At 64.1% G+C, this 57,671-nt stretch carries 44 protein-coding genes (2 of these 44 running past the window's edge); 13 read left to right on the forward strand and 31 right to left on the reverse strand.

Annotated elements, in window-relative coordinates; genetic code table 11:
* The 3 genes in view from JOE27_RS00540 to JOE27_RS00550 are tightly spaced (at most 19 nt apart) and all read right to left on the reverse strand, a layout consistent with a single transcriptional unit that may run on beyond the window.
* Positions 1-494, reverse strand: partial view of a gamma-carboxygeranoyl-CoA hydratase gene (locus tag JOE27_RS00540; protein ID WP_161872316.1) — the 5' portion only. Its footprint begins 322 nt before the window's first position; only the first 494 of its 816 coding nucleotides appear in the window; the start codon lies at positions 492-494; its stop codon lies off the left edge, out of view.
* Positions 495-497: 3 nt separating this feature from the next.
* Positions 498-2,105, reverse strand: coding sequence for a carboxyl transferase domain-containing protein (locus tag JOE27_RS00545; protein WP_204917536.1), 1,608 nt, complete (start codon positions 2,103-2,105; stop codon positions 498-500).
* A gap of 19 nt (positions 2,106-2,124) precedes the next feature.
* Positions 2,125-3,288, reverse strand: coding sequence for an isovaleryl-CoA dehydrogenase (locus JOE27_RS00550; protein WP_012313713.1), 1,164 nt, complete (start codon positions 3,286-3,288; stop codon positions 2,125-2,127).
* 216 nt (positions 3,289-3,504) lie between these two features.
* Here JOE27_RS00550 and JOE27_RS00555 point away from each other — a divergent pair, with 216 nt between their 5' ends.
* Positions 3,505-5,187, forward strand: a complete 1,683-nt coding sequence (locus tag JOE27_RS00555; RefSeq protein ID WP_204917539.1) for an AMP-binding protein — start codon at positions 3,505-3,507, stop codon at positions 5,185-5,187.
* A gap of 86 nt (positions 5,188-5,273) precedes the next feature.
* On the opposite strand, the gene JOE27_RS00560 is transcribed toward JOE27_RS00555, so the two are convergent.
* Entirely contained in the window at positions 5,274-5,435 is a 162-nt protein-coding gene (locus JOE27_RS00560; protein ID WP_012313715.1) for a hypothetical protein, read from the reverse strand.
* Positions 5,436-5,574: 139 nt separating this feature from the next.
* On the opposite strand from JOE27_RS00560, the gene JOE27_RS00565 reads away from it, so the two are divergent.
* The 3 genes from JOE27_RS00565 to glgB are packed head-to-tail and all read left to right on the forward strand — an operon-like array spanning position 5,575 to position 13,164.
* Entirely contained in the window at positions 5,575-7,593 is a 2,019-nt protein-coding gene (locus JOE27_RS00565; RefSeq protein ID WP_204917541.1) for an alpha-1,4-glucan--maltose-1-phosphate maltosyltransferase, read from the forward strand.
* A gap of 42 nt (positions 7,594-7,635) precedes the next feature.
* The gene (gene treS, locus JOE27_RS00570; protein WP_204917544.1) at positions 7,636-10,953 is read left to right on the forward strand and encodes a maltose alpha-D-glucosyltransferase; all 3,318 of its coding nucleotides are present in this window, start codon (positions 7,636-7,638) and stop codon (positions 10,951-10,953) included.
* A complete protein-coding gene (gene glgB, locus JOE27_RS00575; RefSeq protein ID WP_115275329.1) occupies positions 10,954-13,164 on the forward strand; it encodes a 1,4-alpha-glucan branching protein GlgB in 2,211 nt (736 codons plus the stop codon). It begins immediately after the preceding gene.
* Between the two features lie 56 nt (positions 13,165-13,220).
* On the opposite strand, the gene JOE27_RS00580 is transcribed toward glgB, so the two are convergent.
* The 12 genes from JOE27_RS00580 to JOE27_RS00635 form a co-directional block, all read right to left on the reverse strand.
* Positions 13,221-14,297 (reverse strand): autotransporter outer membrane beta-barrel domain-containing protein, encoded by a 1,077-nt coding sequence (locus tag JOE27_RS00580; protein WP_046787287.1) that lies wholly within the window; start codon positions 14,295-14,297, stop codon positions 13,221-13,223.
* A 419-nt stretch (positions 14,298-14,716) separates the two neighbouring features.
* Positions 14,717-16,870 carry a glycogen debranching protein GlgX gene (gene glgX / locus JOE27_RS00585; RefSeq protein ID WP_046787286.1) on the reverse strand — a complete coding sequence of 718 codons (2,154 nt, stop codon included), beginning with the start codon at positions 16,868-16,870 and terminating at the stop codon, positions 14,717-14,719.
* Positions 16,871-17,014: 144 nt separating this feature from the next.
* Entirely contained in the window at positions 17,015-17,299 is a 285-nt protein-coding gene (locus JOE27_RS00590; RefSeq protein ID WP_046787285.1) for a DUF2934 domain-containing protein, read from the reverse strand.
* A gap of 14 nt (positions 17,300-17,313) precedes the next feature.
* Positions 17,314-20,088: a malto-oligosyltrehalose synthase gene (locus JOE27_RS00595; protein WP_204917546.1), complete on the reverse strand. Its 2,775-nt coding sequence runs from the start codon at positions 20,086-20,088 to the stop codon at positions 17,314-17,316.
* Complete coding sequence (malQ, locus tag JOE27_RS00600; protein WP_119688632.1) at positions 20,085-22,154, reverse strand: 4-alpha-glucanotransferase; 2,070 nt, start codon at positions 22,152-22,154, stop codon at positions 20,085-20,087. The genes JOE27_RS00595 and malQ overlap by 4 nt, the downstream gene beginning before the upstream one ends.
* Positions 22,151-23,893: a malto-oligosyltrehalose trehalohydrolase gene (treZ, locus tag JOE27_RS00605; RefSeq protein ID WP_204917549.1), complete on the reverse strand. Its 1,743-nt coding sequence runs from the start codon at positions 23,891-23,893 to the stop codon at positions 22,151-22,153. Before treZ ends, malQ begins: the two co-directional genes overlap by 4 nt.
* Positions 23,894-23,907: 14 nt before the next feature.
* Positions 23,908-25,467 carry a glycogen synthase GlgA gene (gene glgA / locus JOE27_RS00610; RefSeq protein WP_115275324.1) on the reverse strand — a complete coding sequence of 520 codons (1,560 nt, stop codon included), beginning with the start codon at positions 25,465-25,467 and terminating at the stop codon, positions 23,908-23,910.
* A 535-nt stretch (positions 25,468-26,002) separates the two neighbouring features.
* Entirely contained in the window at positions 26,003-26,833 is an 831-nt protein-coding gene (locus JOE27_RS00615) for an alpha/beta hydrolase-fold protein (protein WP_046787361.1), read from the reverse strand.
* Between the two features lie 14 nt (positions 26,834-26,847).
* Positions 26,848-29,175 carry a TonB-dependent siderophore receptor gene (locus JOE27_RS00620; RefSeq protein WP_239539267.1) on the reverse strand — a complete coding sequence of 776 codons (2,328 nt, stop codon included), beginning with the start codon at positions 29,173-29,175 and terminating at the stop codon, positions 26,848-26,850.
* A gap of 65 nt (positions 29,176-29,240) precedes the next feature.
* Entirely contained in the window at positions 29,241-30,170 is a 930-nt protein-coding gene (locus tag JOE27_RS00625; protein WP_046787279.1) for a DUF4880 domain-containing protein, read from the reverse strand.
* On the reverse strand, positions 30,167-30,676 hold the full coding sequence (locus tag JOE27_RS00630) for a sigma-70 family RNA polymerase sigma factor (protein WP_046787278.1): 510 nt from the start codon (positions 30,674-30,676) through the stop codon (positions 30,167-30,169). Before JOE27_RS00630 ends, JOE27_RS00625 begins: the two co-directional genes overlap by 4 nt.
* A 128-nt stretch (positions 30,677-30,804) precedes the next feature.
* Positions 30,805-30,972 (reverse strand): DUF6026 family protein, encoded by a 168-nt coding sequence (locus JOE27_RS00635; protein ID WP_168216561.1) that lies wholly within the window; start codon positions 30,970-30,972, stop codon positions 30,805-30,807.
* 167 nt (positions 30,973-31,139) lie between these two features.
* On the opposite strand from JOE27_RS00635, the gene gnd reads away from it, so the two are divergent.
* The 4 genes from gnd to JOE27_RS00655 all read left to right on the forward strand — a co-directional run bounded on the left by gnd (position 31,140) and on the right by JOE27_RS00655 (position 36,246).
* Entirely contained in the window at positions 31,140-32,159 is a 1,020-nt protein-coding gene (gnd, locus tag JOE27_RS00640; protein WP_323613676.1) for a phosphogluconate dehydrogenase (NAD(+)-dependent, decarboxylating), read from the forward strand.
* Positions 32,156-33,661 (forward strand): glucose-6-phosphate dehydrogenase, encoded by a 1,506-nt coding sequence (gene zwf / locus JOE27_RS00645; protein WP_204917554.1) that lies wholly within the window; start codon positions 32,156-32,158, stop codon positions 33,659-33,661. The genes gnd and zwf overlap by 4 nt, the downstream gene beginning before the upstream one ends.
* A gap of 47 nt (positions 33,662-33,708) precedes the next feature.
* Positions 33,709-35,505, forward strand: a complete 1,797-nt coding sequence (locus JOE27_RS00650) for a glycoside hydrolase family 15 protein (RefSeq protein WP_119688637.1) — start codon at positions 33,709-33,711, stop codon at positions 35,503-35,505.
* A 120-nt stretch (positions 35,506-35,625) separates the two neighbouring features.
* Positions 35,626-36,246 (forward strand): TetR/AcrR family transcriptional regulator, encoded by a 621-nt coding sequence (locus tag JOE27_RS00655; protein WP_012313733.1) that lies wholly within the window; start codon positions 35,626-35,628, stop codon positions 36,244-36,246.
* 77 nt (positions 36,247-36,323) lie between these two features.
* On the opposite strand, the gene preA is transcribed toward JOE27_RS00655, so the two are convergent.
* From preA to hydA, 3 genes are all read right to left on the reverse strand, one after another.
* Complete coding sequence (preA, locus tag JOE27_RS00660; protein ID WP_115275318.1) at positions 36,324-37,598, reverse strand: NAD-dependent dihydropyrimidine dehydrogenase subunit PreA; 1,275 nt, start codon at positions 37,596-37,598, stop codon at positions 36,324-36,326.
* On the reverse strand, positions 37,599-38,966 hold the full coding sequence (locus tag JOE27_RS00665; protein WP_046787273.1) for an NAD(P)-dependent oxidoreductase: 1,368 nt from the start codon (positions 38,964-38,966) through the stop codon (positions 37,599-37,601).
* 161 nt (positions 38,967-39,127) lie between these two features.
* Positions 39,128-40,567, reverse strand: coding sequence for a dihydropyrimidinase (hydA, locus tag JOE27_RS00670; protein WP_046787272.1), 1,440 nt, complete (start codon positions 40,565-40,567; stop codon positions 39,128-39,130).
* Positions 40,568-41,183: 616 nt separating this feature from the next.
* Here hydA and JOE27_RS00675 point away from each other — a divergent pair.
* Both JOE27_RS00675 and JOE27_RS00680 read left to right on the forward strand, forming a co-directional pair.
* Positions 41,184-42,686, forward strand: coding sequence for an NCS1 family nucleobase:cation symporter-1 (locus JOE27_RS00675; RefSeq protein WP_204917556.1), 1,503 nt, complete (start codon positions 41,184-41,186; stop codon positions 42,684-42,686).
* A 13-nt stretch (positions 42,687-42,699) separates the two neighbouring features.
* Complete coding sequence (locus JOE27_RS00680) at positions 42,700-43,983, forward strand: Zn-dependent hydrolase (protein ID WP_115275315.1); 1,284 nt, start codon at positions 42,700-42,702, stop codon at positions 43,981-43,983.
* Positions 43,984-44,059: 76 nt separating this feature from the next.
* Here JOE27_RS00680 and JOE27_RS00685 read toward each other — a convergent pair whose 3' ends face one another.
* Positions 44,060-45,025 (reverse strand): ribonuclease Z, encoded by a 966-nt coding sequence (locus tag JOE27_RS00685; protein ID WP_204917558.1) that lies wholly within the window; start codon positions 45,023-45,025, stop codon positions 44,060-44,062.
* A gap of 62 nt (positions 45,026-45,087) precedes the next feature.
* Complete coding sequence (locus JOE27_RS00690; protein WP_204917560.1) at positions 45,088-45,654, reverse strand: lipocalin family protein; 567 nt, start codon at positions 45,652-45,654, stop codon at positions 45,088-45,090.
* A gap of 206 nt (positions 45,655-45,860) precedes the next feature.
* Between JOE27_RS00690 and JOE27_RS00695 the strand changes: the two genes are divergently transcribed.
* Together JOE27_RS00695 and nudC are read left to right on the forward strand one after the other, a co-directional pair.
* Positions 45,861-46,673: a crotonase/enoyl-CoA hydratase family protein gene (locus JOE27_RS00695; protein ID WP_115275314.1), complete on the forward strand. Its 813-nt coding sequence runs from the start codon at positions 45,861-45,863 to the stop codon at positions 46,671-46,673.
* A 33-nt stretch (positions 46,674-46,706) separates the two neighbouring features.
* On the forward strand, positions 46,707-47,537 hold the full coding sequence (nudC, locus tag JOE27_RS00700) for an NAD(+) diphosphatase (protein ID WP_119688642.1): 831 nt from the start codon (positions 46,707-46,709) through the stop codon (positions 47,535-47,537).
* On the opposite strand, the gene JOE27_RS00705 is transcribed toward nudC, so the two are convergent.
* From JOE27_RS00705 to yegQ, 9 genes are all read right to left on the reverse strand, one after another.
* Complete coding sequence (locus JOE27_RS00705; RefSeq protein ID WP_115275313.1) at positions 47,505-48,284, reverse strand: TSUP family transporter; 780 nt, start codon at positions 48,282-48,284, stop codon at positions 47,505-47,507. The genes nudC and JOE27_RS00705 overlap by 33 nt on opposite strands.
* A gap of 208 nt (positions 48,285-48,492) precedes the next feature.
* Positions 48,493-49,323 (reverse strand): alpha/beta hydrolase, encoded by an 831-nt coding sequence (locus JOE27_RS00710; protein WP_119688643.1) that lies wholly within the window; start codon positions 49,321-49,323, stop codon positions 48,493-48,495.
* Positions 49,324-49,441: 118 nt separating this feature from the next.
* Positions 49,442-50,797 (reverse strand): glutamine synthetase family protein, encoded by a 1,356-nt coding sequence (locus tag JOE27_RS00715; protein WP_204917562.1) that lies wholly within the window; start codon positions 50,795-50,797, stop codon positions 49,442-49,444.
* A gap of 9 nt (positions 50,798-50,806) precedes the next feature.
* Positions 50,807-51,358, reverse strand: a complete 552-nt coding sequence (locus JOE27_RS00720; protein ID WP_204917564.1) for an XRE family transcriptional regulator — start codon at positions 51,356-51,358, stop codon at positions 50,807-50,809.
* Positions 51,351-52,640 (reverse strand): FAD-binding oxidoreductase, encoded by a 1,290-nt coding sequence (locus tag JOE27_RS00725; protein WP_204917566.1) that lies wholly within the window; start codon positions 52,638-52,640, stop codon positions 51,351-51,353. Before JOE27_RS00725 ends, JOE27_RS00720 begins: the two co-directional genes overlap by 8 nt.
* Before the next feature lie 252 nt (positions 52,641-52,892).
* Complete coding sequence (locus tag JOE27_RS00730) at positions 52,893-53,891, reverse strand: alpha/beta hydrolase (protein ID WP_115275309.1); 999 nt, start codon at positions 53,889-53,891, stop codon at positions 52,893-52,895.
* A 75-nt stretch (positions 53,892-53,966) separates the two neighbouring features.
* Complete coding sequence (locus JOE27_RS00735; RefSeq protein WP_039604685.1) at positions 53,967-54,404, reverse strand: YqaA family protein; 438 nt, start codon at positions 54,402-54,404, stop codon at positions 53,967-53,969.
* Positions 54,404-54,832, reverse strand: a complete 429-nt coding sequence (locus JOE27_RS00740; protein WP_115275308.1) for a DUF411 domain-containing protein — start codon at positions 54,830-54,832, stop codon at positions 54,404-54,406. Before JOE27_RS00740 ends, JOE27_RS00735 begins: the two co-directional genes overlap by 1 nt.
* A gap of 116 nt (positions 54,833-54,948) precedes the next feature.
* The gene (yegQ, locus tag JOE27_RS00745) at positions 54,949-56,310 is read right to left on the reverse strand and encodes a tRNA 5-hydroxyuridine modification protein YegQ (protein WP_115275307.1); all 1,362 of its coding nucleotides are present in this window, start codon (positions 56,308-56,310) and stop codon (positions 54,949-54,951) included.
* 128 nt (positions 56,311-56,438) lie between these two features.
* On the opposite strand from yegQ, the gene JOE27_RS00750 reads away from it, so the two are divergent.
* Positions 56,439-57,503 carry an AI-2E family transporter gene (locus tag JOE27_RS00750; protein ID WP_046787253.1) on the forward strand — a complete coding sequence of 355 codons (1,065 nt, stop codon included), beginning with the start codon at positions 56,439-56,441 and terminating at the stop codon, positions 57,501-57,503.
* Positions 57,504-57,530: 27 nt separating this feature from the next.
* Here JOE27_RS00750 and JOE27_RS00755 read toward each other — a convergent pair whose 3' ends face one another.
* Positions 57,531-57,671: the final stretch of a TonB-dependent receptor gene (locus JOE27_RS00755; RefSeq protein WP_204917568.1), read on the reverse strand. Its footprint extends 1,926 nt past the window's final position; the window shows 141 of its 2,067 coding nt (coding positions 1,927-2,067); its start codon lies off the right edge, out of view; the stop codon is at positions 57,531-57,533.

The raw sequence follows: 57,671 nt of genomic DNA on the forward strand, positions 1-57,671 counted from the left end.
GCATAACGGCGCGCGGTACGCTCACCGATGGCCTTGACCACGAACGGGCTGATCACCGCCGGGGCCAGGCCAATGCGCACTTCGGACAGGCACAGCTGTGCATCCTCGGCGCCGATGGCCATGTCGCAGCAACTGATCAACCCCAGGGCGCCGCCAAAGGCCGCGCCTTGCACCACGGCCAGGGTGGGTACCTTCAAGCGGTGCAGGGCGTACATCAGTTCGCCCAGTTCACGGGCGTCATCCAGGTTGGTGTTGAAATCCAGCTGTGCCGACTGCTGCATCCACGCCAGGTCTGCGCCGGCGCTGAAATGCCGGCCACGGCCGCGCAGCAGCATGAAGCGCAGGCTGGCGTCGTCGGCCAGCTGGCCGAGGGCGACGATCAGCTCGCGGATCATCTGTGCATTGAAGGCGTTGTTCTTGTCCTCGCGGCTCAGCCACAGGGTGGCGAAGCCGCGCGGGTCGCGGATCACTTCGAGGGTGCTGAAATCGCTCATGGGTCACATCCGGAAAATGCCGAAGCGGCTCTGTTCGATCGGTGCGTTCAGCGCGGCGGACAACGCCAGGCCTAGCACGTCGCGGGTCTGCGCCGGGTCGATGACGCCGTCGTCCCATAGCCGGGCGCTGGAATAGTAGGGGTGACCCTGGTGTTCGTACTGGTCGAGAATGGGCTGCTTGAGCCTGGCCTCATCCTCGGCGCTGAAGGCCTGGCCGCTGCGTTCGCTCTGCTCGCGCTTGACCTGGGCCAGCACCCCGGCGGCCTGTTCGGCCCCCATCACGCCAATCCGCGCATTGGGCCACATCCACAGGAAGCGCGGATCATAGGCGCGGCCACACATGCCGTAGTTGCCAGCGCCAAAGCTGCCACCGATGATCACCGTAAATTTCGGCACCTGGGCGCAGGCCACGGCGGTGACCAGCTTGGCGCCGTGCTTGGCGATGCCGCCTTCTTCGTATTTCTTGCCGACCATGAAGCCGGTGATGTTCTGCAGGAACAGCAGCGGGATGCCGCGTTGGCAGGCCAGTTCGATGAAGTGCGCGCCTTTTTGCGCGGCTTCGGCGAACAGGATGCCGTTGTTGGCCAGTATCGCCACCGGGTAGCCGTGCAGGTGGGCAAAGCCGCACACCAGTGTGGTGCCGAACAGTGCCTTGAATTCATCGAAACCCGACCCGTCGACCAGACGCGCAATCACCTCACGCACATCGAACGGTTGCTTGGCGTCAGCCGGCACCACGCCGTACAGCTCTTGGACGGCATACAGCGGCGCAACCGGCGCCTGGCGTTGCAGCTTGCCGAGCTTGTACCAGTTGAGGTTGGCCACGCTGCGCCGGGCCAGGGCCAGGGCGTGTTCATCATTGTCGGCATAGTGGTCAGCCACGCCGCTGGTGCGGCAATGCACATCGGCACCGCCGAGTTCTTCGGCGCTCACCACCTCACCCGTCGCGGCTTTCACCAGTGGCGGGCCCGCCAGGAAGATGGTCGCCTGCTGACGGACCATGATCGCTTCGTCGGCCATGGCCGGCACATAGGCGCCGCCTGCGGTGCACGAGCCCATGACCACGGCGATCTGCGGGATGCCCAGCGCGCTCATGTTGGCCTGGTTGAAGAAGATCCGCCCGAAGTGCTCGCGGTCCGGGAACACTTCATCCTGGCGCGGCAGGTTGGCGCCGCCCGAGTCCACCAGGTAGATGCACGGCAGGCGGTTCTGCTGGGCGATGGTTTGCGCACGCAGGTGCTTTTTGACCGTCAGCGGGTAGTACGAACCGCCTTTTACGGTGGCGTCGTTGGCGACGATCATGCATTCCACGCCTTCGACACGGCCGATGCCCGCGATGACGCCGGCAGCGGGCACGTCTTCGCCGTACACCTCATGGGCGGCCAGCTGGCCGATTTCGAGAAATGGCGAGCCCGGGTCCAGCAGACGATCGATACGCTCACGCGGCAGCAGTTTGCCCCTGGAGGTGTGCCGTTCTTGGGCCTTGGGCCCGCCGCCTTGTGCAATGTGGGCGAGCAGGCCGCGCAGGGCCTGGACCTGTTCGAGCATGGCCGCGCTGTTGCCGGCGAATTCCGCCGAACGCGGGTTGATCTGGGTGTGCAAGGTAGCCATGTGCGCCCGTCCCTTGTGCTCAGCGGGTTTCGTTGAACAGTTCGCGGCCGATCAGCATCCTGCGGATTTCGCTGGTGCCGGCGCCGATCTCGTACAGCTTGGCGTCGCGCAGCAAGCGGCCCGCCGGGAATTCATTGATGTAGCCGTTGCCGCCGAGAATCTGGATCGCTTCCAGGGCCATCTGCGTGGCGCGCTCCGCGGTGTACAGGATCACCCCGGCGGCGTCCTTGCGTGTGGTCTCGCCACGGTCGCAGGCCTGGGCCACGGCGTACAGGTAGGCGCGGCTGGCGTTCAGTTGGGTGTACATGTCGGCGATCTTGCCCTGGATCAACTGGAACTCACCGATGCTCTGGCCGAACTGCTTGCGGTCGTGGATGTACGGGACCACCAGGTCCATGCAGCTTTGCATAATGCCGGTGGGGCCACCGGAGAGCACCACGCGCTCGTAGTCCAGGCCGCTCATCAGTACGCGCACGCCGCCGTTGAGCTGGCCGAGGATGTTTTCTTCCGGCACTTCGACGTCATCGAAAAACAGCTCGCAGGTGTTGGAGCCACGCATGCCCAGCTTGTCGAACTTGTTGCTGCGGCTGAAGCCTTGCCAGTCGCGCTCGACGATGAACGCAGTGATGCCGTGGGCGCCCTTGTCCAGGTCGGTCTTGGCGTAGATCACGTAGGTGTTGGCATCCGGGCCATTGGTGATCCAGGTCTTGCTGCCGTTGAGCACGTAGCGGTCGCCGCGCTTTTCGGCGCGCAGTTTCATCGACACCACGTCGGAGCCAGCGTTTGGCTCGCTCATGGCCAGCGCGCCGATGTGTTCACCGCTGATCAGCTTGGGCAGGTACTTGAGCTTCTGCTCATGGGTGCCGTTGCGGTTGATCTGGTTGACGCACAGGTTGGAGTGGGCGCCGTAGGACAGCGCCACCGAGGCTGAGCCACGGCTGATTTCTTCCATCGACACCACGTGGGCCAGGTAGCCCAGGCCGGCGCCGCCGTATTCTTCCGGTACCGTGATGCCCAGCAGGCCCATGTCGCCAAACTTGCGCCACATGTCGGCAGGGAAAAGGTTGTCGTGGTCGATCTGTGCGGCGCGTGGCGCCAGCTCGGCGGCGACGAAGGTGCGCACCTGGTCACGGAGCATGTCGATGGTTTCGCCCAGGGCGAAGTTCAGGGAGGGGTAATGCATGGGGCACCTTCTTGTTCTTGAAATTAGGAAACACCGTAGCTCAGCAAGCGGTAGCCATTGGCTATGAGCGCTATGTCGTTTTCACCTTTACGTTAACGTAAACCTGCGGTCCGCCGGTGTCAATCCGGTCATCACCTTTACGTAAACGTAAATCTGCGCCACAGTATTTGTCGCTTGCTTGAGCCGTGCCCAGAACAACCACAAGAAGGGACACCCATGAGTCAACCCAGCTACACCCAAGGTCGTCAGGACCAACCCTTGCTGACCCTGACCATTGGCCAGGCCTTCGATGCGACCGTGGCCCGTTACGCCGATGGCGAAGCGTTGGTGGTGCGCCAGCAGGGCCTGCGTTTCACCTGGCAGCAGTTGGCCGAACAGGTCGATGTCCATGCCCGGGCGTTGATGGCCCTGGGTGTCGACAGGGGGGACCGGGTCGGCATCTGGTCACCCAACTGCGCCCAGTGGTGCATCCTGCAGCTGGCCAGCGCCAAGGTCGGTGCGATTCTGGTCAATATCAACCCGGCCTACCGGGTGGGCGAGCTGGAGTACGTGTTGCGCCAGTCCGGCTGCCGCTGGCTGGTGTGCGCCGATGCCTTCAAGACGTCCGATTACCATGCCATGGTCAAGGAGCTGATACCGGGGCTGGCTGCAGTGGTGCCCGGTGACTTGGCCAGCGAGCGCCTGCCCGAGCTGCGCGGGGTGATCAGCCTGGCCGGCAACCCGCCCGCAGGTTTTCTGGCGTGGCATGCGCTTGGCGAGCGGGCAGGGGAGACGGCTGTTGAGGCTTATCAGGCCCGCCAGCGCAGCCTGCAGTTCGATCAGCCGGTGAACATCCAGTACACCTCCGGCACCACTGGCGCGCCCAAGGGGGCGACGCTCAGTCATTACAACATCCTCAACAACGGTTTCATGGTTGGCGAAAGTCTGGGCCTGACCAGCACCGACCGCATGGTGATCCCGGTACCGCTGTACCACTGCTTCGGCATGGTCATGGCCAACCTTGGTTGCATCACCCATGGCAGCACCATGATCTACCCCAGCGACGCCTTCGATGCCGAGCTCACTCTGCGTGCGGTCGCCGAGGAGCGCGCCAGCATCCTCTATGGCGTGCCGACCATGTTCATCGCCATGCTTGACCACCCGTCGCGCCAGCACCTGGACCTTTCGACCCTGCGCAGCGGCATCATGGCCGGTGCCACCTGCCCGATCGAGGTCATGCGCCGGGTCATCGACCAACTGCACATGGCCCAGGTGCAAATTGCCTATGGCATGACCGAAACCAGCCCGGTGTCCCTGCAGACCGGCCCCGACGATGACCTGGAGCTGCGCGTGACCACGGTTGGCCGCACCCAGCCCCAGCTGGAGACCAAACTGGTGGATGCCGACGGCTGCATCGTGCCCAGGGGCGAGATCGGCGAATTGTGCACCCGTGGCTACAGCGTGATGCTCGGTTACTGGGATAACCCGCAGGCCACGGCGGATGCCATCGATCCTGCAGGGTGGATGCACTCGGGCGACCTGGCGGTGATGGATGAAGATGGCCATGTGCGCATCGTCGGGCGCAACAAGGACATGATCATTCGCGGTGGCGAAAACATTTATCCGCGCGAGCTCGAGGAGTTCTTCTATACCCACCCTGCAGTGGCGGACGCCCAGGTGATCGGCATCCCGTGCGATAGGTATGGCGAGGAAGTGGTGGCCTGGATCAAGTTGCATCCCGGCCACAGCGCAACGGCTGAAGAGTTGCAGGGCTGGTGCAAGGCGCGCATCGCGCACTACAAGGTGCCACGGCACTTCTGTTTCGTTGACGAGTTTCCCATGACGGTGACCGGCAAGGTGCAGAAGTTCAAGATGCGCGAAATTAGCGCGGCCACGCTTTCAGCAGTACCCGCTGGGTAATTCAGCCAGGGTGCTGGCCGCGCCGGGTATTACCCGTGCACGGCCGGCAGCATCGTTGCAGGTGCATCGCTTTCCCTCGTCTATCCTTAAGCCTTCACCGGTGGCTCCTGGCTCGGCGGGTCGCCGACCGTCGGCGGCTCGGTCGGCTTGATCGGCAGCTCGTCCGGGTCCTCTTCCGGCACGGGCGGCGGCAGGCTCGGGTCGTCGATGTTGGGGTCGGGTGTCTCTGGTGGAATGGGAATGTTCATGGCCTGACCTCGCAGGGTGAATGAGAGGGTGGTGCAGGCTTTGATACGTGGCTGCGCCGTTTGCTCAATTTTTTTGAACCCCCTGCGTGGACGATGGCTCTGAACCCTTACCGCCAATGCCAACAGGGAGCCAGGACCGATGTCGCGCAACGAGCCCTTCGAAAGCGTACCGATGGCGAACGATCACCCCGACCAGGCCATCAGCCTGTCCCAGGCGCTGCTGGCGCCGCGCATCGTGATCGAGGATACCCAGCCCGCACTTGACGGTGGCGGTTTCGCCGTCAAGGCCATCAGCGGCCTGCCGGTTGCAGTCAGCAGCAAGGTCTACAGCGATGGCCACGATCGCCTGGCTGTGATGCTCAAGTGGCGGCAGGCCCATGGCCGGCGCTGGCACTGCGTGCCCATGCATTCGCCGGGCAACGACCTGTGGCTGGCCGAATTCACCCCCACCGAACTCGGCCCGCACCTGTTCAGTATCGAGGCCTGGATCGATCCGTTCGCCACTTATTGCCACGACCTGGAGAAGAAGTTCCACGCCGGCGTCGACGTGAAGCTGGAACTGGAAGAGGGCCGCCAGCTGCTCGGCAAAGGCGCAGAGCGCAGCGAGGGCGAACTGCGCAAGCAGATCGAGGCACTGCAGGCTCAGTTGCCCACGTTGGCCAAGGCTGACCAGGTGGCGCTGCTGCTGGATGCGCAGGCGTCGCGCCTGATGACCGAGGCCGAGCACCGCAGCTACCTCACCTGCAGCCGCGAATTCCCGGTCGATGTCGACCGCCCGGCCGCGCAGTTCGCCAGCTGGTACGAGCTGTTCCCGCGTTCGATCACCGACAGCCCTGAGCGCCACGGTACCTTCAACGACGTGCACGAGCGTTTGCCGATGATTCGTGACATGGGCTTTGACGTGCTGTATTTCCCGCCCATTCATCCGATCGGCAAGCAGCACCGCAAGGGCCGCAACAATGCCTTGCGCGCTGAGCCCAACGACCCGGGCAGCCCCTATGCCATCGGCAGCCCCGAGGGCGGGCACGATGCCATTCACCCGCAGCTGGGCACCCGGGAGGACTTCCGCCGCCTGGTGGCCGCCGCCGCCGAGCACGGGCTGGAGATCGCCCTGGACTTCGCCATCCAGTGCTCCCAGGACCACCCGTGGCTCAAGGAACATCCCGGCTGGTTCAGCTGGCGCCCCGACGGCACCATCCGCTATGCCGAAAACCCGCCGAAGAAATACCAGGACATCGTCAACGTCGATTTCTACGCCGCTGACGCCGTGCCGTCGCTGTGGCTGGCCCTGCGCGATGTGGTGGTGGGCTGGGTCGAGGAGGGGGTAAAGACCTTCCGCGTCGACAACCCGCACACCAAACCGCTGCCATTCTGGCAATGGTTGATCGCCAATGTGCGCAGCCAGTACCCGGACGTGATCTTCCTGGCTGAAGCCTTCACCAAACCGGCGATGATGGCGCGCCTGGGCAAGGTGGGTTACGCCCAGAGCTACACCTATTTCACCTGGCGCAATACCAAACAGGAACTGCGCGAGTATTTCGAGCAGCTCAATCAGCCACCCTGGAGCCTGTGCTACCGGCCCAACTTCTTCGTCAACACGCCGGACATCAACCCGTTCTTCCTGCACACCAGTGGCCGTGCGGGGTTTCTGATCCGCGCCGCGCTGGCGACCATGGGGTCGGGGCTGTGGGGCATGTACTCGGGCTTCGAGCTGTGCGAAGGCACACCCCTGCCGGGCAAGGAAGAGTACCTGGATTCGGAGAAGTACGAGATCCGCCCGCGCGATTTCACCCAGCCCGGCAACATCATTGCCGAAATCGCCCAACTCAATCGCATCCGCCGGCAGAACCGGGCCCTGCAGACGCACCTGGGCGTGGCGTTCTTCAACTGCTGGAACGACAACATCCTGTATTTCGCCAAGCGCACGTCCGAGCGCGACAACTACATCCTGATAGCGGTCAGCCTCGACCCGCACAACGCCCAGGAGGCCAGCTTCGAACTGCCGCTGTGGGAGCTGGGGCTGGACGATGACGCCGACACCCTGGGCGAAGACCTGATGAACGGCCACCGCTGGACCTGGCATGGCAAGACCCAATGGATGCGTATCGAACCGTGGCATCAGCCATTTGGTATCTGGCGCATAGAAAAGGCCCGATAAGCCCCTGGGCGGCGCTGAACCCGCAATTGTAAGGAGTCGCACATGGCCAAGCGTTCCCGCCCGGCAGCCTTCCTCGACGACCCGCTGTGGTACAAGGACGCCGTGATCTACCAGCTGCACATCAAGTCGTTCTTCGATGCCAACAACGACGGCATCGGTGACTTCGCCGGCCTGATCAGCAAGCTCGACTACATCGCCGATCTTGGCGTCAACACCCTCTGGCTGTTGCCGTTCTACCCCTCGCCACGGCGCGACGACGGTTATGACATCGCTGAATACAAAGCCGTACATCCCGACTACGGCAGCATGGCCGATGCCAAGCGTTTCATCGCCGAGGCGCACAAGCGCGGGTTGCGGGTGATTACCGAGCTGGTCATCAACCACACCAGCGACCAGCACCCCTGGTTCCAGCGCGCCCGCCATGCCAAACGCGGCAGCAAGGCCCGCGACTTCTACGTGTGGTCGGATGACGACCAGCAATACGACGGTACGCGGATCATCTTCCTCGACACCGAGAAGTCCAACTGGACCTGGGACCCGGTGGCCGGCCAGTACTTCTGGCACCGCTTCTACTCGCACCAGCCGGACCTGAATTTCGACAACCCGCAAGTGCTCAAGGCCGTGATCGGGGTGATGCGCTTCTGGCTGGACCTGGGCGTCGACGGCTTGCGCCTGGACGCCATCCCCTACCTCATCGAGCGCGATGGTACCAACAACGAGAACCTCCCCGAGACCCACAAGGTGCTCAAGGCGATTCGTGCCGAGATCGATGCCAATTACCCCGACCGCATGCTGCTCGCCGAGGCCAATCAGTGGCCCGAGGACACGCGCCCGTACTTTGGCGAGGGCGATGGCGACGAGTGTCACATGGCCTTTCACTTCCCGTTGATGCCGCGCATGTACATGGCCTTGGCCATGGAAGACCGCTTCCCTATCACCGACATCCTGCGCCAGACCCCGGAAATTCCGGCCAATTGCCAGTGGGCCATCTTCCTGCGCAACCACGATGAGCTGACCCTGGAGATGGTCACAGATCGCGAGCGCGATTACCTGTGGAACTACTACGCCCAAGACCGTCGCGCGCGCATCAACCTGGGTATTCGCCGCCGCCTGGCGCCGTTGCTGCAACGCGACCGCCGGCGCATCGAGCTGCTCACCAGCCTGCTGCTGTCGATGCCCGGCACGCCGACCCTGTACTACGGTGACGAACTGGGTATGGGCGACAACATCTACCTGGGCGACCGTGACGGTGTGCGTACCCCCATGCAGTGGTCGCCGGACCGCAACGGCGGTTTCTCCAAGGCCGACCCGCAGCGCCTGGTACTGCCGCCGATCATGGACCCGCTGTACGGCTACCAGACTGTCAACGTCGAGGCGCAGGCCCACGACCCGCATTCGCTGCTCAACTGGAACCGCCGCCTGCTGGCGGTGCGCAACCAGCAGAAAGCCTTCGGCCGCGGCACCTTGCGTACGCTCACCCCGAGCAATCGCCGCATCCTGGCGTACATCCGCGAGTACACCGATGCCGAGGGCAACAGCGAAGTCATTCTGTGTGTTGCCAATGTGTCGCGTGCGGCGCAGGCCGCAGAACTTGAATTGTCCCAGTACGCCGACAAGGTGCCAGTGGAGATGCTCGGCGGCAGCGCCTTCCCGCCGATCGGCCAGCTGCCGTTCCTGCTGACGTTGCCGCCTTATGCCTTCTACTGGTTCTTGCTGGCAGCGCACGACCGCATGCCCAGCTGGCATGTTCAAGCTACCGAGGGGTTGCCGGAATTGACTACGCTAGTGCTGCGCAAACGCATGGAAGAGCTGCTCGAAACGCCTTCGAGCGATACATTGCAAGGCGCGATTCTGCCGCAATACCTGCCCAAACGGCGCTGGTTCGCCGGCAAGGAAGGGCCTGTCGACCAGGTGCGCCTGTGTTACGGCGTGCGCTTGGGCACCGCCACGACACCCGTGCTGCTCAGCGAAATCGAAGTGCTGGGCGATGGCGTGGCCAACCGTTACCAGTTGCCGTTCGGGCTGCTGCCTGAAGACCAGATCAGCAGCGCGTTGCCGCAACAACTGGCGCTGTCGCGGGTACGCCGTGGCCGTCAGGTGGGCCTGATCACCGATGCCTTTGTGCTCGAACCCTTCATTCGCGCTGTGCTGCGTGCCTGCCAGGACGGCCTGTGCCTGCCCTGTGGCAATGGCCAGGGCGAGTTGCGCTTCCACTGCACCGAACCGCTGGCCGGCCTGGGCCTCGATGAAGACAGCGCTGTGCGCTACCTGAGCGCCGAGCAGTCCAACAGTTCGGTAGTGGTGGGCGATCGCGTAGTGCTCAAGCTGATCCGCCGGGTCAACCCGGGGGTTCACCCGGAGCTGGAAATGAGCGCCTACCTCACCGCCGCCGGGTTCGCCAATATCTCGCCACTGCTGGCCTGGGTCAGCCGGGTGGATGAAGCGGACGCACCGCACCTGCTGATGATCGCCCAGGGTTATCTGAGTAACCAGGGCGACGCCTGGGCCTGGACCCAGAACACGCTGGAGCGGGCCATCCGCGACGAGATGGAGCCATCCAGCAACGATGGTGAAGCGCATACCGACGCACTGGCCGAGCTCAACGGTTTTGCTGCCTTGCTTGGCCAGCGTCTGGGCGAGATGCATCTGTTGCTGGCCGCCCCGACCGACGACCCCGCCTTCCGGCCGCGCAGCAGCGATGGTGAAGACAGCGAGCGCTGGGCCCAACAGATCAGCAGCGAGCTCTGCCATGCCCTGGACTTGCTGGCGCAGCACCGCGACAACCTGGACAACGACAGCCAGGCGTTGGTCGACGACCTGCAACAGCAACGTGAAGGCCTTGCCCAGCACATCGCAAACCTGGCCAGGCAGGCCCAGGGTGGCCTGCTGATGCGGGTTCACGGCGATCTGCACCTGGGTCAGGTGCTGGTGGTGCAAGGGGATGCCTACCTCATCGATTTCGAAGGCGAGCCTTCGCGTGCGCTGCAAGAGCGGCGGGCCAAGCACAGCCCGTACAAGGATGTCAGCGGCGTGTTGCGATCCTTCGACTATGCTGCTGCGATGATCCTGCGCAGCGCCTCGGCGGTAGACGCTTCCGAGGCGGCACGGCAGGCTCGTCAGCGGGTCGCCCGGCAGTACCTGCACCAGTCGCGCCACGCCTTCGTCGAAGCCTATGGCCTGGCCACCGCCGCCATGCCTCACGCCTGGCAACAGGCCGAGGGCGAACGCGCCGCACTGGAACTGTTCTGCCTGGAAAAGGCCGCCTACGAGATTACTTATGAAGCCGAAAACCGGCCAAGTTGGCTGGCCGTGCCTTTGCATGGCTTGCATGGATTGATCAGTACCTGGGGAGAGTCATAGATGAATGCAACCACGCGTGATAACGGTGGCCTTCGGCAGCGGGAGCTCGATGCCCTTGCCCGCGCCGAGCACGCCGATCCTTTTGCAGTACTTGGCCCCCATGGCGATGGCGCGGGCGGGCTGTGGGTCCGCGCCTACCTGCCAACTGCCCTGAGCGCCCGGGTGCTGGCCCGCGATGACGGGCGTGTGCTTGCCGAAATGCAGCAGGGCAGCTTGCCCGGGCTGTTCACCGCGCACCTGGATGATGCACAGCCGTACCTGCTGCAGATCGTCTGGGCCGGTGGCGAGCAAGTGACCGAAGACCCGTATAGCTTCGGCCCGCAATTGGGCGACATGGACCTGCACCTGTTTGCCGAGGGCAACCACCGCGACCTGTCCGGGCGCTTCGGCGCCCAGCCCATTGAGGTCGACGGCGTCCATGGCGTGTGCTTTTCGGTATGGGCGCCCAATGCGCGGCGCGTGTCGGTGGTGGGCGACTTCAACAATTGGGACGGCCGTCGTCACCCGATGCGCCTACGGCACAGTGCCGGGGTGTGGGAACTGTTCGTGCCGCGCCTGGGCGTAGGCGAAACCTACAAATTCGAGGTGCTGGGCAAGGAGGGCGTGCTGCCGCTGAAGGCCGACCCGCTTGCCCGCGCCACTGAGCTGCCGCCCAGCACCGCATCGAAGGTGGCCGGCGAACTCAGCCATTCATGGCAAGACCAGGAGTGGATGGAACACCGCGCCCAGCGCCATGCCTACAGTGCGCCGCTGTCGATCTATGAACTGCACCCAGGCTCCTGGCAGTGCGAGCTGGATGACCTGGGTGAAGTGTCACGCTTCTACAATTGGCGCGAACTGGCCGAGCGCCTGGTGCCCTATGTGCAGAAGCTCAACTTCACCCACATCGAGTTGCTGCCGATCATGGAGCATCCGTTCGGTGGCTCCTGGGGCTACCAGCCCTTGTCGATGTTCGCGCCGACCTCGCGCTACGGCACGCCAGAAGACTTTGCCGCGTTCATCGACGCCTGCCACCAGGGCGGTATCGGTGTGATTCTCGACTGGGTGCCGGCGCATTTCCCTACGGACGAGCATGGCCTGGCGCGCTTCGACGGCACCGCTCTTTACGAGTACGACAACCCCCTGGAGGGCTTCCACCAGGACTGGAACACGTTGATCTACAACCTGGGCCGCAACGAAGTACGCGGTTTCATGCTGGCTTCGGCACTGCACTGGCTCAAGCACTTCCATATCGATGGCTTGCGGGTCGATGCGGTGGCCTCGATGCTGTACCGCGACTATTCGCGCAAGGCTGGCGAATGGGTGCCCAACCGCCATGGTGGGCGCGAGAACCTGGAGGCCATCGATTTCATCCGCCACCTCAACGGTGTGGCCGCCCATGAAGCGCCGGGCGCGCTGATCATCGCCGAAGAATCCACTGCCTGGCCGGGTGTCAGCCAGCCCACCCAGCAAGGTGGCCTGGGCTTCGCCTACAAGTGGAACATGGGCTGGATGCACGACACCCTGCACTACATCCAGAACGACCCGGTGCACCGCAGCTATCACCACAACGAGATGAGCTTCGGCCTGATCTATGCCTATTCCGAACATTTCATCCTGCCCATTTCCCACGATGAAGTGGTGCACGGCAAGCATTCGCTGATCGACAAGATGCCCGGTGATCGTTGGCAGAAGTTCGCCAACCTACGGGCTTACCTGACCTTCATGTGGACTCACCCGGGCAAGAAGCTGTTGTTCATGGGCTGTGAGTTCGGCCAATGGCGGGAATGGAACCATGACCACCAGTTGGACTGGTACCTGCTGCAGTACCCCGAGCACCAGGGCGTGCAACGCCTGGTGGGTGACTTGAACCGGCTGTACCGTGACCTGCCGGCATTGCATGAGCAAGATTGCCAGCCGCAAGGTTTCCAGTGGCTGATCGGTGATGACGCGCAAAACTGTGTGTATGCCTGGCTGCGCTGGAGCAGCAACGGTGAGCCATTGCTGGTGGTGGCCAACTTCACCCCGGTACCGCGCGAGGGGTATCGGATTGGTGTGCCGTTCGGTGAGCGCTGGCAAGAGCTGCTCAACAGCGACGCCGAGTTGTATGCCGGGTCGAATGTGGGCAACCTGGGCGCGGTGGAGAGTGACGAGGTCGCCAGCCACGGGCAACCGCTTTCGCTGGCCCTGAACCTGCCGCCGCTGGGTGTACTGGTGATGAAACCCGCCTGATCCTTGGGCCTGAGTTGGCCTCTTGGCGGGCTTGTCCCGCGAAGAGGCCACACTGATCACCAGCGCATCCTGACCCCCAGGCTGCCGATCAACCCATTCAGATCGTTGTCATCCACATCACTGCTGTAATCGGCACTGACAAACAACGCCATGGAAGGTGTCACCCGCGCCACCAGGCCCAACCCCAGTTCCACCGTGGTCGAATAGCGCGAGCCGGATATCTTGTCGACCTGGTCCAGCTTGACCTCGTCGGCATCGCTGAAGTCATACCAGACGTTGGTCCGCACATAGGGTTCGATGGGCATGCCCCGCACTTCGTAGCGCCCGGACAACTTGGCACCGACCCGGCCGCTCCAGGTTGGCTGGCTGTCGAACGCCTGCAGCGTCTCTTCCTGCACCTGGTTGCCAGGGAAGAACTGCTGGTTGATCAACTGTGCCTGGGGTTCGATCACCCAACTGCCACCCAGGCGGATCGGGTACCCCCCCTCCACGGAAAACGTCATCGCATGGCCGCTGTCGTTCACCCGCTGGCCCGTCTCGCCCCGGCCCAGCACATCGATGCGCGTGCCCATGGCTACAGCGTCCACGTGCCAGCCCTGATCATGGGTCATGCTCCAGTACACCCCCAGGCTCTCGCCGCTGAGGTTCACTGCATTGCGCTGCTTGTCGCCGAGCATCACACGGCTGCCCTTCAAGCTGCTTTGCAGATTGTTATGCCCCACGAAAATGCCCGCGCGGTGCACATTGCCGCCGCTGGTTTCACGCACGAACAGGTCCGGGCCAATCGTCAGTTGCTGGCTGGGTGCTTCCAGCTGCTCGGGGGCCTGCGCACCCGGGCGAGGTGTGCCCGGGAAAAACTGCGCCCATTGGCTGGCTATCAGGTCGGGCGCCAGCGGGCCATGGCGTTCGGCCATCTTGTTGCTGAAGGCTGTCAGTGTACCCAGGCTCAGGCCGCTGGCGCTGACGGGGTCAAGCGACAGCTGAGCCATTGCCGGCTGCTGCAGGAACAGGGGGGAGCTGGGGTCGTCCAGCAATGGGGAGGCGAAGGTTTCCACCGGGGTTGCCAGAAGCATCGACGTGGAAACCGCGTAGAAAATACGGTCGAAGCGCAACGGGTTCGAGGTGCTTTTCATGGCGGATCTCCTGTGTTTTTGTTGTACAGCCCAAGGACCTGGCCTGTTGTCACGAGCTGTACGGCTAAACACAGGGCGACCCAAACCAGTACGCCAGCTTTCTCAAGCACGCACGAAGGCGCGAGCTAAAGGCCCGGCGCAATTTTTTTACGACTAGATAATCTTTAGCTAAGGAGAGGTAAGGGCTTGCGTCAAGAAAGTGTTAAACAGGCGGGGAGCTTCAGGGCGCAGAGTTAACACCATGATTTCTGGCGAAAACACTACGCGCATAGCTGCGTTCGCTATTTCCTGCACCCTGGCTATGCCGAAACATTGCTAGCGCCGCTGTTACGCCGGGTGCGAGCCGTGCGTCCAAGGTGGCCAGGCGCAGCCCGGCCCTGAGATCCGTTCGGTCCAGGGCCGGTTGAGCCAACCCCGGTTCAGTCCTCCTCGCGCTGCAGCACCATCAGCAGCAACGAGCGCCCCTGGACCTGGAACGTGCTGTCGAATGGCAAGTGTTGCCCTTTGCGCAGTTCCGGCCGGTCGGTGTCCACCAGGCAGCTCCAGTAGTCACCGTCCGGTACCGTCGGCAGCAGGAACGGCACCACATCGTGGTGCGCATTGACGATCAGCAGCACCGTCGCCTCCGAACCCGGCCGGGCGATGCCGCTGACCTGGGCGCGGCCGTCGATCAGCATGCCCAGGCAGCGCCCATGCGGGTCTTCCCACTGCTCCACACTCATCTCGCTGCCGTCGGGCGCCAGCCAGGTCACGTCCTTGACCCCGATCGCCTCGTTGTAGTCGCCGACCAGAAAGCGTGAGCGGCGCAGCACCGGGTAGGCCAGGCGCAGGCGGGTCAGGCGCTTGACGAAGGCCAGCAGGCCTTTGCCTTCTTCGTCCAGGTCCCAGTTGACCCAGCCGATCTCGCTGTCCTGGCAGTAGGCATTGTTGTTGCCGTGCTGGGTGCGGCTGAACTCGTCGCCAGCGACGATCATAGGGGTGCCTTGGGCCAGCAGCAGGGTGGCGAAGAAGTTGCGCATCTGGCGCATGCGCAGGGCATTGATTTCAGGGTCGTCGGTGGGCCCTTCCGCGCCGCAGTTCCACGACAGGTTGTTGTCGGTACCGTCCTGGTTGTTCTCGTCGTTGTCTTCGTTGTGTTTGCCGTTGTACGACACCAGGTCGCGCAGGGTGAAACCGTCGTGGGCAGTGACGAAGTTGACCGAGGCATAAGGGCGCCGGCCGCGGTTGTTGAACATGTCGCCCGAGGCGGTCATGCGCGAGGCGAAGTCGGCCAGCTGGCCTTCGTCGCCTTTCCAGAACGCGCGCACGGTGTCGCGGAAGCGGTCGTTCCATTCCGCCCAGCCCGGTGCGAAGTTGCCCACCTGATAGCCGCCTGGGCCGCAGTCCCATGGCTCGGCGATCAGCTTGACCTGGCTGAGCATCGGGTCCTGACGACAGGCGACGAGGAACCCGTGGCGTTCGCTGTAGCCGTCGTGGTAACGGCCCAGGATGGTCGCCAGGTCGAAGCGGAAGCCGTCCACGTGCATCTCGCCAGCCCAGTAGCGCAGCGAGTCGGTCACCAGTTGCAGCACGCACGGGTGGCTGAGGTCCAGGGTGTTGCCGGTGCCGGAATCGTTGATGTAATAGCGTTTGTCATCGGGCATCAGCCGGTAGTACGAGGCATTGTCGATACCGCGCATGGACAGCGTCGGGCCACGCTCGTTGCCCTCGGCGGTGTGGTTGTAGACCACATCGAGGATCACTTCGAGGCCGGCGTCGTGCAGGTGCGCGACCATTTCCTTGAACTCGGCGATCTTGCCGCTGGCCAGGTAACGCGGGTGCGGGGCGAAGAAGGCGATGCTGTTGTAGCCCCAGTAGTTGTTCAGGCCTTTGTCCAGCAGGTGCTGGTCATTGACGAAAGCGTGGATCGGCAACAGTTCGATGCTTGAAACGCCAAGGTCCTTGATGTGCTTGAGCAACTCGTCGTTGGCAAGGCCGGCGAACGTGCCGCGCAGTTTTTCCGGCACGGCAGGGTGGCGCATGCTGATGCCGCGGGCATGCGCTTCATAGAGGATGGTGCGCTCCCAGGGGATCTGTACGCGCTGGTCGCGGCCCCAGGTGAAGGCCGGGTCGATGACTTTGCATTTGGGTACGAAGGGCGCGCTGTCGCGCTCGTCGAACGACAGGTCGCCGTCGGGATGGCCGATGGTGTAGCCGAACAGTGCCTCGGACCATTTCAGGCTGCCGACCAGTTGCTTGGCGTAGGGGTCGATCAGCAGTTTGTTGGGGTTGAAGCGGTGGCCGTTCTCTGGCTCGTAGGGGCCGTAGACACGGTAGCCGTATACCAGGCCTGGGTGGGCGTCTGGCAGGTAGCCGTGGTAGATCTCGTCGGTGTACTCCGGCAGCTCGATGCGCTCGAGTTCCTGCTCGCCTGTGGAGTCGAACAGGCACAGCTCGACTTTGGTGGCGTTGGCTGAGAACAGGGCGAAGTTGACCCCCAGCCCATCCCAGGTGGCGCCGAGCGGGAAGGGCATGCCCTCGCGCAGGCGGGATGGTGCGATGGAGCGGGTTTTCTTGGGAATGCGGGGGCTCATGGCGGTCCTCGGATGGCCGTAGGGAAGGGGGCGGATGGTCCTTCAGTCGCGGCCCCATCGCCGGCAAGCCGGCTCCCACCGCAATCCCAGGGTCTTTGAGATCTTTGTGGGAACCGGCTTGCCGGCGATAGGGCCGGGACCGGCTTAGCCGGCAGCCGGCTTCTTCACCGTCTTGGGCTTTTTCGCAGCGGCCGGTTTCACCCCTGGCAGCGCCGCAGCCTTGGGCTCGGCAGGTGCTTTTGGCGCCGCCGCGACCTTGGGCTTGGCGGCGGCCTTCTTGCGCGGCGCAGCCTTGGGCGCCAGTGCCTCGGCCTCGGCCAGCTTGCGGGCCATGTCCCAGTGGCGCTCTTCCTCGCCTACAGGCTTACCTTCAGACTCCCAGATCTGGTAGGCAAATTCGCGAATACGTTTTTCATCGACACTCATCATGACGCTCCTGATGCTCAAGATTGTTGTATCAACACATTGACCGGAAATTCCGACAGCACGGCGCTCAACATCAGCTCCTTTGAAGGGCTGACCACCGCGCTTGGGAAAAGTCCCATCGAGTTGGCAGGCGACAAGGCAAACGGCAGAATCACCCGGGTGTCGTCCCAGTTCTGTGCCGGGATCCACGGTGTAGCAGCGCCGCCCAACAGGCCGCTGGCCAGGCGCGGGGCGACGACGATGGCGCGGTGTTCCTCACCCAGCCGGGCAAAGGCCACGACCTTGTCGGCATGGCGGCCCTGCACGTTCAGCGGCAGGTAGGCACCGCGGCGGAACAGCTCGGCGTGGGCCTGCCGGCAATCCAGCAGCCGCGCCAGCAGCGCCTGCTTGATGCGGCCGTCGCGCCAGTGCGCCAGCAGCTCTGCCACGGGCAGAGCGTCGTCCAGCGTGCGACGCCTGCAAGCGTAGTCCACGGGGCGGCGGTTGTCGGGGTCGACCAGGCTGAAATCCCAGTACTCATTGCCCTGGTAAAGGTCTGGCACGCCGGGCACGGTGCTGCGCAGCAAGGCCTGGACCAGGCCATTGAGGGCGCCGGGGGTGGCGATCGACTGCGCCGCGTCGGCCAGGGACTGGCGTAACTGCTGGTTCTCGCGGCCGAGTAACAGGCCATCGACATAGGCGGCGCAGGCGGCCTCGTAGGCTTCGTTCGGCGCGTTCCAGCTGCTGCGCAGCTTGGCTTCGCGCAGCGCCTTCTGCTGCCATTGGCGGATGCGCCCGGCATAGTGCTGCAGGGCGTTATCGTCGTGCAGGTCAAGGTCCAGGGGCCAACTGCCCAACAGCGTCTGCAACAGCAGCAACTCGTCGCCCGGGCTCGGCGCAACGCCGTCGTCCAGCTGTTCACGCAGCGGAGCAGCCAGCTCGCGCCAGTGCTCCACGCGGCTGGCGAACCAGGGGCCGCGTTCGCTCAGCACGGCCAGCCGCGCGCGGGTGTCTTCGCCGCGTTTGTGGTCATGGGTGGCGGTGGCCAGCAGGTTGTCGGGGAAGTCGCGCAGGCGGCGCTGGGCCTCGTTGTGGAAGTGTTCGGGGCCGGCACTGAAGCGCTCGGCCTCGAAGCCTACGTCATTGCGCGACAGCAGGCGGGCCGAGCGATAGAAGGTGGTGTCCTCCACGGCTTTGGCGGCGCTGGGCGCGGTGAGCTGTTGAAAGCGCACGCAGGCATGGCGCAGGTGCTTGCGCGGCCGGCCGGGGGGCAGTGCGCGCCATGCCTGGCCGCCGAGCCATTGTTCAAGCTGCTCGAGCAGCGGCCAATCGGCTTCGCTGAGGTCGTGGCGGGCATTGGCCAAGGCCTGCTGGAAGAATTTCTCGTCTTCGGCCGGGCGGCCGCAGGCATTGAAATACGTGCGGTACACCGGGTAGTGGGCAACCAGCGCCTGCAACGCGCGGCGGATCGCCCCAAGGGTCAGGTCGCGGGTCATCAAGTCGTCGCGCGCGACGTGCAGCAGCGCCTGGGCCACCGACTCGCAGTCGCCGGCCAGGCTGGCATTGAGCACCAGGTAGCGGGCCTGGCGGACTTCCTCCGGAAAGTCCGGGCGCTCGCTGACAGTGGCCCACAGCTCGGTCAACGGCGCTTCGCCGGCGGGGTCGTGCTGCAGCAGCGAGACCTGGTTCATGAACTCGTAGCCGGTGGTACCGTCGGTGAGCCAGTCGCGATGCAGGTGTTCATCGGTGCCGAGAATCTTCTCGACGTAGATCGGGAAATGCTCAAGCGCCGCATTGAGGGGGCGCCTGGCAAGCAGACCGTCGACCCGCCGGCGCAGCTTGCGGCAATAGCCGCGTGGGTCGGCCAGGCCGTCGATATGATCGATACGCAGGCCATCGACCAACCCTCGCTCAATCAGCTCGAACAGCTTGGCATGGGTCGCCTCGAATACCACCGAGCGCTCTACGCGCAGACCGCCCAGCTCGTTGATGTCGAAGAAACGCCGCCAGTTGATGTCGTCGGCGGCAGTGCGCCAGCTGGCCAGGCGGTAGGTTTGGCGTTCCAGCAGCAGGTGCAGGCGTTTGAAGCCGCTTTCGGTGCGGCTGTCGAAGGCGAGCAGTGCAGACTGCAGGTCGGCGCCCTCGCGCACCAGGCGGGCCAGTTCGGCTTGCACCGGCAAAGCCGCTGCCAGCGGGTCGGCTGCATCGTTCAGTGCGGTGAAGTGCTCGGCCAGGCGCTGCAGGGCAGGCTCGGGGCTCAGGGAAAGAATCCAGCCATAGTCAACCGGGCAGATCGGGAAGCGGTGCTCGTAATGGGCCACCTGCAGCACGCCGTGTTGCTCGTCGAACTCCAGCGGAATTTCGCCATTTTTCAGCGCCGCGCCATAGTCACAGCCCAAAAACGGCAGCAATAGCTGGCCGGCCAGCAGGGGGTCGCTGGAGTGCCACTGGATATCGAAGAACTCGGCGTAGGGGCTGCGCCGGCCCCACGCCAGCAAGCTCTGCCACCAGGGGTTGTCGGCGCCGCCGACGGCCATGTGGTTGGAGACGGTGTCCAGGATCAGGCCCATGCCGTGCTGGCGCAAGGCGGCCACCAGTCGCTCCAGGGCGGCCTCGCCACCGAGCTCCGGGTTGACCTGGGTCGGGTCGACCACATCGTAACCGTGGCGCGAGCCGGCGCGGGCCTTGAGGATCGGCGAGGCATACAGGTGGCTGATGCCCAGCTGGGCAAAGTAGGGCACCAGCGGCAGTGCATGGTCGAGGGTGAAATCGCTGTGCAACTGCAGACGCAGGGTGGCGGACAACGGCTTCATCGGTCACGCTCCCAGGCTTGTTCGCGGGCCTGGGCCAACAGCTCCAGGCGGCGCGCGGCATCTTCATCGTCGAGCAGTTCGCGCACCGGGGGCGCGAACCGCCGGCGCCAGTTGGGGTGGCCTTCGGTCGTGCCAGGGAGGTTGGGTTGCTCTTCACTGCCGAGCAGGTCTTCGAGCGGGATCAGCACCAGCGGTGCGCGGGTGTGACCAACGTAACGGATGGCAGCATCGATCAAGTGGTCGTTGTCCTTTAGTGGGCCGTAATTGGCTTGCAGGGTGCGGCGCAGGCCGTCACGCTCTTTCTGTCGCGCCTGGCGCCAGTGCAGCTCGGTGGCGTCATCGATCAGTTGCAGGCGCTGGCTCCAGTCGATGTCGCGGCTTTGCAGCCAGCCGGCCAAGGGCGCCAGGTCGTGGGTGCCGGTGGTGGCCAAGGCTTTGTCCGGCCAGTCGAGAATCGGCGTGAAGTGGCCGGGCTGGGCCTGCTCGAAAGGCAGCACGCGCATGCCCAGCACGGCCTTGTCCGCCAGTTGTTCGCGCAGGCCTTCAGGCACGGTGCCCAGGTCTTCACCAAGGATGATTGCCTGGTGCCGCACCGACTCCAGGGCCAGCAGGCGCAGCAGGTCCTCCAGCGGATACTGCAGGTAGGCCCCTTCGTCGGGCTTGCAGCCACGGGGGATCAGCCACAGGCGGCGCAGGCCCATCACATGGTCGATGCGCAGGCCGCCGGCATGGGCCAGGTTGGCCCGCAGCATTTCGATGAAGGCGCGGTAGCCATTGCGTTTGAGGCCTTCGGGCGAGAACGCGCAGATGCCCCAGTCCTGTCCGCTGCGGTTGAGGATGTCCGGCGGGGCGCCAACCTTCAGGTTGGCCAGCAACTCGTCCTGGCGGCTCCAGGCCTGGCTGCCGGCACCGTCGGCGCCCACCGCCAGGTCGGCGATCAGGCCGACCGCCATGCCGTTGCCACGGGCGGCTTCCTGCGCGCGCTGCAGGCTGCGCTCGGTCAGCCACTGGCAGAACGCATGGAACTCGACCTTGGCGGGATACGCGCTGGCGAAGGCCTCCACTTCTGGGTGATAGGGGTCGTGCCAGGCGCTCGGCCAGTTGCGCCAGTCGGCGCCCAGGCCGTCGTCCACGGCTTGTGCCTGCAGCACTTCAAAGCGGCAGTGGTGCTCCAGCGCCTGGCCACCGGCCTCGCGGAAGCTCTCGAAGTCTTTGCGCAGGGGGTGATCAGCCTGGATGAAATTCTGGTACAGGGCGTCGAGCAGGCGCAGGCGGGCGTCGGCGGCGCGTGGCCAGTCGACCAGCGGGCGTTGCTCGAGGTCTTCCAGGGTTTGCTCCAGGCCACAGGCCACGACGGCCATGCGCACGGCACGTTCACCGAGCACGGCAGCGGGGCTGGCATACAAGGGGTTGAGCAGCAGGCGGCTGGAGGGTGAGTAGGGGCTGTAGTGTTGCTGGTCGAACGCCGACAGGGCGTGGATCGGGCTGATGGCGAGGGCGTCGGCACCACGCTCTGCGGCGCTGCGCGCCAGTTGCTCCAGGGCCAGGCAGTCGCCGTAGCCGCCATCACCTGGGCGGCGCAGGCTGTAAAGCTGCACCGCAATGCCCCAGCAGCGCGGTGGCGGCTGTTCGACAGCGTCCTCCAGGCTGTGGCAACGCAGCGGCGCCACGGCCACTGTGAAAGTACGGCCATCGATATCGACGCGGTGATAGCCCAAGGGCAATGCGCCAGGCAGTTGTGCCTGGTTGTCGAGGGTCAGGTCGAGCTGGCTGTGGTCTTCCAGGGTGCAGCGGGCGGCGCTGCCTGCGCTGAAGTAGCGCGCCAGTGCCAGTGGCCGGCCCAGGTCGGCAGTCAATAGCGGCGGTAAGTGTTCGCTGTCTTCGGCGGCGTCCACGGCGCGCAGGCTGTCCTGGAGGGCGCGGTCGTCACTGGCCGGGTGGCCAAGCGCTTCAAGGACCTTGCGCAGCACGTCGTCGCTGACCTGTTGTGGCCTGTTGTTGGCGTCGATCCAGTCGCGGGCCAGCCCTACGCGGGCGGCCAGGCGGTGTAATGCAGTTTCACTCATGGGCGCTCCTGGCCAGGTGCAAGCAGGCTGACCACGCAGCTGTACGCAGACAGTGCGGTGTCGGGGTGCGTGGTATCGCTACTGTCGAACAGGCGGTGTTCGGCTGCGGGCAGTTCGACCGGCTGTGGCGTGGCGGCCAGGTTCAGGTCGATGCGCAGGGTGTTGCCATTGCCCAGGCGCCAGCGTGCGGTCAGTGCCTTGTCGCCCAGCACGTCGGTGCCCAGCGCACGGCTGCCAGGCAGGTACGGTATGACATGGCGCCGGCGCAGCTCGAGCAGTTGCTGATAAAGGCCGTGCCAGCCGGCGATGACTTCCTGACGCTGTGGCCGTGAGGCCTGGAATGTCTGCTCGGCATTGGGGTCGGGGATGCGCTCGCGCTGCTCGGGATCGGCAAAGGCGGTGAAGTGGGCGAATTCGCCACGCCGACCCTCGCGCACGGCATCGGCCAGCTCGTCATGGAAGTCGGTGAAGAACAGAAACGGCCGGCAACTGCCATCCTCGTCACCCATGAACAACAGCGGGATCATCGGCGACAGCAGCAACAGGCCGGTAGCGGCGCGCAGGGCAGGGACCGGGCACAGGCGTGTCAGGCGTTCGCCCAGGGCGCGGTTGCCGATCTGGTCGTGGTTTTGCAGAAACAGTACGAACGAGCTGGGCTCAAGGTGGCCACTTGGTTCGCCGCGCGGGTGACCATGGCGGTTGGCCTGGCCCTGGAACACGAACCCTTCGGACAGGCAGCGGGCCAGCTTGTTGATCGGCAGGTCCTGGTAGTCGGCGTAGTACCCTTCGGTTTCACCCGTGAGTAGCACGTGCAGCGCATTGTGGCCATCGTCGTTCCACTGGGCGTCGAAGCCCTGTTCCAGCAGGAACGCCTGATTGTGCTCATTCTCCAGCATCAGCCACACCTGGCGGCCAGGCTCCACCGCAGCGCGTACCCGTTGCGCCAGCTCGACCAGGAAGTCGGGCTGGTCGATGGCATGCACTGCATCCAGGCGCAGGCCGTCGCAGCGGTAGTCGCACAGCCACATCAGAGCGTTCTGGATGAAGAACTCACGCACCTCTGGCCGGCGGAAGTCGATGGCTGCGCCCCAGGGCGTCTGCCGGTCCTCACGGAAGAACGGGCTGGCGTACTGGTGCAGGTAGTTGCCGTGCGGCCCAAAGTGGTTGTAGACCACGTCCACCACTACCATCAGGCCCTGGCCGTGGGCGTTATCGACCAGCGCGCACAATTGCTCAGGGCTGCCATAGCTGTGTTGCGGCGCGAATGGCAGCACGCCGTCGTAGCCCCAGTTACGCTCGCCAGGGAACTGCCCCAGCGGCATCAGCTCGATGGCGCTGATGCCAAGCTCTGCCAGGCGCGGCAGATGCCGGGCGACCCCAGGGTAGCCCTCGAGCACGCCGACGTGCAGTTCCTGAATCACCGCTTCGTGCCAAGGGCGGCCTCGCCAGGGGTGTTGCCAGGCGTAAGCCTGGGTATCGACCACCTGGCTCGGGCCCTGCACGCCTTCGGGCTGGTAGCGCGAAGCCGGGTCGGCCACCCGCAGCTCGCCGTCGATGCGATAGTGGTAACGGTCACTGGCCTGGCACGGGGCAACGCCGGTATACCAGCCATCTGCGTCGGGCAGCAGCTCGATCGGCGGCTGCTGCTCCAGTTCCAAGCTCACGCTGCGCGCATCCGGCGCCCATAGGGCGAAGCGCGCCGACGTGGCGTCCAGTAGGTGTGCGCCATGCCTGTGCATCTTCGATTCCCCGCTCAGTAGTGGCTCAACTGTGCCTGTTTGACCAGGTCCTCGTAGAGGCGGGCGTAGGGTTCGACCGCCTGGCACCAGTTGAACGGCTGGGTCATCGACAGGCAGCGCATGGCGTTGAGCAGGTTTTTCTTGCCGTAGACATAGAAGGCACGGCTCAGCGCTTCGCGGTAACTCTCCACGGTCGACTCATCGAACAGGAAACCGGTGACGCCATTCTCGATCGTGTCGGCCAGGCCTCCGGTGTTGCGCGCTACGGGCAGTGAGCCAAAACGCTGCGCATACATCTGGCTCAGGCCGCAGGGCTCGTAGCGTGATGGCATCAGCAGGAAGTCGCTGCCGGCGAACATCCGCCGCGCATCGGTTTCGTTGAAGCCGATACGCACGCCGATGCGGCCGGGATGGCGCAGGGCCAGCTCGCGCATGGCCTGCTCTTCTTCAGGCTCGCCACGGCCGATGATCGCGATCTGCCCGCCCTGTTCGACGATGTAGTCGGCCACGCCCAAGGTCAGGTCCAGGCCTTTCTGGAACACCAGCCGCGAGACTACGGCGAACAGTGGCCCTTCGCTTGGCTCGAGTTCGAACAGGCGGCGGACTGCTTCGGCATTGCGCGCCTTGCCATCCCAGTCGTTGATGCTGAAGTTGTGCTGCAGATGCTGGTCGGTGGCCGAATCCCAGCTTTCGTCGATGCCATTGGGGATGCCGCCGAGCAGGCCTTGCTGGGCCTTGCTGGCGAGGAAGCCATCCAGGCCGCAGCCGAATTCCGGCGTGGTGATTTCGCGGGCGTAAGTGGCACTGACGGTGGTGATGTGGCTGGAGTAGGCCAGGCCGGCCTTGAGGAAGGACAGCTTGCCGTAGAACTCCATGCCTTCCTGCTGCATGGCATGGTCAGGGATCGCCAGCTCCGGGCTGCAGGCGCGGCTGTACACACCTTGGTAGGCCAGGTTGTGAATGGTGAACAAGGTCGGGGTGCTCAGGCCGCGCCAGTGCATGTAGGCCGGGGCCAGGCCTGCGGGCCAGTCATGGGCGTGCACCACTTCGGGCTTCCAGTGGATCTTGCCTTCACCGGCGGCAATCTCGGCCGCGGCAAGGCCAAGGCGGGCGAAGCGGATGTGGTTGTCGGGCCAGTCGCGACCGTTGTTGGCACCATAGGGTGTGCCGTCGCGCTGGTACAGCTCAGGGCAGATCAGCACGTAGATGACCAAGCCGTCCGCCATGTCCATGCGGCCGATCTTGCACGGCGGCAGGGCCGCATGGCCGCCGAGTTCGCCGACGATATGAATGGGGTTGTCGCTTTCCATCACCTGGCTGTAGCCGGGGATCAGCACACGGACATCGTGCAGGTGCGCCAATGCCCGCGGCAGTGCTGCCGAAACGTCACCCAGGCCGCCGGTCTTGATCAGGTCGGCAATTTCGGAGGTGACGAACAGGATCTTGCGTTTGTTGGGGTTGTGCTGGCGCTGGGCGCCGGGTGCCTTGACTGTCGTGGCGAAATCCGGGGTGAGCGGTTCGCGGTTTTCCGGTTTGAATGAATCTACGTGAGGTTCGACAGCGGCACTGATCATACTTCTCTCCGTCCCTATGGTGTGGCCGAGTGCTGGCACCCGTTTGCTTTATTTCGTGCTGGTTATCTCTGTTTCGTGTCTTCGTAGTGCGGTCCTTGCCCCAAGGTCGTGCGCGCAGGCACGGCGCGATCGGCATTCCCGCCGAAAGCGTTTGGTCTGGAAGGAGTGAGCGGGCTGCAGCGAGGGGTATCCCATTGCTTTGGCCTACTTAAAGTTCCTGACCCGTCGCCTTTTGCAAAAGTTCGACTTTTTTCATGTCGCCTCTTCCCTGAGCAAATCGCGGGCCGAAAGCTGAGTGTAGGAGACCGGAAGTAAAAAAGGTGACCCACTGGTCACTTTCGTTATGACGCGAGATAGACGCAAACGTTGGCGTGTGTCATCGCTTTGAGAAGGGGTGTTCCAAGAGAGGGCGCAGGCAAAATTCGGGGGGCCATTTTGTGGCGAAAAAGGGTGTATGCACCGTTAGGGTGCACGGTGGGGCTTACCCATTTTGGCCTTCTCGCAGGTCGATCTGCGAAAAGGCCGACACCTGCAGCTAGAACCTGCGGGTACTGATCAACTCATCCAGGACCCGTGTCGGCACCCTGAACGGCACCGACATGTGATCTTCCCCAGCCTCGAGCTGGAAATCACTGCGCAGCCCATACTGCGACAGTGCCTCCAGGCGCAATTGCAGGGCCCGGGCATCCTGAATCTCCTGGGGCATCTCGCGGTCACCGATCAACAGCGTAAGGCTGCTATGGGTCAGGTCCAGTTGCCCGGCGTGGGCACGCTGCATGAATGTCCGCTCATGGGCCATCAGGTAGCGGTCACGCCACCACAGGCTCGGGCTGATGGCGATCACGTGCTGGAACAGTTGCGGTCGGGTAAACAGCGCATACACGCCGAACATGCCACCGAACGAATGCCCGACCAGGCTGCGCTGGTCCTGATCGACCTTGAAACGGGCATTGACCTTTGGCATCAGGCGTTTTTCGATGAAGTCCAGGAACAGGTCCTGGCCACCTTGGGGTGGTTTGTTGCGCTCGGCAGGTTGCGGTGGCGACAAGTCGAAGGCGCGGCGTTCGAAGTCCAATGGGGTGTCGCTGGGATAGCCGATGGCGACCAGTATCGCGCCGCGCAGCCGGTCCTGAGCGCGCTTGGCGGCATGAAACGCCGGGAAGTAGGCGTTGCCGTCAAGCAGGTAGATCACCGGGTAGCCGCCGGTCCAGGGCACATCGCCCTCCGGCAGGCTGATCATGATCCGGTATTCGCGGCCCTCGGCACTTTTCATCGACCATTGCTCGGTGCCGTCCAGCGTTACCGGCGCGGCGTGGGCCAGGCTGGCAAGCAGTGCAGTGCCCAGCCAGATCATCAATGTGCGCATGTTCATCCCCCCCTTTACCAGCGATAACTCAGGCTGGTGACCACGCTGCGCGCTTCACCCCGGTAGCAGTAGCCCTGCTGGCAGTTGATATAGCGTTTGTCGAACAGGTTGCGCGCATTGAGCGCCAGGCGAACGCCGTCCAGGCCGCCGCCGAAGTCGTAGTGCACGCCGGCATCGACCAGTGTGTAGCCTTCGTTCTTCACGGTGTTCTGTGCATCGCCGTAGTTGCTGCCGGTGTAGCGGGCACCGCCAGAGACGCCTACGCCCATCGGCAGGCGGTAGTCGAGCCAGACAGAAGCAAGATGGCGGGGAACGTCCAGTGGCTGCTTGCCTTCATTGCCATCGTTGCTTTCAGTCACTTCGGGGTCGTTGAAGCTGTAGCTGGCGGTCATCTTCAGCCGGTCGCTGAGGTCGGAAACGGCTTCCAGTTCCAAGCCCTTGGAGACCTGCTCGCCAGTGGCGATACTGTTGATCGGGTTGGCCAGGTCGCGGGTCAGCACGTTCTTCTGGGTCAGGTGGTACAGCGAGGCGGTGAGCATCGTTGCGCTGCCTGGTGGCTGGTACTTCAAGCCCACTTCGTATTGTTCGCCTTCGGTGGGTTTGTAGGCACCGCTGCCACTCTGTGGCTGGAACGAGGTGGCGTAGCTGGCGTAGGGTGCCAGGCCGTTGTCGAACAGGTAGAGCGCGCCGACCGAGCCAGTGGTGGCTGAGTCACTGGTCTTGCGGTTGATGCCGCTGAGGTTGTCGCTGCGCCGCACGTGCACGAAGTCGCGGCGCAAGCCGGCCGAAAGCCGCCAGCGGTCGAGGTCGATCTGGTCCTGCAGGTACAGGCCGGTGCGTTGCTCCAGGCCATCTTCGTCCGCCAGCGGCGTACCCGGTTTGGCCACCGGTTGGTGGTAGTCGGGCGCGAAGCGGTCGATCGACGGCGCCGGGCCGCTGGCATACGACAATGAGGTGTCGATCCAGCCGTAGTCCACGCCGGTCAGCAAGGTGTGGTGCAGGGTACCTGTTGCAAAGCGGCTGACCAGGCGCGTGTCGGCCGAGACACTCGACATGTCTTCGTACACACCGATGGCATCGCGATCGAGGATGTGCCCCTCGCGCTCCTGATAGGGTTGCAGGTACTGGTTGGTGGTATCGACCTGGCCGTAACGCAGGTTCTGCTGGAAGCTGAAGGTGTCGTTGAAGGTGTGCTCGAATTCGTAGCCGAAGGTCCATTGGCGCTGTTGCAGCTTGTCGAAGTACTCGTCACCCTGCCAGAAATCGGTCAGGTGATCGCCCTGCTGGTAGAGCATCGGTGAGGCGGCTGTCTCGCGTTCCTGGTATTGCGCCAGCAGTGTCAGGCTGGTGTCTGGGTCGATCTGCCAGGTCAGCGAGGGTGCGATCAGGCGCACGTCGTTGTTCAACTGCTCGATATAGTTTTCGGCATCGCGGTACACACCCACAACGCGGTATAGCAGGTCGCCGGACTCGTTCAGCTTGCCACCCAGGTCGAATTGCCCTTGTTGGTGGTTGTAGTTGCCCGACTGGATCTGTACTTCGTTTTTTGCCTGCAGGCCAGGGCGTTTGCTGACCCGGTTGACCATGCCGCCGGGGCTGATCTGCCCGTACATCACCGACGACGGGCCTTTGAGCACTTCGATGCGCTCCAGGTTGTAGGCTTCGGTCTGGTACAGCGACAACCAGCCGCTGCCGGGTTGGCGCAGGCCATCGAGAAAGTCCGCGCCCATGGTGGTTTCGAAGCCACGGATGCTGATCATGTCGAAACGTGGGTCGAGGCCTGATGCGCCTACCCGTACACCGGCAGTGTAGGCCACGGCATCTTCGACGCGGTCGACCTTGCGGTCGGCGATCTGCTCGGCGGTGACCACGCTGATGCTCTGCGCGGTTTCCAGGATGGGCCGGTCGGTCTTGGTGGCGCTGCTGGCGTTGCTGGCGAAGTAGCCTTCGACGGGCGCGAAGGCGCTTTGCGAGGCGGTTGCGTCGATGCTGATCGGCTCCAGCTGCAGGCTGGCGTCGCCCTGGCCTGGCAGCACGACATAGCCGGCGCTGGACTTGTGCAGTTGCAGGCCACTGCCACTGAGCAGTTGGTTCAGCCCGTCTTCCAGCGGGCCGCCACCGGCCAGCCCTGGGCTGTTCAGGCCGCGCACGGCCTCCGGCGAGAAGGACAGGGTGATCCCGGCACGTTCAGCGAAGGTGCTCAGCGCCTGCCCCAAGGGGCCTGCCGGGATGCTCGGCGCGGTCGCTGTGGCGGCCAGCGCACCGCCGGCGTGCAGGGCCAACGCAAGGTACACGGCACGTGACAAGGTTCGGGAGCAGCGGGGCGGTCGGGCAGGCAGCATGAAGCGATCCATTCGAGGGGGTGATCATCCCTAACCGGATGAGCGCGTGAAGTCCGACAGTTTTTTCATGCCTGGGATGAAATACGCACCCACCAGCGTGTGCGTTGGTCGATACGCACAGGCAGCAGGTGGGCGATGTTGTCCAGCAGTGCCCCCGGCTGGTCGAGGTGGAACACGCCCGACAGGCGCAGGTCGGCCACTGCCGGGTCGCAGCGCAGCCAGCCACGGCGGTAGCGAGCGGCCTCGGCGAGGAAGTCGGCCAGGGGTATGTCGTTGACGATCAGCAGGCCGCGGCTCCAGGCGAACGGATCCAGGGCGCCGCCGCCCAGAGGCGCCAGTCGCGTGGGGTAGAGCGCAAGGCCGCTGCCAGCCTGCACCCGCTGCGAGCCCGCAGCGGCAGTCACCAGCACTTCACCGCGTTCGACGTGCAACTCGCTGTAACCATCGCGCTCGCGCAGCACGGCGCGCGCCTGGTGGCCTTGGCAAACGCCCTGCTGGCAGCGCACGCGCCAGTCGGCGCCATCGACCAGCATTTCGCCACTGCGCAGGCGGATTTCCCTACCATGCAGGTCAACGGCGCTGTCAGTGTTCAATTGCAACTCGAGGTCGCCGTTCAGGCGCAACTGCCGCTGTTCGCCGACACCGGTGGTGAAGTCACTGCGCCACGCGGGGGGCGCAGTGCCGATCAGCAGCGTGGCGCCGCCCGCTGTCAGGCCCAGGCCCAGCAGCTTGAGGGTGCGGCGGCGGCTCAGGTCGACGTCGGCCTGGCGCAGCACGGCAGCCGTGCAAGTGGCATCGGGCAGGTGCCCGTTGTGGAAGTGCCCGCTGACCTGCTGCATGCGCTGCCAGGCCAGGTCATGCCGTGTATCACGCAGCCGCCAGGCATTGAACTGGCTGAACACCTCGACATTGCCCGGGCTGGCCCGCAAGCGCATCTGCCACTCGATGGCCGTACGCACGATGGCTTCAGGCAGCCGCTCTGGCGCGGCGGTCACTCGAAGCACAGCCGGTAGCAGTGCAGCAACGCGTTGGCTACGTGGCGCTCTACCGTGCGGCTGGAAACCCCCAGCCGTTCGGCTATTTGCGCATGGGTCAGGCCGCCCAGCTGGTACAGCAGGAAGGCGTCGCGCACGGTGGGTTTGAGGCCATCGAGCAATTGCGCGATGCGCTCAAGGCACTGCATGGCCTCGTGGCGCACGTGCGGGGAGGGGTAGCTGGCCTCGGGCAACTGCGCCAAGGTTTGCAGGTAGGCGCGCTGCAGTGCGTCGCGCCGCCAATGGTCGACCACAAGGCCGCGGGCGATGCGTACCAGCAGAGCGCGGGGCGCCTGGGTACTGATCGGCTGGTTGCGCACCAACAGGCGTACGAACGTGTCCTGGGCCAGGTCTGCGGCCTGTTGCGAGCAGCCCAGCGAGCGCTTCAGCCAGCTGTGCAGCCAGCCGCGCTGGGTGTCGTACAGGACCTCAAGCGGAATGATCGCATCCGTTTCATGCACTGCCATGCAACGCCCCGGGCCAGGTGAATGGAGAAAGCGCGCACGATAAACGCGAATCGTTCCCAATTCAAACTTTTTTCTGTGGGGGCCAGCAGTGTGGGAGCGTTAACGCTCCCACCAGGGGGGAGAATGAATCAGAGGCTTACAGGTTCATCGCCGGAGCGCGCCCGCTCCAGCTGCATGTGCAACTGAGCGACTTGCTGGCGCAGTTGGTCGCGTTCGTCCTTCAATTTACGCAGCTCATCACGGCGCACGGAGACATAGAGGGTCTGGGTTGGAGTGGCAGGCATCAAGGTACCCATGTAAACACCTCGCGGTTTTGGCTGGTGACAATCAAAGCGTAGTCGCTTCACGCGGCGGGCATTCTGAATTCTTTCACTGCTCATTGGAACTTTTTTGTTTAACGTTGTCTCGCCGTTCGTCGCTGAACCCTCGGGCGGTGTGCTGGACTAATCTGAAACGCTGGACTGTGTTGTCATTCATTTTTCAAGGGGAGCATCGGCTCATGCAACTGGGAATCGTCGGGCTGGGCCGCATGGGCGGCAATATTGCAAGGCGGCTGATGCGCGCCGGGCACCGCACGGTCGTGCACGACCGTAACCGTGATGCAGTCGTCGGGCTGGAAGGCGAGGGCGCCCAAGGGGCTCACGACCTTGGCGCGCTGGTGCAGAAGCTCAAGGCGCCGCGGGCGGTATGGGTAATGCTGCCGGCGGGCGAACCTACCGAGCAGACCATCGCGCAGCTGGCCGAACTGCTGGAACCGGGCGATGCGATCATCGACGGTGGCAACACCTTCTACAAGGACGACATGCGCCGCGCCGCCGAGCTGGCCAAGCGCGGGCTGCATTACCTGGACGTCGGTACCTCTGGCGGGGTGTGGGGCCTGGACCGTGGCTACTGCATGATGATCGGCGGTGAGAAAGACGTGTTCGAGCGCCTGGAGCCTTTGTTCAAGGCGCTGGCGCCGGGCGTTGGCGACATTCCGCGCACCCAGGGGCGCGAAGGTGAGCACGACCGCGCCGAACATGGCTACATCCATGCAGGCCCGCCCGGCGCCGGGCACTACGTGAAGATGGTGCACAACGGCATCGAATACGGGTTGATGCAGGCCTACGCGGAAGGCTTTGACCTGCTGCGCAGCAAAGGCGGCGATGAGCTACCGCAAGAACAGCGCTTCGACCTGAACGTCGCCGAAATCGCCGAGGTATGGCGCCGTGGCAGCGTGGTCACCTCCTGGCTGCTCGACCTCACCGCCGATGCCCTGGTGGCCGACCCGCACCTGGCGCAGTTCAGCGGCTCGGTATCGGACAGTGGCGAAGGCCGCTGGACGATCGACGCAGCAGTCGAGCAGGCCGTGCCGGTACCTGTCCTGTCCAGTGCGTTGTTCGCCCGGTTCCGCTCACGCCAGCAGCAGGGCACCTACGGCGACAAGGTCCTCTCGGCCATGCGCCTGGGCTTCGGTGGCCACGTCGAGAAGAAAGGCCAATGACCCGACAGACCACTCCTGCAGCCGGCCCTTGTACCTTGTTCCTGTTCGGTGCCAACGGTGACCTGGTCAAGCGCCTGCTGATGCCGGCGCTGTACAACCTGGGCCGGGACGGCCTGCTCGACCGCAACCTGCGCATCGTTGGTGTGGACCATAATGCCGCCACTGCCGATGAATTCGCCGAACGCCTGCACGCGTTCATGCGTGAACGCGACAAGGGCGGCGAGGGCGCAGCCAAGTGCCTGGACGAAAAACTTTGGGCGCGCCTGGCCAAGCGCCTGGACTACCAGACCGGCGACTTCCTGGACCCGGCCACCTATACCGCGCTGGCCAAGCGCATCGACAAGACCAGCCATGGCAACGCCATTTTCTACCTGGCCACCTCGCCACGCTTTTTCCCCGAGGTTGCCCAGCGCCTGTGGGATGCCGGCTTGCTCGACGAGTCTGGCGGTGGCTACCGCCGGGTCGTGGTGGAAAAACCCTTCGGCACCGACCTGGCCAGTGCCGAGGCGCTCAATGCCTGCCTGCTCAAAGTGATGAGCGAGCGGCAGATCTACCGCATCGACCATTATCTGGGCAAGGAGACGGTGCAGAACATCCTGGTCAGCCGTTTTTCCAATGGCTTGTTCGAGTCGTTCTGGAACAACCACTACATCGACCATGTGCAGATCACGGCCGCCGAAACGGTGGGCGTCGAGACTCGCGGTGGGTTCTATGACCACACCGGTGCCTTGCGCGACATGGTGCCCAACCACCTGTTCCAGTTGCTGGCGATGGTTGCCATGGAGCCGCCTGCAGCCTTTGGCGCAGATGCCGTGCGCGGCGAAAAAGCCAAGGTGATCGGCGCTATCCGTCCCTGGTCGACGAAGATGGCCCTGAAGAACTCCGTGCGCGGCCAGTACACCGCGGGCAAGCAGGGCCGCAAGCGCCTGGCCGGGTATCGCCAGGAGGACAGGGTGGCGGCCGACAGCCAGACCGAAACCTACGTGGCCCTGAAGGTGATGATCGACAACTGGCGCTGGGCCGGCGTGCCGTTCTACCTGCGTACCGGCAAACGCATGAGCGTGCGCGACACCGAAATTGCCATCTGCTTCAAGCCTGCGCCCTACGCGCAGTTTCGCGAATCGGAGCTGGAGCGGCCCAAGCCCAACTACCTGAAGATCCAGATCCAGCCCAACGAAGGCATGTGGTTCGACCTGCAAGCCAAGCGCCCGGGCCCGGAACTGGTGATGGAAAACGTCGAGCTGGGGTTCGCCTACAAGGACTTCTTCAAGATGACCCCGGCCACGGGGTACGAGACCTTGATCTACGACTGCCTGACCGGCGACCAGACCTTGTTCCAGCGTGCCGACAACATCGAGAACGGCTGGCGTGCGGTGCAGCCGTTTCTGGATGCCTGGGCGCAGGACGGCGAGGTGCATGAGTACCCGGCGGGCGAGGATGGGCCAGCGGCCGGCAATGAGTTGCTGGCCCGTGACAAGCGCGAGTGGCACCGGTTGGGATGATCGCACGGCCCACTGTGTGGGCCAGACAGTTGCATTAAGGAGATCCAATGCCTGCCCACATCGAAGACTATGCGCTGCTCGGCAACTGCCGCAGCGCCGCCCTGGTCAGCCGTGACGGTTCCATCGACTGGCTGTGCCTGCCACGCTTCGATGCCCCCGCCGTGTTCGCGGCGCTGCTGGGCAATGAAGAAAACGGTCGCTGGCGCCTGGCCCCCAGCGACTCCATCGAGCATGTCAGCCGGCGCTACCAGCAAGATACCCTGGTGCTGGAAACCACCTGGGTGACTGCCAGCGGCCGCGCCCGTGTGCTGGACTTCATGCCGCTGGACGACGTCAATTCGGTCGTGCGCATCGTCGATGGCATTGCCGGCGAAACCAACTTTGAAATGGACCTGGTGATGCGCTTCGACTACGGGCGCAGCGTACCCTGGGTGGAAAAGCTCGACCCGCTGACCCTGAGCGCCGTCGCCGGCCCCGACCGGCTGATCCTGTGCAGCACGGTGGCCTCGCACGCCCGCGACCACCACACTGTCGCGCGCTTTCGGGTGTGCGCCGGTGAGCGCCAGGTGTTCAGCCTGCGCCATCAACCTTCGCACCTGCCGGTACAGCCCGACTGCGATATCGAACATGCCCTGGCGCATACCGTCAGCCAGTGGCAGGCCTTTGCCGCCCGCTGCCCGGATGTCGGCCCCTACAGCGCGAGCGTGCGCCGTTCATTGCTCACCCTCAAGGCCATGACGTATGCCCCTACCGGCGGCATCGTTGCGGCCGTCACCACCTCGCTGCCCGAAAGCATCGGCCACGAGCGCAACTGGGACTATCGCTTCTGCTGGCTGCGCGATGCCACTATGACCCTGCTGGCGTTCATGAACCTGGGTTACTTCGACGAAGCGCAGGCCTGGCGTGAGTGGCTGCTGCGTTCGGTGGCCGGCAACCCGGAGCAGATGCAGATCATGTACGGCCTGGCAGGGGAGCGAGACCTGCAGGAATACACCCTGCCGTGGCTGGCCGGGTATGAGCACTCGCAGCCGGTGCGGGTGGGCAACGCTGCCGCTCAACAGCGGCAGCTGGACATCTACGGCGAGGTCGCCGACGCCATGGCCCAGGCGATAAAGGGCGGGTTGCCCAGGCACCCACGCAGTGCGGCGATCTCCCGCCTGATCATGCCCTACCTGGAGCGCATCTGGCGTGAGCCGGACGAAGGCATCTGGGAGGTGCGTGGTGGCAGGCAGCACTTCGTGCATTCCAAGGTCATGGCCTGGGTCGCATTCGACCGCGCGGCGGGGTTGGCTGAGACCACCGAGGAGGGCAGCGAGCGCGGGCAGTATTACCGGCAGGTGGCAGATGAAATCCGCCGCGAGGTGTGTGAGCAGGGGCTCGATGCCAAAGGCCTGCATTTCGTCCAGGCCTATGGCTCGAGCGAAATGGACGCCAGCCTGCTGCAGATCGCCCTCACCGGGTTCCTGCCGGCCCAGGATGAGCGGTTTCTGCGCACGCTCGAACAGATCGAGCAGCGCCTGCTGAAAAACGGTTTGCTGATGCGCTATGACAGTGACCGCTGCAGTGACGGCCTGACGCCGGGTGAAGGGACGTTCCTGGTCTGTTCGTTCTGGTTGGCCGATGTGTATGTGCTGTTGGGGCGCCAGGGCGAGGCGCAGGCGCTGTACGAGAAGCTGACCGGGCTGTGCAATGACGTGGGTTTGCTGGCCGAGCAGTACGACCCGGCAGGCAAGCGCATGCTGGGCAACTTCCCCCAGGCGTTCAGCCACATCGGCATCATCAACACGGCGCTGAACCTGCACCGGGCGCAGTGCCCGGCAAGGGATCGGGCCCAGTGTGGTTGAAGGGCATGGCTACTCGTATTCAGCGAAATGACCGGAGTAGACTAGTGCCAAGAGCAATCGACAAGGAATACGCATGAGCGTTCGTCGCCATGAGCTGGCAGCCAGGGCATCGCAATTCTGATGGCCAACCACAAGATCGAAATTCGCCGTCGCAATATCGAGAAGATCCTCGTGGCCGCAGAAAAGGTGTTCGCCGAGAAGGGCTACGGCGCAACGTCCATGGGTGACATCGCCGAACAGGCCGAGCTGCCGCGCTCCAACCTGCATTACTACTTCAGTACCAAGGATGAGCTGTTCCGCGCAGTGCTGCAGGACCTGCTGGATGTGTGGAAGCAGGACGCGCTGTGCTTCGAGAACTTCGACGACCCCCGGGTGGTGCTGACCAGCTACATTCGCGCCAAGATGGGCCATTCGCGCTCACGGCCGCTGGGCTCGAAGATCTGGGCCGAAGAGATGCTGCATGGCGCGCCGCTGCTTGGGGTGAGCCTGGATGACAGCCTGGTGCCCTGGGCGAAGCTGAAGGTAGACAAGATTCGCCGCTGGGTGGAGGAGGGGCGCATCCTGCCGGTGGAGCCTTCGGCGCTGCTGTACATGATCTGGGCTTCGACCCAGCACTATGCCGACTTCGGCTACCAGGTGGCTGTGCTCAATGGCGGAGAACCGCTGTCGGACCTGGCGTTCGAGAGTGCGGTACAGACGGTGACGAGTGTGATCCTGCGCGGTATCGGCCTGGAGCCTTGATAAGTGCATCGCGGGTCGTGTAGGAGCGGCCTTGTGTCGCGAAAGGGCCGCAAAGCGGCCCCAGCGATTCCCAGGCGTCAGCTCGCCTCGCGGTAGGGGTTGCGCGGGTCCTGCGTCCAGTTCAGGTATGGCTTGCCGGTATCCTGCGCCACCATCTCGATGCAATCTTCCACCGGGCAGGTGATCTGGCACAGGTTGCAGCCCACACATTCGTCTTCGATCACGCTGTAGGCATGGGTCCCGTCAGCCTTCAGCGTACTGGCAATGGCCTGGTGCGAGGTGTCCTCACAGGCGATATGGCAGCGCCCGCAACCGATGCAGGCATCCTGGTCGATGTGCGCCACCGATTTGTAGTTGATGTCCAGGTACTTCCAGTCGGTGGTGTGCGCCACGGCCTGGCCGCGGAATGCTTCAAGGTTCTGGTGCCCGTGCTGGTCCATCCAGCGCGCCAAACCGTCCTGCATGTCTTCGACAATACGAAAACCGTGCAGCATCGCCGCAGTGCACACCTGCACCGCGCCACTGCCCAAGGCAATGAACTCGGCCGCATCACGCCAGTTGCCGATACCCCCGATGCCACAGATCGGTAGCCCGCGCGTTTGCGGGTCGCGGGCAATCTCGGCGACCATGTTCAGGGCGATGGGTTTGACCGCCGAGCCGCAGTAGCCACCGTGGGTGCTCTGATCGCCGACGATCGGGTGGGCGACCATGCGGTCCAGGTCGACGCTGGTGATGGAGTTGATGGTGTTGATCAGCGACACGGCATCGGCGCCACCGCGATGTGCCGCACGCGCCGACTGGCGGATGTCGGTGATGTTGGGCGTGAGCTTGACGATCACCGGCAACGCGCAGTGCGTCTTGCACCAGCGGGTGACCATTTCCACATACTCCGGCACCTGGCCGACCGCCGCGCCCATGCCGCGCTCGGGCATGCCATGCGGGCAGCCGAAGTTCAGTTCGATACCGTCGGCACCGGTGGCTTCCACCAGCGGCAGGATGAATTTCCATGATTCTTCAATGCACGGCACCATCAGCGAGACGATCAGCGCACGGTCTGGCCAGTCCTTCTTCACCTGGGTGATTTCGCGCAGGTTGATTTCCAGCGAGCGGTCGGTGATCAGCTCGATGTTGTTGATGCCCTGCACCAGCCGGTTGGCGCCGTAATGCGCCGAGTAGCGCGACGACACGTTGACCGCTGCCGGGTCCTCGCCCAGGGTCTTCCAGACCACGCCGCCCCAGCCGGCTTCGAAGGCGCGGACCACGTTGTAGGCTTTGTCGGTTGGCGGTGCGGAGGCCAGCCAGAAGGGGTTGGGCGCCTTGATGCCGGCGAACACGATAGACAAGTCGGCCATTTATGCAGCCTCCACATTGAGCATGAGTTGGGCATGGATAGCTTCGGCGGCCAGCTTGCCATGTTGCACGGCCTGGACGGTGAGGTCCTGGCCCAGGGCGGTACAGTCGCCACCGGCGTAGACGCCCGGCAGGCTGGTGCGCATGCCCTCGTCGACGCGAATGCGCTCGCCGTCGCGGGCCAGTTGCGCAGCCAGCGGGTCGTTAAGGCTTTGTTCGTCGAAGCGTTGGCCGATGGCTTTGAAGATGGCATCGGCGGCCAGCTCGAAGGTCTCACCGGTGTCGCGCAGGCGGCCATCGGCCAGTTCGGTGCGGGCGAAGCGCATGCCCCGCACGCGGTTGTCGTCGTCCAGCAGCACGGCGTCGGGGCGCGCCCAGGTGTGCAGACGCACCTGGTTGGCCTTGGCGATGTCCTGCTCGTGGCCGGTGGCGCCCATGTCGGCGTAGCCGCGGCGGTATACCAGGTTGACATCGCGGGCACCCAGGCGGCTCATCTGTACGGCCATGTCGATGGCGGTGTTGCCTGCGCCGATCACCAGGCAACGCTCTGCCAACGGCAGTTGCGAAAGATCATCCGCCTGGCGTAGCTCACGGATGTAGTCGGTGGCGGCGAGCATGCCGGGCGCCTCTTCGCCAGGCAGGCCGAGCTGGCGTATGGCGTTCAGGCCAAGGCCGAGGAATACCGCGTCGTACTGATCACGCAGCTCTGCCAGGCTCAGGTTGTCGCCCAGGCGGTGGCCGTGGCGCATTTCGATACCGCCGATCCCGAGCAGGAATTCCACTTCGCGCTGGGCATAGTCGTCCACCAGCTTGTAGCGGGCGATGCCGTACTCGTTCAGGCCGCCGGCCTTGTCGCAGGCCTCGAACACCACCACCTCGTGGCCATGCATGGCCAGGCGATGTGCGCAGGACAACCCGGCGGGGCCTGCGCCGACCACGGCGATGCGTTTGCCGGTGGCTGGCGAGCGTTTGAACGGGTGCTCGGTGAAACCGGCATTGTCCAGGGCATAGCGCTGTAGCTGGCCAATCAGTACCGGTGCGCATTCCTGGGCGTTGTTGCGCACGCAGGCCTGCTGGCAAAGGATCTCGGTAGGGCACACGCGGGCGCAGCTGCCGCCCAGGATGTTGGCCGAAAGGATGCGCTCGGCGGCACCTTGCAGGTTCTCGTCGCTGATACGGTGAATGAACGAGGGGATGTCAATTTCGCTCGGGCATGCGTTCACGCAGGGCGCGTCGTAGCAATACAGGCAGCGGGCGCTTTCCACTGCGGCCTGGCGGGCGGTGAGGGGTGGCGCGAGGTCACTGAATTGCTCGGCCAGCTGGTCGGCGCCGGCCCGGGGGCGCGGCAAGTGGTTCAGGGCATCGATCACGGTTGTAGCCTCTCTTTTTTTTAGGGCTTGGGCGGGGGGGCGCCATGCGCCCCAATCGCCGGCAAGCCGGCTCCCACAGGTACAGTGATGTCCCTGGGAGTGATGCCGCCCCTGTAGGAGCTGGCTTGCCGGCGATGGGCTGCGCAGCAGCCCCAACAGCTTCAGCGCTGGACGGGTATCGGGCGCTGCTGCTCGGCGCGGCGGCCCAGGACCTCGTACACCGAGGGATACGCCGGGCGCTCCACGTAACGCCCCGCGCCAGGTTCGGCACGCAGGTCGCCATCGGCCCAGACCACGCGGCCCTGGCTGATGGTGTGGCTGGGAATACCGCGCACGGTGCGGCCTTCGAAGATGTTGAAGTCAACACGCTGGTGGTGGGTTTGCGCGCTGATGGTGCGCGTGCCCTGTGGGTCCCACAGCACCAGGTCGGCATCGGCGCCGACGCGGATGGCGCCCTTGCGCGGGAACAGGTTGAAGATCTTCGCGGTGTTGGTGGAGGTCAGCGCGACGAATTCATGCATCGACAGCCGCCCGCTGTTGACGCCAGCGTCCCACAACACCGCCATGCGGTCTTCGATGCCGGCGGTGCCGTTGGGGATGCGGCTGAAGTCGTTGCGGCCCATGGCTTTCTGCTCGGCGCAGAAGCAGCAGTGGTCGGTGGCCGTGGTGTGCAGGTTGCCCGATTGCAGGCCGCGCCACAGGGCTTCTTGATGCTCGCGCGGGCGGAACGGTGGGCTCATGACATAGCCTGCGGCGGTGGCCCAGTCCGGGTCGCGGTAGACGCTGTCGTCGATCAGCAGGTGCCCGGGCAGCACTTCACCGTAGACCGGCTGGCCCTTGGCCCGGGCATAGGTGATTTCGTCCAGCGCTTCACGGCTGGAGATGTGTACCACGTACAACGGCGTACCAATGGTTTCGGCGATGCGGATGGCACGGCTGGCAGCCTCGCCTTCGACTTGCGAAGGGCGCGACAGCGGGTGCGCTTCGGGGCCGGTCAGGCCTTGGGCGAGCAGTTTTTGCTGCAGGTGGTAGACCAGCTCGCCGTTCTCGGCGTGCACGGTGGGTACCGCGCCCAGTTGCAGGCAGCGCTCGAAGCTGGCGACCAGGGTGTCGTCGGCCGCCATGATCGCATTCTTGTAGGCCATGAAGTGCTTGAAGCTGTTCACGCCATGTTGGGTGACCAGCTCGCCCATTTCTTCGGCGACCTGCTCACTCCACCAGGTGATGGCAACGTGAAAGCCGTAATCGGACGCGCTCTTTTGCGCCCAGCCGCGCCAGGTGTGAAAGGCCTCCAGCAGCGATTGCTGCGGGTTGGGGATAACGAAGTCGATGATCGAAGTGGTGCCGCCGGCCAGCCCGGCGGCAGTGCCGCTGAAGAAATCCTCGCTGGCCACTGTACCCATGAAGGGCAACTGCATGTGGGTGTGCGGGTCGATGCCGCCGGGCATCAGGTACTGGCCGCTACCGTCGAGGATCTCGCAGTCGGTAGGGGCTTGCAGGTCTTTGCCAATGGCGCGGATCTGGCCATCGACACACAGGACATCAGCGGGGTAGCTCTCTTCGTGGGTGACCACGGTGGCGCCACGGATCAACAGGGACATGCCGTCTTCCTCGCAGGCTGACCGGTCTGTGCCGGTTCTTCAATTGTTATGCGCCAGTGGCTGGAGGATGAATTTCAATCCTGTCAGGCCTGACAAGAATGGAATTTAGATGCTCATTGTGGATTGTTCAAGAAAATAATTTATGAGCTTATATCTTCTATAACTAATTGTTTTTTAACGATTAATTTCAATAATCACCAAAATGGTGAGGCCTTTCACCATTTTGACGCACTTGACAAGAAGCCAAATTGGTCAAGATTTTCCATGCAAAATCAGCTGCTTGAAACCTGGCCGGGAGGCGCAAGGCGCGCCACTGAAAAACCAGGCTGCACCAGTTTGAAACCTGATGCAGGGGCCAGGGCCGGCCCATGGCGCTGACAGCGGCAGGCGAAGGCATGACCGTGCCATCGCGGCAAGCGGATCAATGCCTTGCAGATCAGTTGATTACCTGCGGTCGGCGGCGGCCGGCCGGGCAGCCGAAGGCCAGCCCGGCACGTATTTTGAGTACGGCCACAACCGCCAGGCCGGACCGCAGGAGCAGTACTGGTGGTGTATGTACTCCGGCCATCGCGTTAGCCCGATGAGCAGACAATTAGAAAAATCTGGAGAAGGCCCCATGCAACAGAGCAGATCGCAAGTGATCGAGCAGGATGGCCTGTTCGAGCTGTCCGCAGGCAGTGACGTACTCGACAGCCCGCGCTACAACCACGACATCGCGCCCACAAAAGTGCACCAGCGCACCTGGAACACATGGCACATCACCGCATTGTGGGTGGGCATGTCCATCTGCGTGCCCACCTACACCCTGGGCGGCGTGCTCACGGCCTACTTTGGCCTGAGCGTGGGCGAGGCGTTGCTGGCGATCCTGCTGGCCAACCTCATCGTGCTGATCCCGCTCACCCTCAACGCCTTCCCCGGCACCAAGTACGGCATTCCCTTCCCTGTGTTGCTGCGTTCATCGTTCGGTATCTTCGGCTCCAACGTACCGTGCCTGATACGCGCGGTGGTTGCCTGTGGCTGGTTCGGCATCCAGACGATGTTCGGCGGCTTGGCCATTCACCTGTTCCTGGGCTCGATCTTCGATGACTGGAAAGCGCTCGGTGGCACCGGTGAAGTGATCGGCTTCATGGTGTTCTGGGCCCTCAACCTGTGGGTGGTGTTGCGCGGCGCCGAATCGATCAAATGGCTCGAAACCCTGTCGGCGCCGCTGTTGGTGGCGGTCGGCTTCGGCCTGCTGTTCTGGGCGTTGCCGCACATGTCGATGACCGAGCTGCTGGCCCAGCCGCCCAAGCGCCCGGAAGGGGCGAGCGTAGTGAGCTATTTCTGCGCCGGGCTTACCGCGATGGTCGGTTTCTGGGCCACTTTATCGCTGAACATTCCGGATTTCAGCCGCTACGCCAAGAGCCAGAAGGACCAGATCCTCGGGCAGATCTTCGGCCTGCCGCTGACCATGTTTTTGTTCGCCTCCCTGGGCGTAGTGATGACCGCCGCCTCGGCGTCGCTGGTGGGTGAAACGGTGTCCGACCCGGTGAGCCTGATCGGCAAGATCCAGAGCCCGGGCTGGGTGGCACTGGCCATGGCGCTGATCGTCATCGCTACGCTGTCGACCAACACCGCGGCCAACATCGTCTCGCCGACCAACGACTTTCAGAACATTGCCCCGCGCCTGATCGGGCGTACACGTGCCGTGTGGCTGACAGGCTTCATCGGCCTGGCGCTGATGAGCCACGAGCTGCTGAAAAAACTCGGCTGGATCGTTTCCGAGATCAGCCTGGAGAGTGTCTATTCCAACTGGCTGCTGGGGTACTCCAGCCTGCTTGGGCCGATTGCCGGGATCATGGTGGTGGACTACTTCCTGATCCGTCGGCAGAAGCTGGATCTGGCCGGCCTGTACCGTGATGACGTTTACCCGGCCTGGAACTGGGCAGGGTTTGCTGCCTTTGCGCTACCTGTGGCACTGACCGTGATGGCCATTGGTAACAGCAGTTTCAGCTGGTTCTACGACTATGGCTGGTTCACCGGGTCGCTGCTTGGCGGGGCGTTGTACTACGCCCTGGGCGGCTTGGCGGTACGTGGGCCAGTGCAGCCTGTGATCAATGCAGACAACAAAAACGCCTGAGGAGGCCTGACCCATGACCGCAGCCCAACAAGCCCTGCTATCGACTGAACGCCACGTTAACAGTGACCGCCTGTGGCAATCGCTGATGGACCTCGCCCGCCTCGGGGCCACACCCAAGGGTGGTGTCTGCCGCCTGGCGCTGACCGACCTCGACCGCCAGGCCCGCGACCTGTTCGTCGAGTGGTGCGAGGCGGCCGGTTGCAGCGTCAGTGTCGATGCCGTCGGCAACATCTTTGCCCGCCGCCCTGGGCGCAATCCCAAGCTGCCACCGGTGATGACCGGCAGCCACATCGACACCCAGCCCACCGGGGGCAAGTTCGATGGCTGTTTCGGGGTGATGGCGGGCCTTGAGGTGATACGCACCCTCAATGACCTGGGCATCGAGACCGAAGCACCGCTGGAAGTGGTGGTATGGACCAACGAGGAAGGCTCGCGCTTTGCGCCCTGCATGATGGGCTCGGGGGTGTTTGCCGGCAAATTCACCCTGGAGGAAACCCTGGCCAAGCGTGACGCCCAGGGCGTGAGCATGGGCGAGGCGTTGACTGCCATCGGCTACGCCGGCCAGCGGGCAGTGCTTGGCCACCCGGTAGGCGCGTATTTCGAAGCCCATATCGAGCAGGGACCGATCCTTGAAGACCAGGCCAAGACCATCGGTGTGGTGCTTGGGGCGCTGGGGCAGAAGTGGTTCGACCTGACCTTGCGCGGCGTTGAAGCCCATGCCGGCCCTACGCCGATGCACCTGCGCAAGGATGCACTGGTCGGCGCTGCGGCGGTGGTGGAGGCGGTCAACCGGGCGGCGCTGGGCCATCAACCGCATGCCTGTGGCACGGTCGGTTGCCTGCAGGCCTACCCCGGTTCACGCAACGTGATCCCGGGCGAAGTGCGCATGACCCTGGACTTTCGTCACCTCGAAGGTGAGCGGCTGGACGCGATGATCGCCGACGTGCGGGCAGTGATTGAAGCCACCTGTGACAAGCACGGGCTGAGCCATGAACTGGTCCCCACGGCCGACTTCCCAGCGCTGTACTTTGACCGCAGTTGCGTCGATGCCGTGCGCGATGCTGCGCAGACCTTGGGCCTGCCGCACATGGATATCGTCAGCGGGGCAGGGCATGACGCGATCTTCCTGGCCGAGTTGGGGCCGGCGGGGATGATCTTCGTGCCTTGTGAAAACGGCATCAGCCACAACGAAATCGAGAACGCCACCCCGCAAGACCTGGCAGCGGGCTGTGCGGTGTTGCTGCGGGCCATGCTGGCGGCGTCGGAGGCGATCGCCAGCGGGCGGCTGGCGGCTTGATGCCTGAGCGTCCCATCGCCGGCCCGCAGATCACAAAACCGATGGAGAACAGCGCGATCATGTCGCTTGGGATTTGCTAGGTACCCGTGACGCGGCCCAGGCACCCATCGCGCCCGATATGGTAACGCTGCAGGTCCTGGGCCAGGGTCAGGTTGCCGCTGTAATGGGCCTGCGCCTCTTCCCTTACCTCGGCGATGCATGGGCTGCGCCGAGGGTCCGGCTGATAGCGGGCACTGAAGTGCGTCAGCACCAGGTTGCGCACACCGGCCGTTTCGGCGAAGCGCGCCACCGCTGCCGCACTGCTGTGGCCGAAGCTGACACCTGTGCGGGCGATGATCGGTTGTGTGAATGTCGCTTCGTGCACCAGTACATCAACGTCTTTTGCCGCCTCGGCCAAGAGGTCGGGGTTGTCATTGTCGCCGCAGACGATCACCCGCCGTGCCGGCCGCGAGGCGCGCAGGTAGTCGCGGCCATGCAGCACGTGCCCGGCATGCTCCACCGTGAGGCCCTTGGCAAGGTCGCCCCACAGCGGGCCGCGCGGGATACCTTCGGCATCCAGGCGCTGCACGTCAAGGCGCGGCTCGGGGTTGAGCTCGGTGAACACGAAAGCGACGCTGGGCACCCGGTGCGACAGCTGTACGGTGCTGACGGCAAGGGTATCGCTGCGCCATTCGCCCAGTTGCTCGACCGCCAGCAAACGCAGTTCGAACGCCAGGAAGGTATCACTGGCAGCCAGGCTCAGGCGCACCCAGTCGTGCAAGGCGGCCGGCAGCACCAGGTCCAGCGGCGCCGTGCGCCCGCTCATGCCGGCGCTGGCCAGCAGGCCCGGCAGGCCGAAGCAATGGTCGCCGTGCACATGGGTGATGAAAATGGCGCGCAGGTCGCGGACCGACAACGGGGTATGCAGCAGTTGATGCTGGGTACCTTCGCCGCAATCGACCAGGTACCAGTGGCTGCCGCTGGCTTCGATCACGGCGGTGGCGCTGACGTTGCGCGCCTTGGTGGGCACCCCGGCCGAGGTGCCCAGAAACAGCAGGTCCAATGACTGACTCCAAGTTTGATTAGGCGCTCACCCTGGCCCGAGCGAACCAGGGCGTCGATGAATCAGGGTTTTACTGCATCATCGCCCTGCCGCCAGATCAGCTCGCTGGTGTCATAACCCTGTTTCTGGGCAATGGCCAGCATCTGTTCGCGGGTCTGGTCGTTGATGACCGGGGTGCGTGACAGCAGCCACAGGTATTCGCGGTTGGGGTGCCCGACCAGCGCTACGCGATAGTCCTTGTCGTGATACAGCACCCAGTATTCACCCTTGGTCAAGCCTGGCGCCAGGCGGCTGAACCAGTTGTCGAAGGTGACCCACAGCTTGTCGGTCTTGCCCGGCTGCTGCGCCTCGGCGATGCCCTTGGCCTCGTTCCATTGGCCGTCCTTTTCCTTGCAGCGGTTGGTCACATCGATGCGACCGTCTTCGCGCAAGCCATAGTTGGCTTCGGACTGCACGCAGTTGCGCTGGAAGAACATCGGCAAGCGCGCCTGCTCGTACCAGGTGCCCTGGTAGCGCTGCAGGTCGACCTGCTGTGTGGCCGGTGGCGCACGATGCTCATCGCTCGAACCGGCGCAGCCCGTCAGGGCCAGTGTAATGCAGGAAACAATCAGGGCTGTACGCATCGCCATGGCAAACCTCTTGGGAAGGGATGAAGAGCTTACCTGTGTTTCGATGCGTGTGCGGGGCAAAAGTTGTATGGGTTTTTTTGTGCAGGGCAAACCTCTGTCGCAGGCGCCTGAGCAACCCGGGCAAGTCCCGCTTTTGGCACAAGTACGGCAACCAGGCTGGGTTAACATCCGCGCAGTGAACCTTTATCCCCGCAGGAGTGCAGCCCGTGACCGAGTACAGCGCATTCAAGGTCGAACTGACCGACAACATCGCCCATGTGCAGATCAACCGCCCTGAGAAGATCAACGCCATGAATGCTGCCTTCTGGGAAGAGATCGTCGATATCTTCCAGTGGGTCGACGACACCGATGCGGTGCGCGCCGTGGTCATCAGCGGCGCGGGCAAGCATTTTTCCTCGGGTATCGACTTGATGATGCTGGCCTCGCTGGCCGGCCAGATGGGCAAGGACGTTGGCCGCAACGCGCGCCTGCTGCGCCGTACCATCCTGCGCCTGCAGGCCTCCTTCAATGCCGTGGACAACTGCCGCAAGCCCGTGCTGGCGGCCATCCAGGGCTACTGCATTGGCGGTGCCATCGACCTGGTGTCGGCCTGCGACATGCGCTATTGCAGCACGGACGCGCAGTTCTCGATCAAGGAAATCGACATGGGCATGGCCGCAGACGTCGGCACCCTGCAACGTTTGCCACGTATCATCGGCGACGGCATCATGCGCGAGCTGGCCTTCACCGGGCGTAACGTTGCGGCCGACGAGGCGCTGCGCATCGGCCTGGTCAACCGGGTCTATGATGATCATGCTGCATTGCTCGACGGGGTCTTTGCCATTGCCCGCGAGATTGCCGCAAAATCACCGATCGCTGTAGCGGGCACCAAGGAGATGCTCAGCTACATGCGTGACCATCGCATCGATGATGGCCTGGAGTACATCGCCACCTGGAACGCCGCCATGCTGCAGTCCGAAGATTTGCGCGTGGCTGTGGCGGCGCACATGAGCAAACAGAAACCGACGTTCGCCGACTGACCGGGCCGGGGGACGCAGTAAAGGAACCCCGACATGTCAGCACGCTGGACTAGCGCAGTACTCGACCCGCAGATCACCGGGGGCTGGGCTGTCGCCCGCAGCCCGGAAGGGTTTTTGGTGGACGCCAATGGCGCGCTGTTCCCCCGCGACTGGCTCAAGCGCCAGGACCTGGATGTGCTGGCCGAGCACGGCATCGGCCATTTCGACGGCGAGCCGGTGTTCCTGCTGGAGCTGCGCAGCGCCGCCGAGGTGCCCGGTTGCGGCTGGCGCGGCTTGCGGGCATTCATGCTCGAAGGTGATTTCGATCTTTATAAAGTGCTTGGCTACGCCGCGCAGATCGGCACCTGGGCGCGTGAGCACCGTTTCTGTGGCAGCTGCGGCCAACCGATGATGCAGATCCGCTGGGAGCGGGCGATGTACTGCCAGCCCTGCGACCTGCGCAGCTACCCACGCATTTCGCCGAGCATGATCGTGCTGGTGACCCGTGGCGACGAAATCCTGCTGGCCCGGTCGCCGCGCTTCGTCACTGGCGTTTACAGCACCCTTGCAGGCTTTGCCGAACCAGGCGAATCGGCCGAGGACTGCCTGGTGCGCGAAGTGCGCGAAGAAGTGGCGGTGGAGGTGCGCAACATCCAGTACGTCGGCAGCCAGTGCTGGCCGTTCCCGCATTCGATGATGCTGGGCTTCCACGCCGAGTATGCCGGCGGCGAGATCGTCATGCAGCCGGACGAGATCGAAGACGCCAGGTGGTTCAACGTGCACGACCTTCCACCGCTGCCAGCCGGGCGCTCCATCGCCCGGTACCTGATCGATCTGTATGTCGCCAGGCGTTCAGGCCTGCCCGAACCAGTGTTGCCACGCTAGGCGCACGGTCAGCGCCAGCACCACGGTGATGAACACCGGGCGGATGAACTTGCTGCCGCCGCTGATCGCCGTGCGTGCGCCGAAGAACGCACCCACCATCACCGAAAGGCCCATGCACAGGCCGACGACGTAATCCACCTGCCCGGAAATGATGAACACCGTCAGCGCCGCGATGTTGCTGACGAAGTTCATGCTGCGCGCCACGCCGCTGGCGCGGACCAGGTCGATGGGGTAGAGCAGCAGCGTGCTCACGGTCCAGAACGCACCGGTGCCGGGCCCGGCCACGCCATCGTAGAAGCCCAGGGTGAAGCCCTGCGGGAACTGCCACTTCTTCTTGATCGGCGCATCGGCATCCAGCGGCGCTTTGGGCGTACCCCCGAACAGCAGGTAGATGCCGCAGGCGAAGACGATCACCGGCAGCATCTTGTTCAGCCATTCGGCCGGCATGTAGTGGGCGACGACCGCGCCGATCAGCGCGCCGACCAGGGTGGCGAACAAGGCCGGGCGCCATTGCGCCGGGTGGAACAGCTTGCGTTTGTAGTAGGTGAAACCGGCGGTGGCCGAGCCGAAGGTCGAGCTGAGCTTGTTGGTGCCCAGCACCAGGTGTGGCGGCATCCCGGCGGTGAGCAGTGCCGGGGTGGTGAGCAGGCCACCGCCGCCAGCGATGGCGTCGATGAACCCGGCGACGAAGGCGACCAGGGCGAGGATCAGCAGGGTGAGTGGTTCTACGGTGAGTTCGAAGGGCATGGGTGTCTGGCAGGCAGGAGGCAGGCAGGGTGCGGCAAACTGCCGCGCTAGAAGGGCACCATGGTAATCCCGGGCGGGATGCGTTGCCAGTGCCGGCCTCTTCGCTTGGCAAGCCCGCCCTCACAGGTTTTGCACAGTACTCAAGACCGGTGATAGTCCTGAGGGAGCAACTGTCTTGCCGGCGATGAGGCCAGCGCGGAAGATCACGTCAGCTTCGGATAAAGGCCAGCAAGTCCGCATTGATCACATCGGCATGGGTTGTCGGCATACCGTGCGGGAAGCCCTTGTAGGTCTTCAATGTGCCGTTGGGCAGCAGCTTGGCCGACAGCGGGCCGGAATTTTCATAGGGAACGATCTGGTCATCATCACCATGCATCACCAGCACGGGCTGCTGGATCTTCTTCAGGTCTTCGGTGAAGTCAGTCTGGGAAAACGCCACGATCCCGTCGTAGTGCGCTTTGGCGCTGCCGATCATGCCTTGGCGCCACCAATTGGCAATGACCCCTTCGGCCGGCTCGGCACCGGGCCGGTTATAGCCATAGAACGGGCCGGTCGGCACATCGCGGTAGAACTGTGCCCGGTTACTCGCCACCTGTGCCTGGAACCCGTCGAAAACCGACTTGGGCAAGCCGCCAGGGTTGTCTGGTGTTTGCACCATCAAGGGCGGCACGGCGGCGATCAGCACCGCTTTGGCCACCTTGTCGCCGGGGTAGCGGGCCATGTAGCGCACCACTTCGCCACCTCCGGTGGAGTGACCGACATGCACCGCACCCTGAATACCCAGGTGCTCGACCACGGCGGCCACGTCATCGGCATAGTGGTCCATGTCATGGCCGTCCCATACCTGGCTGGAGCGGCCGTGGCCGCGGCGGTCGTGGGCGACCACTCGAAAACCTTGGCCAAGGAAGAACAACAGCTGCGCGTCCCAGTCGTCTGCGCTGAGCGGCCAGCCGTGGTGGAAGTGGATGACCGGCGCATCGCGCGGGCCCCAGTCCTTGTAGAAGATCTGAACGCCATCCTTCGTGGTCACGTAGCTCATGGTCGTGTCTCCTCTGTGCAGGGGGATTGCCGAGTGAGCTATTCAGAATAGGAGAGTTTTCTGTCTTGTCAGTACCGGCCTCTTCGCCGGCAAGCCGGCGATGAGGCCAGTATCTGTCTCAAAGGAACCACCGGTACTCGCGGGCACTCACCTCCTGCATGAACGCCAGGTGGTCCTGGCGCTTGTTCTCGCAATACACCATCACGAACTCTTCCCCCAGCCCTTCATTTACGGCCGGGTGCCCACGCATGGCTGCGACTGCGCTGGGCATGTCCTTGGGAAAGTCGACCCCGCTGGCGCGATCGTCATTGAGCGGCGCAATTGGCTCCAGCGCGGCATCCAGCCCATGCTCCATACCGCACAAGATGGCCGCCAGCACCAGATACGGGTTGGCATCTGCCCCCGCCAGGCGGTGCTCGATACGCACATTGCAAGCATCCGACTCGGGGATGCGCAGGCACGCATCACGGTCCTCGAAGCCCCAGCTGGCGCGGCTGGCGGCATTGACCATGGCGCCGTACCGGCGAAACGCATTGTGGTTGGCGGCGAATATCGGCATGCAGTGCGGCAGCAAGGCCAGGCAACCGGCCACTGCATGGCGTAGCGGGCGCTGCTGGTCGGCCGCAAGCAGGTTGTTGCCGGCCTTGTCGTACAGGCTGACATGCACGTGCATACCGCTGCCTGGCGCCTGCAGGTAGGGTTTGCTCATGAACGAGGCGCGCAGCCCGTGCTTGAGCGCCACGCCACGCGTGCTGCGGCAGAACAGGGCGGCCCAGTCGGCGGCACGCAGGCCGTCGTCGCAGTGGCCGAAGTTGATCTCGAACTGGCCAGGGCCGAGCTCGGCGGTGATGACGTTGGCGTCGACCCCTTGCGCGTTGGCGGTTTCGACCATGTCGCGCAGCACGTCGCTGAACCGCGACAGCCGTTCGATGTGCATGTTGGGCTGGTCGTCCGCGTCATCGCTGAACGGGTCGCGGGGGAACTGCGGCAGCCCCTGCTTGAGTGCCCGGTCGAACAGGTAGAACTCCAGCTCGAACGCCACCACCGGGCGAATGCCGCGCCGTTCCAGGCGCTGCAGCACGCGGGCGAGCACCTCCCTGGGCTCGAACTCGATGGGTGAGGCGGTGCCGTCGGAGCTGATCAGCATCTGGCCCAGCGGTTCGCGCTCCCAGCTGACCGGCTTGAGTGTGCCGGGCACCAGGCGCCGCAGGGCGTCCGGGTCGCCGTCGTTGAAGCAGTAGTCGCCAATCGGGAACAGCCCGCCTTGCACGCCCAGCAGCACGCAGTTCTGCGGCAGTTTCAGCGGGCTGCCGGCGGCAACCTTTTCGAGCATGTCGATGGGGTAGCGTTTGCCGTAGAAATGCCCGGGGATGTCCAGGCTCAGCAGGTCGACGTGGCGTACTTCGGGGTAACGGGCGCGGAAGGCACGTACTTCGCTGAGCAGATCGGCAAAACCTGTCGTTGTCGTTGTCATGCTGTGCTCTCATCGGAAGACCCAGAGGACACGGGTCGTCTGGTCAGTCAGGTTGGCGTAGCGGAAATGGCTGTGCGCAGGGAGCTGGAAGCTGTCGTTGGGGCCGAGTGTGACGGCGTCCGGGTGGCTATCCAGCCACAGGGTCAGCGCGCCTTCAAGGACGAAACCGCCTTGTTCGGCGCTGTCGTCCAGATGCCCCTCGCCACTGCTGGCGCCGGGCGCCAGGTGGCTTTCGAGCATGGCAAAGCTGCCGTTGAGGGTCGGCGAGACCAGCACATCGCTGATGCCTTCGGCGTAGTAGATCGTGCGCCGTTCACCGGGGCGGGTGACCCAGTCGAGTTCGCGCGGTTGGCTGGCCTGGTAGAAATAGGTGGTGGGCACGTGCAGCGCTTCGCTGATCGCAGTGAGGTCGGCCACGGTCGGCTGCGACAGGCCGCGCTCGACCTGGGACAGAAAGCCCAGCGAGCGCTTGACCTTGATCGCCAACTCGCCGAGGGTCAGCCCGCGGTGCTTGCGCAGGCCACGAATCAGCAGGGCCAGGCCCTGGGCGTCTTCAGACATGATCGCGCATCCGGTACCAGGCCTTGGCTGCGGCCTCCAGCGGGGCAGCCAACAGGTCACCCCCCAGGAAACGGCCATTGTCGATGCCTTGGTACAACGCCAGCAGGTCATCTTCGCCCAGGATCGCGTCGCTGACCGCGCGCGCCGCTGCCAGGGTTGGCAGCACGCCATGGCCGGAAAAGCCCTGCAGCCAGTAGCGCTGGCCGTCGCGGCCGATGTCCGGGGTGCGCTGGATGCTGCAGTCGATATGCCCGCCCCAGGCATAGTCGATGGCAACGCGCGCCAGTTGTGGGAACACACGCTCAAGGTAGGGGCGGGTGGCGCTGGCCACGTCCTTGGGAATGCCGCCCAGGTAGGTGCAGCCGCCGCCGAACAGCAGGCGGTGGTCCGGGGTGAGGCGGAAATAGTCCGGTACGAACTGGTTGTCGATCACGCAACTGTTGCGTGGTAGCAGCGACCGGGCGAAATCCGCGTCCAGTGGCGTGGTGGCCACTTGATAGGAGCCCACCGGCAGCAGCCGGCGCGACAGGTTGCGGTCAAGGCGGTCGATGTAGGCGTTGCAAGCCAGCACCAGCACCTCGCCGTGCACCTCGCCATGGTCGGTGCGGGCGATGTAGCCATTGGCGCTCTGCTGGTAGTCGAGTACCTGGCTTTGCTCAAAGATTTGCCCGCCGGTAGCCTCGATCGCGCTGGCCAAGCCCTGGGCCAGTTTCAGCGGGTTGAGGTGCGCGCCCTTGGCGTCGTACAGGGCAGCCTGGTAGCGCGGGCTGTCGATCCACTGGGGCAACTCGTCACGGCCGATAAGGCGCAGGGCCTGGTAGCCCCATTTCTGTTCGGCATCAAGCAGGGCTTGTTCCAGCATTTTCACCCGGCGTGGCAGCACCGAGGTCCAGAGGCTGCCGGCCCGGTAATCGATATCGAAGCCGTGCCGTTGCGGCAGTTCACGCATTTCGTCGGCAGCCCAGCACATGCTGTCCCACAGGCGTCGGCTGCGTTCCACGCCCAAGGCTTTCTCGATGGGCGGCATGTCGCACGACCAGCCCAGCAGCGCCTGGCCACCGTTGCGACCGGATGCGGCCCAGGCCACCCGGCTGGCTTCCAGCAGGGTCACACGCTTACCCGCCAGGGCCAGGCGCAGGGCAGTGTGCAGGCCGCTGAAGCCGGCGCCGATGATGATCACGTCGGTGTCGTGCCGGCCTTGCAGGGTAGGGCGCAGGGGAATGCTGGCAGGGTAGGTGCGGGCGTAATAACTGGCGACGTGCTGGGCGGATTGCCTGAACATGCCTTGGCCTCATGAAATTTTTTATGATTATTTTCATGAAAATTTAGCAGGGAATTTTCATTGCGCCAGTCGATGAATCGCACCCACCAGGCAAGGCATGGTAACCATCGCCTATCATCAGTGGCGCGCTGCAACAAATGCGCGGGGGTGCCCGCGATGCGCCGCGACGGCTGCGTTCAATCCAAAGGGCGCAGCAAATGCCCGTGGCATGCCCCCGGCAGCCCCCGACACCCAATGCGCCCCATCATATCCTCAGCGCCCAAGCCACTCGATCAGGGTGTTGTTGAAGCGCCGTGGCTCCTCGATCTGCGGCGCGTGCCCCATGCCCTCGAAGGTCACCAGTTCGCCTTGTGGAATCAGCTTGGCCACGTGCGGCCCCAGCTCCTTGTACTTGCCCAGCCGCGCCTTGACCTCGGGCGGTGCGATGTCACTGCCAATGGCCGTGCTGTCCTGGTCGCCGATCAGCAGCAGGGTTGGCATCTTCAAGTCTTTGAACTCGTGGTACACCGGCTGGGTGAAGATCATGTCGTAGATCAGTGCCGAGTTCCACGCCACGGCTTCATGCCCAGGGCCCTTGTTCAGCCCCGCCAGCATCTGTACCCAACGCTCGTACTCAGGTTTCCAGCGCCCGGCGTAATAGGTCTTGCGCTCGTATTCACGCACGCCGTCGGCATCGAGCTTGAGTTCGCGGGCATACCACTGGTCCACCGTGCGGTAGGGCACGCCGAGGGCCTTCCAGTCTTCCAGGCCGATCGGGTTGACCATGGCCAGGCGCTCGACCTGTTGTGGGTACATCAACGCGTAACGGGTGGCGAGCATGCCGCCGGTGGAATGGCCGAGGATGATCGCTTGCTTGACGCCCAACTGCTCCAGCAGGGCATGGGTGTTGCTGGCCAATTGCTGGAAGCTGTATTGGTAATACCCTGGCTTGCTTGAAGTGCAGAAGCCGACCTGGTCGGGCGCGATGACCCGGTAGCCGGCCTGGCTCAACGCATCGATGGTGGTTTCCCAGGTGGCGGCGCAGAAGTTCTTGCCATGCATCAGCACCACGCTATGGCCGTTGGCCTGGCCTTTGGCAGGCACGTCCATGTAGCCCATCTGCAGGCTCTGCCCCTGGGACTGGAAGTCGAAATGCTTGAGGGGGTGCGGGTAGCTGAAGCCTTCGAGCTGCTTGCCGTAGGTGGGTGATTCGGCGGCGATGGCGGGGGCGCCGATGAGGCAGGCAAAGGCCAGGGCGGTTGCGCGTAGCATGGGGGCACTCCGTGTAGGACCATGTAGGAATTGGCGACTTTAGCAGCCGCACAGGCACCTTAAACGTTAAAGGTGTTACCAGGCATGAAACCAACCCAGGGTAATCACGGCTACGACCATGTAACGCCCGCCCTTTGCCAGCGTGACCAGCAGCACGAAACGCCAGAACGGCTCACGCATGATCCCGGCAATCAGGGTCAACGGGTCGCCGATCACTGGCATCCAGCTCAGCAGCAACGACCATTGCCCCCAGCGCTGATAGCGTTGCTGGGCGCGTTCGAGTTGACGGGCGCTGAACGGGAACCAGCGCTTGTCGCGCAGGTGTTCGATGGCCCGGCCCAGCAACCAGTTGACCACCGAACCGAGCACGTTGCCCAGGGTGGCGACCAGCAACAGGGTCAGCCAGGCGTCGGGTTGACGCAGCAGCAGGCCCACCAGTACCGCCTCCGATTGCAGCGGCAGCAATGTGGCGGCGCCAAAGGCGCTGAGAAACAGCGCCCAGAGGCTCAGCATCAGTAGTTGGCGACTACGGTGTCCTGGCCATCCCGGGTTACCCCGATGACTTGATAGGCGTCCTTGCGATCACCCATTTCCATGCCTGGCGAACCCACCGGCATGCCAGGCACGGCCAGGCCCTTGAGGTCGTTGCGCTTGGCCAGCAGGCGCACCTGCTCGGCCGGGACGTGGCCTTCGACGAACTTGCCGTCGATCACCCCGGTGTGGCATGAAGCCAGCCGCGGCGCCACGCCGAGCCGCTGCTTGACGGCGCTCATGTTCGGCTCGACGTGGTCGTTGACGGTAAAGCCATTGTCACGAAGGTGGCTGATCCAGGCCTTGCAGCAGCCACAGTTGGGGTCGCGGTAGACGTCGATGGTCTCGCCAGCCTGTGCCAGGCCGGTGATGGCCAGCAGGCCGAGTGCGATCAGGTGTTTATGCAGCATGGTCGAACGACTCCTATGGGTAGGCAGGCGCCCCGCCCGCCATGCAAATGAGCTGCAGGATAGCGCAGGCGGCTTGCAGGCGCGATGTGCGCTGGCATGCTATCGGCCAGCAACTGTCAGCTGGCTGAACTGGACATTACACCTTTGTCAGCCAGTTCGTCCTGGCACAGGTCGCGCATCAGCAAGCCGTATTCCAGCGCTACCTGCTCCGGGATCGGCAGGTAGACCACATGGCCGTCCCCGGGCGCCACGTCGATGGCCTGCTGCTGACGACCGTACAGGTTGTGCAGGTCGAAATGATAGTTGCCGCGCGGGGTCATCAGCTCCAGATGATCGCCTACTGCGAAGCGGTTCTTCACCTTGACCTCGGCCAGGCCGTCCACCCGTGCACCGGTCAGTTCGCCGACGAACTGCTGGCGCTCGGACAGCGAATTGCCCCGCTGGTAGTTCTGGTACTCGTCATGCACATGGCGGCGCAGGAAACCCTCGGTGTAGCCACGTTGGGCCAGCGATTCGAGGTTGTCCATCAGGGCCCTGTCGAAGGGGCGCCCGGCAGCGGCATCGTCAATGGCCTGGCGGTACGACTGCACCGCACGGGCGCAGTAGAAGTGCGACTTGGTGCGGCCCTCGATCTTGAGGGAGTGCACACCCATGGCAGCCAGCCGCTCGACGTGCTGGATGGCGCGAAGGTCCTTGGCATTCATGATGTAAGTGCCGTGTTCATCTTCGAAGGCGGGCATTTCTGTACCGGGGCGATTGCTTTCGTGCAGCAGGAACACCTGATCGGTCGGTGCGCCCAGGCCCAGCGTCGGCTCGACCTCGCGCACGATGTCGCCGGCAGCGTTTTCGGTAGCGGGAGTCGCGTTGTACTTCCAGCGGCAGGCGTTGGTACAGGTGCCCTGGTTGGCATCACGCTTGTTGAGGTAACCCGACAGCAGGCAGCGCCCAGAGTACGCCATGCACAGGGCGCCATGGACGAACACTTCCAGTTCCATGTCAGGCACGTGCTGGCGGATTTCGCCGATCTCTTCGAGCGACAGTTCCCGCGACAGGATCACCCGGCTCAGGCCAAGTTGCTGCCAGAACTGCACGCTGGCCCAGTTGACCGTATTGGCCTGTACTGAGAGGTGCACAGGCATCTGCGGGAAGTGCTGGCGCACCAGCATGATCAGGCCGGGATCGGACATGATCAGCGCATCGGGCGCCATGTCGATCACCGGCGCCAGGTCCTTGAGAAAGGTCTTGAGCTTGGCGTTGTGCGGCGCGATGTTCACCACCACGTAAAAGCGCTTGCCCTGTGCATGGGCCTCCTGGATGCCCAGCGCCAGGTTGGCATGGTCGAATTCGTTGTTGCGCACCCGCAGGCTGTAGCGGGGCTGGCCGGCGTAGACCGCGTCGGCGCCGTAGGCGAATGCATAGCGCATGGTCTTGAGGGTGCCGGCAGGGGCCAGCAGTTCAGGCTTGGCGGGGATGTTCATGTGCGCACCGGGCAAAGGCGCGGATGCTAAGGCCGGCCTGCGTTGCGCGTATTGATTTGAATCAAGGTGGGCATGGCACTTTTACCAAAGTGGTGTGCACTAATGTCCAGCACTCACGAGGAACCGCCATGAACCAAACCGCTTTGCAGAACAAGGCCCTGGCAGTATTGCTGGCGCTGGTGACCATTGCCTTCGGCTGGATCCTGCTGCCGTACTATGGCGCCATCTTCTGGGCGGTGATCCTCGGCATCCTGTTCGCGCCGCTGCAGCGAAACCTGCTGATGCGCTTTGGCAGGCGGCGTAACCTGGCGGCGGCCACCACCTTGCTGATTTGCCTGTTGGTGGCCATTTTGCCAGTGATCATCACCAGCGCCTTGCTGGTGCAGGAGGGCGCCACCCTTTACCAGCGGATCGAGAGCGGGCAACTGGATATCGCCGGCTATGTCGAGCGCGGCATGAACATGCTGCCGCCTTTCATGCAGCACAGCCTGGACAGCATGGGCATGGGCAACCTGGAGGGGCTGCGCGACAAGATCACCAAATGGGCCACCCAGGGCAGCGAGATGCTGGCCACCCAGGCCTTCAGTTTCGGCCAGGGCACCTTCGAGTTTCTGATCAGTTTCGGCATCATGCTTTACCTGTTGTTCTTCTTTCTGCGTGAGGGCGCGGACGTGGCGCGGCGGGTACGCCTGGCCGTGCCGCTGCCAGAGCACCAGAAGCGCCGCCTGCAGTTGAAGTTCAACCGTGTGGTGCGCGCCACGGTGAAGGGCAATGTGCTGGTGGCGATCACCCAAGGCGCCTTGGGTGGTTTCATCTTCTGGGTGCTGGATATTCCCAGCGCGCTGGTCTGGGCGGTGATGATGGCGTTTCTGTCACTGCTGCCGGCAGTGGGCGCGGGGATCGTCTGGGCACCGGTGGCGGCGTATTTCCTGTTGACCGGGGCGATCTTGCAAGGGGTGATCCTGACCGCGTTTGGCGTGCTTGTGATTGGCCTGGTGGACAACCTGCTGCGGCCGATCCTGGTGGGCAAGGATACGCGTATGCCCGACTACCTGATCCTGGTGTCCACCTTGGGTGGGTTGGCCGTATTCGGGCTCAACGGGTTTGTGATCGGGCCGCTGATCGCGGCGCTGTTCATGTCGAGCTGGGGGATTTTCGCCGCGACCAAGCCGCAGGTGCAGTTGCCTCAATAGGGGCTGCCACGCAGCCCTTGCAGCGCTTCAACGCAAGCTGTATGAAACCCCGGCGTATACGCCAAACCCTTCCCCTGGCGTCGACCGGGCAATGTCTTGCCCTGCATCGTCGTACCCTGGCGTTACCGTCGCCGCATAGCGCTTGTTGGTCAGGTTGCGCAGGTCCAG

The sequence above is a fragment of the Pseudomonas sp. M5 genome (genome assembly GCF_016907075.1).
GTDB lineage: Bacteria > Pseudomonadota > Gammaproteobacteria > Pseudomonadales > Pseudomonadaceae > Aquipseudomonas > Aquipseudomonas putida_E.

Coding starts and splice junctions, on each gene's coding strand:
- JOE27_RS00705 (WP_115275313.1), bottom strand. CDS start 48,284: ATGCCCTTCGAACTCACCGTAGAACCACTCACCCTGCTGATCCTCGCC.
- glgB (WP_115275329.1), top strand. CDS start 10,954: ATGAATGCAACCACGCGTGATAACGGTGGCCTTCGGCAGCGGGAGCTC.
- zwf (WP_204917554.1), top strand. CDS start 32,156: ATGACCCGACAGACCACTCCTGCAGCCGGCCCTTGTACCTTGTTCCTG.
- malQ (WP_119688632.1), bottom strand. CDS start 22,154: ATGAGTGAAACTGCATTACACCGCCTGGCCGCCCGCGTAGGGCTGGCC.
- yegQ (WP_115275307.1), bottom strand. CDS start 56,310: ATGAACATCCCCGCCAAGCCTGAACTGCTGGCCCCTGCCGGCACCCTC.
- hydA (WP_046787272.1), bottom strand. CDS start 40,567: ATGTCCCTGTTGATCCGTGGCGCCACCGTGGTCACCCACGAAGAGAGC.
- JOE27_RS00730 (WP_115275309.1), bottom strand. CDS start 53,891: ATGCTACGCGCAACCGCCCTGGCCTTTGCCTGCCTCATCGGCGCCCCC.
- JOE27_RS00740 (WP_115275308.1), bottom strand. CDS start 54,832: ATGCTGCATAAACACCTGATCGCACTCGGCCTGCTGGCCATCACCGGC.
- JOE27_RS00690 (WP_204917560.1), bottom strand. CDS start 45,654: ATGGCGATGCGTACAGCCCTGATTGTTTCCTGCATTACACTGGCCCTG.
- glgX (WP_046787286.1), bottom strand. CDS start 16,870: ATGAGCCCCCGCATTCCCAAGAAAACCCGCTCCATCGCACCATCCCGC.
- JOE27_RS00725 (WP_204917566.1), bottom strand. CDS start 52,640: ATGTTCAGGCAATCCGCCCAGCACGTCGCCAGTTATTACGCCCGCACC.
- JOE27_RS00595 (WP_204917546.1), bottom strand. CDS start 20,088: ATGAAGCCGTTGTCCGCCACCCTGCGTCTGCAGTTGCACAGCGATTTC.
- JOE27_RS00580 (WP_046787287.1), bottom strand. CDS start 14,297: ATGAAAAGCACCTCGAACCCGTTGCGCTTCGACCGTATTTTCTACGCG.
- glgA (WP_115275324.1), bottom strand. CDS start 25,467: ATGATCAGTGCCGCTGTCGAACCTCACGTAGATTCATTCAAACCGGAA.
- treZ (WP_204917549.1), bottom strand. CDS start 23,893: ATGCACAGGCATGGCGCACACCTACTGGACGCCACGTCGGCGCGCTTC.
- JOE27_RS00710 (WP_119688643.1), bottom strand. CDS start 49,323: ATGAGCTACGTGACCACGAAGGATGGCGTTCAGATCTTCTACAAGGAC.
- JOE27_RS00715 (WP_204917562.1), bottom strand. CDS start 50,797: ATGACAACGACAACGACAGGTTTTGCCGATCTGCTCAGCGAAGTACGT.
- JOE27_RS00555 (WP_204917539.1), top strand. CDS start 3,505: ATGAGTCAACCCAGCTACACCCAAGGTCGTCAGGACCAACCCTTGCTG.
- JOE27_RS00650 (WP_119688637.1), top strand. CDS start 33,709: ATGCCTGCCCACATCGAAGACTATGCGCTGCTCGGCAACTGCCGCAGC.
- JOE27_RS00620 (WP_239539267.1), bottom strand. CDS start 29,175: ATGCTGCCTGCCCGACCGCCCCGCTGCTCCCGAACCTTGTCACGTGCC.
- treS (WP_204917544.1), top strand. CDS start 7,636: ATGGCCAAGCGTTCCCGCCCGGCAGCCTTCCTCGACGACCCGCTGTGG.
- JOE27_RS00615 (WP_046787361.1), bottom strand. CDS start 26,833: ATGCGCACATTGATGATCTGGCTGGGCACTGCACTGCTTGCCAGCCTG.
- JOE27_RS00630 (WP_046787278.1), bottom strand. CDS start 30,676: ATGGCAGTGCATGAAACGGATGCGATCATTCCGCTTGAGGTCCTGTAC.
- JOE27_RS00720 (WP_204917564.1), bottom strand. CDS start 51,358: ATGTCTGAAGACGCCCAGGGCCTGGCCCTGCTGATTCGTGGCCTGCGC.
- JOE27_RS00565 (WP_204917541.1), top strand. CDS start 5,575: ATGTCGCGCAACGAGCCCTTCGAAAGCGTACCGATGGCGAACGATCAC.
- JOE27_RS00675 (WP_204917556.1), top strand. CDS start 41,184: ATGCAACAGAGCAGATCGCAAGTGATCGAGCAGGATGGCCTGTTCGAG.
- preA (WP_115275318.1), bottom strand. CDS start 37,598: ATGGCCGACTTGTCTATCGTGTTCGCCGGCATCAAGGCGCCCAACCCC.
- JOE27_RS00635 (WP_168216561.1), bottom strand. CDS start 30,972: ATGGGTACCTTGATGCCTGCCACTCCAACCCAGACCCTCTATGTCTCC.
- JOE27_RS00550 (WP_012313713.1), bottom strand. CDS start 3,288: ATGCATTACCCCTCCCTGAACTTCGCCCTGGGCGAAACCATCGACATG.
- nudC (WP_119688642.1), top strand. CDS start 46,707: ATGTCAGCACGCTGGACTAGCGCAGTACTCGACCCGCAGATCACCGGG.
- JOE27_RS00680 (WP_115275315.1), top strand. CDS start 42,700: ATGACCGCAGCCCAACAAGCCCTGCTATCGACTGAACGCCACGTTAAC.
- JOE27_RS00545 (WP_204917536.1), bottom strand. CDS start 2,105: ATGGCTACCTTGCACACCCAGATCAACCCGCGTTCGGCGGAATTCGCC.
- JOE27_RS00655 (WP_012313733.1), top strand. CDS start 35,626: ATGGCCAACCACAAGATCGAAATTCGCCGTCGCAATATCGAGAAGATC.
- JOE27_RS00560 (WP_012313715.1), bottom strand. CDS start 5,435: ATGAACATTCCCATTCCACCAGAGACACCCGACCCCAACATCGACGAC.
- JOE27_RS00590 (WP_046787285.1), bottom strand. CDS start 17,299: ATGATGAGTGTCGATGAAAAACGTATTCGCGAATTTGCCTACCAGATC.
- JOE27_RS00750 (WP_046787253.1), top strand. CDS start 56,439: ATGAACCAAACCGCTTTGCAGAACAAGGCCCTGGCAGTATTGCTGGCG.
- JOE27_RS00735 (WP_039604685.1), bottom strand. CDS start 54,404: ATGCTGAGCCTCTGGGCGCTGTTTCTCAGCGCCTTTGGCGCCGCCACA.